This is a genomic window from Peribacillus sp. NPDC097264, from assembly GCF_050277925.1.
In the GTDB taxonomy this organism is placed as follows: domain Bacteria; phylum Bacillota; class Bacilli; order Bacillales; family DSM-1321; genus Peribacillus.
The window spans coordinates 1-53,164 of record NZ_JBNNSR010000016.1 but is presented as its reverse complement, the minus strand read 5'-3'; the positions used below and the strand labels follow the sequence as shown (position 1 = coordinate 53,164).

Below are 53,164 nucleotides of genomic sequence, written 5' to 3'. Positions count from 1 at the left end.
AGAAATGTTTGACTTGCTCATTTTGCTTTTTTATAGTGTGTGCTCACTCAAAATTTACGTTGGCGCTTTGTTTTGTTCAGTTTTCAAAGAGCAATGCCTTACGACAGCTTATTTATTATAACATCCTGTTAACTCAGAGTCAAGAACTTTTTAAAACTTTTTCGAAGTTTGTAATCCGTGTGAAACTCGTTCGTAACAACAGATATAAATATAACATCATTACGCAAACTGCGCAATACCTTTTTTAAAGTTTTTTTGAAATAGCAAAAGTTTTTATTTAAAAGCTAAAAATCAAACCCTAACAACCTAACAAAATTATAATCAAAAAACAAAAAACCGATTTAGAACAGTGTGCCATGAGTCGCTGCTCATATACACACTTCCTAAATCGGTTCTGATTCACCGGTTTTCCTTATGGCTTAACGATGTCTCATTAACGGGAATAACAGGACATCACGAATCGAAGGCGAATTCGTCAGCAACATAACCAGACGGTCGACCCCAATTCCCAATCCTCCGGTTGGCGGCATACCATATTCTAAAGCCTCCAAGAAGTCCTCATCCATTTCATGAGCTTCGTCATTTCCTTGCTCACGCTCTTTCAATTGTGCCTCAAAGCGTTGGCGTTGATCAATTGGATCGTTTAATTCCGTGAATGCATTCGCATGCTCTCTTCCCACTATGAACAATTCAAATCGATCAGTAAATCGATCATCCTCTGGGTTTTTCTTCGCTAAAGGTGAAATTTCTACTGGGTGTCCATAGATGAATGTAGGTTGGATTAACTTATCTTCTACTTTTTGTTCGAAGAATTCGTTAACGATATGACCAAATTCCATGGACTCTTTCACTTCAATCCCATTTTCCTTCGCAAGTTGTTGCGCTTCTTCTTTGCTCATAGTAGTCCAAAAGTCTACACCAGTATATTCTTTTACAGCATCAACCATATGGAGTCTTTTCCACTCTGGTTTTAAATCGATCTCATATTCTCCGTACTGGATAGTTGTGGTTCCAAGAACCTCTTGTGCAATATGGGCAACCAAGTTCTCTGTCAAGCTCATGATATCCTTATAATCCGCGTACGCCTCGTATAATTCAATAAGTGTGAATTCCGGGTTATGTCTAGTGGAGACCCCTTCATTCCTAAATACTCTACCGATTTCATAGACTTTCTCTAAGCCGCCGACAATCAGGCGTTTCAAGTGAAGTTCAATGGCAATCCTTAAGTTTAAGGGCATATCCAATGCATTATGGTGAGTCAGGAATGGGCGTGCAGCCGCTCCACCTGCTACAGAGTGCAATAGCGGTGTTTCCACTTCCAAATATCCTTGATCGTCTAAGTAACGTCTCATAGCCTGCACAATACGACTGCGCATGATTAAAGTGTTTTTACTTTCTTCATTTGTAATTAAGTCAACATAGCGTTTCCGGTAACGCTCCTCTACATCCTTCAAACCGTGGAACTTATCGGGAAGTGGGCGCAATGCTTTAGAAAGGAACACATATTCTTTAGCTTTAATGGAAAGTTCGCCGACTTTCGTTTTAAAGATGACACCCGTGATTCCCACGATATCACCAAGATCCGTTTGATTGAAAATTTGGTATGACTCTTCTCCAACCTTATCTAAGCGGACGTATATTTGGATTTGGCCACTTATATCTTGTATATTGGCAAAACCAGCTTTCCCTTTACCACGTTTGGTCATGACACGACCTGCAATGGTAACTTCTATTTCTTTCTCCTCTAACTCTTCTTTTTCCAATGCACCATATGCATCAACAATCTCCTGCGAAGTATGGGAACGCTCGAACCTACTGCCGAACGGGTCTTGTCCATTGTCAATCATAGCCTGCATTTTGTCGCGTCTTACCTGCAGTTGGTCATTCAATTCTTCATGACTCACGAAAATCATCTCCATCTCTATTAATCAAAGCCTCATATAACTATTTGAACTTTCTAATTGCATACCTATTTATTCTTACATAAAGTAAAGGATTTCAACAGCTTTTTATCTTAAATTCTAATATATGGACAGATAAAAACTGCCAGGTTCACTGGCAGTTTTCGATAAACGTATTATAGAAAAACAGGAAGGTAATGTCAAACATCAAACCATTTGGATGTTTTGTTCCCTCGCTTCACATTCATCAACGAGTCCATACAGAAGTCGCGTAACATCTTCTCTAGTCTCACATTCATTAATACCTTTACGTGCTTTTGCATTGCCTTTGACACCTTTAAGGTACCAGGCAGCATGCTTGCGCATTTCACGGACAGCAACATGCTCATTTTTCAACGCTATCAGACGATCCATATGAAGAATGCATACATCCATCTTTTCACGGACTGTCGGCTCATCCATCAATTGTCCAGTTTCCAAATACTTCACTGTCCTGTATATCATCCACGGGTTCCCTAAGGCCGCCCGACCAATCATGACTCCATCAACGCCAGTTTCCTTTAGCATTCTTTCAGCATCTTGCGGGGTTTCCACATCACCGTTTCCAATCAAGGGAATGTTAATGGAATTTTTCACTTCTCGAATAATGTCCCAATTAGCTTTCCCTTCATACAATTGAACCCGGGTTCTGCCATGAAGGGAAATTGCCTTGCCCCCTGCACGTTCTACCGCTTTGGCATTCTCAACAGCAAATACATGTTCATCATCCCAGCCAATGCGCATTTTAACAGTAACAGGTTTATCTACGGCATCCACAACTGCCGAAACCATCTCATATATCTTATTTGGGTCAAGTAACCATCTTGCACCGGCATCACATTTCGTGATTTTCGGGACAGGGCATCCCATGTTGATATCAATGATGTCTGCCGTTGTATTTTTATCTACAAACTTCGCTGCCTCAACTAGATTTTTCTTTTCACCACCAAAGATTTGCAAGCTTAGCGGTTTTTCTCTTTCATCTATATAAAGCATATTCAGCGTTTTGGCATTTTGAAGAACGATTCCCTTGTCACTTACCATCTCTGCGCATACCAATCCTGCACCGAACTCTTTGACAGTCAAACGAAAAGCCGAATTACATACCCCCGCCATCGGAGCCAGAACTACCCGGTTCTTCATTTCAATATCGCCTATTTTTAACACATCGTGACCCCCTATACCACTCTTTCATTTATCCTCAAGTGGCTGCAGATCCTCAATTGAAACTTTAAGAACATCCACCACTTCTAGTAAAAATTCCTCTGTGGGATTTCGGTTCCCTCTTTCAACTTCACCCAACAAAGAAACAGAAACACCCATCTCTTTTGCGAACTCCTCTTGGGTAAAACCTTTTAACTTTCGAAAAGCGCGAATACGCCTTCCCCATTTTTCAGCTTCCATAATCGAACTCCTTCTTTATCCGGAATCTTTTCAAGCAGGTCGCTCAAGGATGTATTCATTTTCGGAAGAATTATATCTGATTCCAATTCCATTAAAGGAATAATCACAAATGCTCTTTCATGCATCCGAGGATGAGGGATTGAAAGAATCTCCGTCTCAACATTTTCATGATTATATAACAAAATGTCAAGGTCTAACGTACGAGGACCCCATCTGACATTCCTTTTTCTTCCTAATTTTCGTTCAACTTGCATGCATGCTCGCAATAAGTCCTCTGGTGTTAAATCGGTTTCCACCTTAATGACAGCATTCAAAAAACAATCCTGGTCAGTATATCCGACAGGGTCCGTTTCATATAATGATGAACAAGAGACAAGTTTAATATGTGGATCTTCACTCAATAATTGGAAAGCCCTTTGAAATGTATCGAAGCTCTCCCCCATGTTCGAACCAATTGATAGATACGATATATTTTTCATTTTAGCGTCCTCTTTCAATCTCTATGGCAACCGATTCATAGTGTCCTGCTATAGGAGGGTCTGGTTTATATATCTTTACTGTACACATCATGATCTTCGGAAACTTGGTGAGTAACTCCGATGCAATCCTTTCTGCAACAGCTTCCACCAGCTTGTACGGTTCCCCTTCAACGATACCTTTACAGACTTCATATAATTCACCATAATTAATGGAGTCTTCGAGATTATCGCTCATGCCCGCATTGGCCAAATTCGCTTCTACAGTCAGATCCACCCTAAATCGCTGGCCAAGCTTTGTTTCTTCCGGAAATACACCATGGTATCCGTAGAATTCCATCTTATTCACAAATATCTTATCCATTAAACTCACCTTTTCCTATAAGAGCATCCATCATTTTAGCTGTACGTCCCATTTCCTTTACATCATGCACCCGGACCATTTGGCAGCCCTGAAGAATCCCATGACAGATCGTTGCTGCCGTCCCTTCCAAACGTTCATGTGCCGGTAGATTAAGAACTTGTCCGATCATGGATTTTTTCGATGTAGCGAGCAGTACTGGATACCCTAATGATACCAGCTTATCAAGATTCCTCATCATTTCCAAATTCAGTGTCAAATCTTTTGCAAACCCGATACCTGGATCTAGAATGATATTCTCATCCAAGACTCCCTCTTTCTTCACAATCCTAATGCTTTCGAATAGATCTTGCAAAGAATCACGGATAAATTGTTGGTACTCCATATTGTCTCGGTTGTGCATTAAAATAATCGGAACTTGGTACATAGCCGCTACCTTTGCCATATGTGTATCTGCTTTTGCTCCCCAAATATCGTTCAGGATGTGCGCTCCTGCTTTCAATGCCGCTTCTGCAACTTTGGACTTGTACGTATCAACGGAGATAGGAATTTCAAAAGTACGGGAAATCGCTTCAATGATAGGTACGACACGTTCTATCTCTTCCTCATCCGTTATCCGTTCATAATTAGGCCGGGTCGACTCACCACCGATGTCCAAGATATCCGCACCATCTTCAACCATCTGCTCAGCATGTCTTAATGCAGCATCTACCCGATTATATTTTCCTCCATCGGAAAATGAATCAGGCGTAACATTTAAAATCCCCATAATTAAAGTCTTTTTGCCGTAATCCAATTCTAATGAACCGCATTTGATCTTCGATGTACTAGCTAATGACATAGGACGTTCTCCTTCATTAAAAAATCTACGTATATATATGAGTTTACCTATATACCCAGGCAAAGCGCAAGCACCTTAAAATCCAGAACCTCATTACTACACAAAAAAGAGAAGCAAAGCACCCTAGAGGTGCTTTGCTTCTCGGTTAACTTTTACTCTTATTCAAAGTTATACAAAGGTGTACTTAGGTAACGCTCACCATTACTTGGAATGATTACAAGGACTTTCTTGCCTTTTCCTAGTTTCTCAGCAACTTTAACAGCGGCAGCGATAGCCCCACCGGATGAAATACCACCTAGGATACCTTCTTCTTTTGCAGCACGACGGGCGTATTCAAAAGATTCATCCGTGTTTACTTGAATAACTTCATCATAAAGATCTGTGTTTAAAATGCTAGGAACGAATCCTGCACCGATTCCTTGAATTTTATGTGGCCCGGGGTTTCCTCCTGACAATACAGGTGAATCGGCAGGCTCTACAGCGTAGATCTTAATATCAGGATATTTTTCACGAAGTACTTCACCTGCACCAGTAATCGTACCGCCCGTTCCAATTCCTGCGATAAATGCATCCAGGCCATCTTCACCAAACGCTTCAATAATTTCTGGACCGGTAGTATTACGGTGAACTTCAGGGTTCGCTTTATTTTCGAATTGTTGTGGAATGAAGTATCCGTGTTCTTTAGATAACTCAGTCGCTTTAGCAATGGCACCCTTCATTCCTTCAGGTCCAGGCGTTAGAACTAAATCAGCTCCATAAGCACGAAGCAAGTTGCGACGTTCCAAGCTCATCGTTTCAGGCATTACAAGGATTGATTTATACCCTTTTGCTGCAGCTACCATCGCAAGGCCAATCCCAGTGTTACCACTTGTAGGCTCAATGATCGTATCGCCTTGTTTAAGATCTCCACTTTTTTCTGCGGCTTCGATCATAGCAAGAGCGATTCTGTCTTTAACGCTGCTCCCTGGGTTAAAATATTCAAGTTTCAAATAAATATCTGCACTATTTTCGTTTTGAAGCTTGTTTAATTTTACTATAGGCGTTTGCCCGATTAATTCCGTTACTGAATTAACTATACGTGCCATGTTCTCCACTCCTTTTATTAATACCGAGTATGTTTATTGGTTTTATTAATTTAAAGTTACCAGTTTCACTAGTTCGTTGTCAATGTTTATCTGCAATTTTCTAAATTTTCTTTTATATCCTTTTACCTACTTTTGATCTTCTGATCCATATACCCAATCTACATCAAACTCATCCCAGAAAATCTTACCGGATACCGGCGCCTGGATTTGTTCCAAGGCTTTTTGGCGGCGTATTTGCTCTTTTACTTCCTTATACGAGTATTGCCTACCGTCAATTTTCTCATGTAAATAGAGAACAGCCCATCCTTCATCCGTCTCAACCGGTTGGCTCCAATTTCCCACCTTTAACTTTTCGGCAGCGGAAATATATGCTTTCGAGATTTGTTCATTATCCTGCGATATATACCCCATGTCTCCCCCTTGATTTGCTGTGAATTCATCAAGAGATTTCTCCATGGCTAACACAGGAAATGAAACGCCTTTATTCAGTTCTTTTATTATTTGCTCTGCTTGATCCTTAGTCGATGTAGTTATTTGAGAAATATGATAGGTAGTGGGTATTCGATAGATGTCCTTATTATTCTCATAATAGTCCTCCATGGTCGCTTCGGAAACTGTGACATCCTTTGTAAGCAGCTTCTCGAGCAGGAGATTCGATTGAATTTCCTGCTTCCATTGGGCTTTGCTTTTACTTAGATTCTGACCAGCAGTTCCATACATCGTTTTCATCATCTTCAGTTCCCGATCCACTTCATCTTCGGATATGGTCACTTTGTATTTTTTCGCTGCTTGTCCCACTACTTCTTTATCAACCATTTCCTCAAGCACGTCTTTACCATATCGTTTTTCAAGTTCATTGATCCATGCTTCCCGGGAAATATCTTTAGAGCCAATCTTCGCTGCCGTTTCCTCTCCTAAAGTGATTTTGGAAGCGATGAATGGCCAGATGACAAAGATTAGGATTGTCAATAGGTTCAACAAGGCAAGACCAGCAATGATTGCCCTAAGCTTTTGTTTAGACAAAACCCTTTTCTCCCGTCTTTTTTTTATTTTTGTGTTTCCTTTTCTAGTTCTTCAAGGTTCTCTTTGGAAAATTGGTATGTCTCATTACAGAAATGGCATTGGGCCTCTGCCTGTCCTTCCGTCTCGATGATATCCCTGATTTCCTCTTGCCCGAGGCTTATTAAGGCATTAGAAATCCTTTCCCTTGAACATGGGCATGAGAATTCTACATCTATTTTTTCTAGAACCTGTACATTTCCTTCCCCTAATAGTTCTGTTAGGATTTCTTCCGGAGTTAAACCATTTTGAATCATTTTAGAAACAGGAACGATGGTGTTTAGACGTTGTTCGATTTTCGTAATCGTTTCGTCAGAAGTACCGGGCATTAGTTGGATGATGAAACCACCCGCGGCTAGAATCGAGTTATCAGGATTCACTAATACGCCCACTCCCACCGAGGAAGGTACCTGCTCTGATGTTGCAAAATAATACGTGAAGTCTTCACCTAATTCTCCCGAAACTAGAGGAACCTGCCCAGAAAAATTATCACGTAAACCAATGTCTTTCACGACGGTTAATAACCCCTCGGTTCCAACCGCTCTTCTGACATCCAATTTTCCTTGTTCATTTAAATCAAAGTGAGTTTGTGGGTTCGTTACATATCCACGCACTTCCCCCTTTGCATTACTATCAACAAGGATGGAACCTATAGGTCCTCCGCCCTCGATTTTAATCGTAAGCTTTTCTTCACCTTTCAACATGGCACCCATCATTACTCCGGCAGTCATAGCGCGCCCAAGTGCAGCCGATGCTGTCGGCCAGGTATAATGCCTCCGTTGCGCTTCCCCTACAGTTTCTGTTGTGGAGACCGCATACGCTCGCACTTGACCTTCATATCCTAACGCCTTTATTAAATAATCTTTCATTTATATGTCCTCCCATGCTGTTTTTTTAGGTTTACTTCTTTACTTGCTCTCGGTTCCTTTTGTAAATTAGCTGTAGGCCTTTTAATGTTAAGAAGGGCTCCACAACATCGATAACTGTGGATTCATTGGCAATCAACGTGGCCAATCCACCAGTGGCAATGACTGTCGGCTCTAAATTACTTTGTGCTTTCATGCGGTTTACGATTCCTTCGACTTGGCCTACATACCCGTATAAAATACCTGACTGCATGGCCGAAACCGTATTTTTACCTATTATTCCGTCTGGACGGCTAATTTCAATTCTCGGTAGCTTGGATGCTTTCGAGTAAAGCGCTTCTGTAGAAATTCCGATCCCTGGGGCGATTGCTCCCCCCATGTACTGCTTTTCCTCATTTATATAACAATATGTCGTTGCGGTTCCAAAATCGACGATGATGAGAGGGCTTCCAAATTCCTGTATGCCTGCTACAGCATTCACAATTCTGTCCGCTCCCACTTCGCGAGGGTTTTCATACTTTATATTCAATCCCGTTTTAATACCAGGTCCAACGATAAGTGGTTTGATTCCAAAGTATTTTTTGCACATGCGTTCAAGCGCAAACATTATAGGCGGTACAACCGATGATATAATGATGCCGTCAAATTGGTCGAATGAGAGACCTTCATGTTGCAGTAAAGACTTTATGACCATTCCATACTCATCTTCTGTTTTATTGCGGCTTGTTTCAATTCGCCAATGATATTTCAGTATTTCTTCATCGTATACGCCTAATACAGTATTCGTATTCCCAACATCTAGTACAAAAATCATTGTTTTCACCACTCCGCTAAATTATTCTCCCACATCATACCATACTGTTATTTTCGATGCTATTAGTCGCGCTTCTCAAAAGGTAAAAATATGCCAGCTGAAAATTTTGTAGGCTTTCTCATATTTATAGTGTAAAGAAAAGGGTATTTCCGAGGAGGAAATACCCTTTTGGTTTCAAGTCAACTTACAACTTTTTATTGTCATCTTCTTTTGGGAAAGAAAGTGGCTTATCTTGAGGTGTACCTTCTTCAATCGGAGGTGTATTCAATCCTTCCTCCGTTATCTCAAGGTCCTCAGGTTCTCTTTTATCCAATGGATCTAAAAGAGCCTCTTTTTCCTTTTTCGTATTGATGTTAACTTTTACGTTTTCATCAGTAGTCAAATTCCCATTAAGAGCTGTATAATCCCGTTCTGGTAATTTACCATCTTGGAAAAGCCCTTTGATTTGTTCTGCATCCAGCGTTTCCACTTCTAGCAGGGTCTTGGCAACCAAATCAAGTTTTTCACGATTTTCAGTAAGGATTTTCTTACATCTTTCGTAAGCTTCTCTAATGATGCGTTGTATTTCCAAATCAATCTCATAAGCGATTGCATCGGAATAGTTTTGGTCATTATTGAAGTCGCGGCCCAAGAACACCTGTCCTTGTGAATTTCCAAACTGAAGAGGTCCAAGTTTACTCATTCCATATTCCATAACCATACTACGGGCAATGCCTGTCGCACGTTGGAAGTCATTATGAGCACCCGTACTCACTTCACCAAAAGTAACTTCTTCGGCTACCCTACCACCTAAAAGACCAACGATCTTATCTTTTAGTTCAGGCTCGGTCATGAAGAAACGGTCTTCTTTCGGAAGCATGACGGCATATCCACCAGCTTGACCACGAGGGACAATCGTAACTTTATGAACCACTTCTGCATCATCGAGGACCAGACCGATAATTGTATGACCCGCTTCATGCCAGGCAACAATATTCCGTTCTTTTTTCGATATCACGCGATTTTTCTTTGCAGGACCTGCAATAACCCGATCCGACGCTTCATCCAAATCGGACATATCGATTTTTTTCTTATCTTGACGGGCTGCAACAAGAGCCGCCTCATTCAGTAAGTTTTCAAGATCGGCACCCGAGAATCCAGGTGTACGTTGAGCGATTGCTTTTAAATCCACGCTTTCTGCCAAAGGCTTGTTACGAGCATGAACTTTCAATACTTCTTCACGGCCTTTTACATCTGGGCGCCCAACTGTAATTTGACGGTCGAAGCGGCCAGGTCGTAGCAATGCTGGATCCAATACATCTGCACGGTTTGTTGCGGCGATGATGATAATGCCTTCATTTCCACCGAAACCGTCCATTTCAACAAGCAATTGGTTCAACGTTTGTTCACGTTCATCATGACCGCCGCCAAGGCCTGCGCCCCTTTGACGACCTACTGCATCGATTTCATCAATGAAGATGATACATGGTGCGTTTTTCTTTGCATTTTCAAATAAGTCACGAACACGAGATGCACCGACACCAACGAACATTTCTACGAAATCAGATCCACTGATTGAGAAGAAAGGCGTGCCTGCTTCACCAGCTACCGCTCGTGCAAGTAAGGTTTTACCTGTACCTGGAGGACCCACCAATAGGACCCCTTTAGGAATACGGGCACCAAGCTCAGCAAATTTGCGAGGGTCTTTTAAGAATTCCACGACCTCGACAAGCTCTTGCTTTTCTTCGTCTGCCCCGGCAACATCATTGAAACGAACTTTCTTCTTATCATCGTTATACAGCTTCGCCTTACTTTTCCCGAAGTTCATCACTCGGCCGCCACCGCCGCCTTGTGCTTGGTTAAGTAAAAAGAAGAATAGTATGAAAATGATTACAAATGGAATGATCGAAGTAAAGAATGTAACCCAGCCACTTGTTTGTTTTGGAGGTAAAACATCAACAACTTCAGTACCTTGTTTTTCTACAGCTTCGCCAATGCGACTCTGTGCATACTCACTAAATGGAACGTATGCAACAAAATACTTGTTTTCATCATATTCCTTCAGCTTCCCTGTAATTTCAAAAACACTGCCTTCGGGTTGCATCGTTAATGACTTGACGTCCCCACTCTCCAAATGCTTATAGAATTGATCTTGGGTCAATTTTTCCTGAGGTTCATTGTTATTGTTAAAGATGCTCACAATCCCAATGATGACTAAAAATATCAGTAAATAAAATATGGTATTACGGAAGATCCGATTCATCCCTTACCTCCTCCCACGGGTAAACAAACTATAGTAAATATTATCATACAAAATTAATGAATTACAATAATTTAACACCGCTGTTTTTATCTGGCCATCTCTTTTAACTGAATACTATTATTTCGTGTAAATCTCAGGTTTCAATATGCCGATGTATGGGAGATTACGATATCTTTCCGCATAATCCAGGCCATATCCTACAACAAATGCATCAGGGACGATAAATCCAACGTAATCCGGAGTAATGTCAGCCTTCCTGCCTGTTGGTTTGTCTAACAATGTAACAATTTTAATGGATTTTGCTTTGCGGTAGCGGAAGAGCTCTGCAAGATAGCTTAGAGTTAAACCACTGTCGATGATATCCTCAATGATTAGTACGTCACGGCCTTCTACTGATGTATCAAGGTCTTTGATGATTTTCACTTCACCAGATGATACAGTGGAGTTTCCATAGCTCGAAACATCCATGAAGTCCATTTCAAGGTGTGTATCAACACGTTTCAATAAATCTGACATAAATGGCATAGCGCCTTTTAAAACACCGATAGCCAGTGGGAACTTATCTTTGTAATCAGCCTCAAGCTGTGCTCCCACTTCTCTGATTTTCTGTTGAAGTTCTTCCTCAGATATTAACACTTTTTCAATGTCATTTTGCATGGTCATTGTAATTAATTGCCCCCCAAGAAGATTAAGCTTTATTATATTCTAAGTAGATTAAAGATGATTCATCAGAAACCTGGTCCGCCTCAACATCCGATTTCTTTAAACCGGGAAGCCAAATGACCATCCCTGCTTGATCGATGATAATCGGCCATGCATTTCTTTCTAGCATCGGGACTTTCTCATTGATAAAAATCCCCTTCAACTTTTTCGTTCCACCCAATCCCTTAACATCCATTCTATCGCCTTCCTGCCTTGTGCGGGCAATCAATGGGAGTCGAACAGCCGATTCAGGGAGTATAAAAGAATCATTTCCTTTACTATAGGGAATTTCATCTTTTATATAGTGTGCTTTAATTTTATATCCATTCGGAAGAATAGTCTCACCGGGAATTTGTACTATAATAGAATATTCTTGGCTTTCTTGGCGAAAAAAACTAAAGATGCATGTTTGATAGGATTTTTCTACAATAAGGCCTTCCGGGAGATGCAGTTCTGCTGAAGGTTGAGGATTTAAAAACAAAGCTAAAAGTTGATCGATATGTAATGCCGAAAGCGATGAAGGTCTCTTCAAATAAAGATAGTTTAATATTAGTTGAATAGATCTTCTTTGTAAAGGTTTAGGCATCGCAAGTACCTTATCTATCCGAATTACAGAATGTTTCCTATCCTGTTGAAGCCATATCTCGGACATTTCTTTCCTGACCAGATCCTGTAAGAACTTCTCATCTTCCATTACCTCTTCACTAAAGCGCTGGAAGTGTTCATGAACAAGCCTATTTTCTTTCTTTAGGAACGGAAGGACTTCGTGCCTGAAACGATTTCTCAGGTAATCATTCTTTTCATTACTTGGGTCGTATCTAGGCTCAAGATGATGAATGGTTACGTATTCGATGATTTCATCCTTGGTAACTTCCAGAAAAGGCCTGATTAGCTGACCGCCATGGAAAGGTCTTTTCAGGGAGATTCCTGCTCTCGCTTGACCTGTCGCCCCTCGGGTCAAACGCATGAGAATCGTTTCGACTTGATCATCGCCATGGTGTCCCAAAACGAGCGTATCTGCCTGATGTTTATCCATCATTTCTTCAAAAAAAGCAAAACGCAGCATTCTTGATGACAATTGAGAACTCTGACCGGTTTTTTCAATATATGCTGGCACGTCAATCCTTTTGCCTTCAAAAACAATATCCCACTGTTCGCACATTTGTTTGACATACTGATAATCGGCAAGGGATTGGTCGCCCCGAAACATATGGTCAACACTCGCAACAATGAGCTCATAATGAAAAATAGGTTGGGCTTCCTTAAGGAAATGTAAAAGTGCCAATGAGTCAGGCCCTCCAGATACACCTACGAGCAATTTCGAACCTTCCTGAATCAAGTGGTTCCTATGAATGGTCTTTAGAACTTTTTCCTTTAACATGGGATCTTCCTTCTTTATGTACAGGTATTAGTTTCTACGTTTAAAAAGTGTAATGGGTTTCAAAGATTCCACCTCTACACTTTATTAACTATATCATAACAACTGTTCATATATGTAAAGAACATAGATTATCGAGATGACGGCCACCACTAAAAAAGTCTCTACAAATCCCCCCTTCTTTTTCTTTGGCTGCCTCTGGCTTCTTCTTGCTTGTCTCGTAGTACCTTGACTCGACGTCTTTTTCTTTGAATGCTTCTGGTCACTAAGTAAGACAACTAGGTCCTCACGCATCCGTAAGGCGGAGTCATACTTCCCGAGAAGCGCTTTATCCAGCATCTTTCTATATGGTTGCAATTCCTTTTTCTGTTTAATCACGTCTGTTAGTTGACTATACCCTTCCCCTTTTTTCTGAAAACGCGCTGGATAGGCCGAATTGATGATAATCATGGCAACAGCGAACAAATCATATTGTAGGTCAGCCTTTCTTGATCCCAACCCCCAGTATCCCCTATCGAAGAATTCGGTGAATTCCTTCACCGATCTCCCAATCAAGGTCGTTCCGCCGACATCTACACATCGCACTTTATAGTCCTGGGAAGTCACGATCAAATTCTCTGGCTTTAGATCGCCAAAGACCCACCCATTTGCATGCAAGGCAGATAAACTAGTCAATAATTGAAGGGCCAAGACCCCAATCCACGAGAACCCTTTCTTCTCAATGAAATACAAGAAATCATGACCGTGAATATACTCCATTACATAAAACGGGAGTTGCTTTCCTTTGGTCATAAAATCATCCGCTTCCAAAAATGAAGGTCCAAGGGTAGACCCCTGGACCTTGGAAAAGGATTTTAGAATATTCATCTCTGAAATGATCGATGTCCCATTATCACTGAGCTTCAGAGCATAATGACGGTTTTTGCTCTCTACTAGATAAACAAATCCGTTAGCACCGCAGCCCAACTCCTTGATAATTGTGTAATGGTTCTTATTCCACTTTCCAGTAATGATACTTCCAGGGGGGAGCTTACATAGATTCCTCAAAGTATTGTTCATCATCATTCGATAACAATCCCCTCAACGAACGTTTTTTATTGAAATAAGAAAGTGCTTCCCGTATTGCTGGTCCTGTTGGTGTGAGCCCTCCCGTACTAAGCTTGGAGAATATTTTCGTCAACGCTTCCAAGTTCGGCGTCCAATCAAGCAGTTTTTCCACATCATTCCTTTTCCCGGGAAATGCAAAGACGGAAAACCGGCTATCACCCATTCTTGCATTCATACTGAGGGAAAGGTCTAACAAGGAATCCTTCACGGTCGGAAGCTTATGTTTCATACTCGCACTTGTATCGACAAGGATTAGCACCTCAAGCTCGCTCGTTTCTCCTAGCTCGTCGACCACCTCCATCACTTCTCCTCTTTTATCTGGCGGGAGATCTTCCATCGTTCTAGAGTCACCTAATATTTGTTGAAGTTCACGATTAATAACTCCTTGTATAGTTTGCGTCATGGCTTTTTGAGTCACCATTTGAACGGTTTGTGATAATTGTTGAGCATAAACGATTTGGCTGACACCGCCCCCGGCACCCGCAATTTTCTCGATCTCTTTCAGACCCTTTTCATCTATTACATCGTTTTCCAATACTCCTATGACATTGATGGTGACGCCCTGCTCCCTTGCTAGTGCAGCTACTGAAGCAGGCTCCTCACCGTGATTCGAGCAGCCGTCCGTTATAAGCAAAACCTGTCTTAATGTACCTGCTTTCATGTTTGGCTCTCCCTTCCTTTCAATCTGTTACCATACTTGACTAAAAGGGAGGAATTTATACAATAAAATACATAGGCAACCAGTCAACATTCTATGACTGGTTGCCTATGTAAATCTTAGTTCCTGCGAACTTGTTATATCGGGTGAAAAGGTACCAACTTGGCACATTGATTCCTCCTTATGGTTTTTATAGGCACTCCTCCTCTATTGGGCTTTTTTTCGTTTGGCCGAAACGGGAATCGATGCCCATTTCGGTGTATTATGCTTGATTTTCGAAGTGACCACTGTCATGTCGTCATCTATGACTCCTTTTGTCCGTATGACTTCTTCTAGGATTAGATCAGATATTTCCTGTGGGTCGTCCGTTTCCATTTCCTTGATTTTCCGTTTAAGCCAAAACTCAATGTTTTCCACATGAGATGGGCCATCGAACACTCCATCACTCATCATGATCAATATATCGCCATCCCTCAGTTCCTCGGATACGACATCTACATCAACTTCTTGAATAATGCCCATTGGCAGGTTACTGGATTCTATTTTAATGATTTTATCCCCCCTCTTAATAAAGCTTGGTATGGAACAGATTTTTAAAAATCTAGCCTTTGCATCTTGAAGGTCAATCATTACTAGGTCAAGAGTAGAAAATATTTCATCAGTCGTTCGCAGAGATAATACGGAGTTTACAGATTTTATGGCTATCTTTTCTTCTATTCCGGATTGTAAAAATTTCTGAAGTAACTTCAATGTTTCCGTGCTTTCATAATGAGCCCTCTCCCCATTGCCCATCCCGTCGCTTATGGCAATCGCATATTTCCCGGCGCCAATTTCCATTGTCGTATAACTATCCCCTGATACAAGCCCTCCTCCCTTTGCAGCATGTGCTACACCCGTTTCAACCGTGAATTTTTTTGCCGACCTGAATATCACCTCACATTGCCCTTGTGGATACTTGGCACATTCCTCAGAATGAACAACAATCGTTTCCCCTAAAATATCGGAAAGCATAGGAGCAATCAATTTCTCGCATTCCCCCCTTCCTTGACAGTAAGGGACGCTCATTTCTATATCGACACCTCCCTGTTCAAGGCTGTAAATCTCCACATACCCAATATTTAGACCAAAATCCTGAATGGCCTCCATTATAGATTCCTCATGTAGATGATGATTTTTCCTTTCCCTTTGAATTTCCTTGGCGAAGTCCTCCATTACGGCTGATACACCCCGTAACTGATCAGCTACTAGTCTCCTACTCTCTTTCACCTGCCTTTTCAGTTTTTGATTGGCTTCGTAATAATTAAGTTCCTGGGCTATCGCCCCTACGACCTGCGGACCTCTCGTACAGTACTTATCCCACTCCTTTGACGTTTTTTGGGGAAGCTGTCCATCATTTTCACTCAATTGAATCATAATTTCCTGCATTCCATCATAGGTTGTATTAAAGTTCTTGGCCCAGCATTGATCCTTCTTAAAACAGATCTGACAGGTCTTTTCAGTAACATTGCTTAAAAAGTAATCAAACTCTTTTTCATCCTCCTCCACTCTTCCTCTTTCATCGACTTGTGAGAAACTATTGGAAAGCGCCTCGAATACATGTGAGAACTGTTCTACCCTTTGGGCGGTCACGTCCCTCACTTTCCGGGCATACTGCTGCTGTTCATCTGAATTTTCAGCGGTTCCGGGTATATGCTTGGCAATTTTATTTATGATGGATGACGGTGTTAATACGAATAATAAGACGGCAATAAGCGATTCATATAATGTGACCATAATATTGTTGGTTCCTTCTCCGTACAGGCCTATTAATAGCGTTGCAATTAATAGGCCTGCGGCAACGCCGACCTTTCTTCCCTCCTTCAGTAATCCCCCAAGCAAGCCCGAAAAGGCAAGGAGGCTCATTTGATAGAGACTCGCGATGCTTGCCAGGCTAAATATTAAACCGGTGACGACGCCGACAGTGGAGCCTATGGCGGCCCCTCCTGCCAGCCCGAATAGGAGGACCAGATATCGTGAAAATATATGGTCGAGAGATAAATCATAAATCATCCAGCCTATTGTCCCGGTCATCACTGATGCAAGCAGGATGATTATACTGACGATTTCCTCCGTCCTTAATGATTGCGATTTTTTACGTATGGATAGCAGCGGGATGGACTGTATGAATATTAGGGTAAGAATCATTGCGAGTCCCGCCTCCACCCCGATCATCATCATGTCGTATAGCTGAATCGTTCGGAAGACCAGATATTGCTGGGCCAGGTTGACCAGGAAGAGTGAAGCGAACACATACATCGACATCGTCTTGAACTGTCCTTCAACTCCCGGTCTCTTAATCTTATTAAAAAGAAGGAGCAGGAACGCGGATGCAAAGATCACTAAACTATTGGAGTAATGAATGGTCAGCCCCCCTGCAATTAAACCGAATAGTGCAAGTGGCGCTCGATCACGACGCATGAGAAACACAGCAGCGAAAAACGGAAGGGCAAATGGTGATAATTGTGAAAGAATCAAGGCTCGTCCTAATAAAAAACCGATAATGGCTAATGAAATTCCCTTCTTTATAAATATGTCATCCGTTTTTGCCTGAAGCGTCTGAATCCAATTGATCGCACCATCCTTCGCTTCCTTTAACTGAACATCTCCAAGCGGTTCCATCATAGGTCTTTCGATTTTCTCCATTTCAACACCCCATTCGTATTATTGATTTTTATTATATAGAGGACATCTCTATTTTTTTGTCAGAATTTTATAAGTCGTACTAAAAAACGTTCGACGAAATTCTTCTTGAACGTTCATTTGTATACAGGTTTTTAAACGCTTTTCTTAAATAGAGGAACAGGCGTTCTTTTATTTCTGAAGAAAAGCAAAGTTTTTAGGTTATTTTTGTGGAAAATGCCCTGAATATTTAAGTTAAATTTGGAAAGTGACATTTTTTCTTTTTTCTGTTGACAATCCTCTAGCACGACTGTAAGATATAACTTGTGCTTCAGTAGCACTTATCATTATGGCGGCGTAGCTCAGCTGGCTAGAGCGTACGGTTCATACCCGTGAGGTCGGGGGTTCGATCCCCTCTGCCGCTATCTTTTTACTAATTCTGGCCCGTTGGTCAAGCGGTTAAGACACCGCCCTTTCACGGCGGTAACACGGGTTCGATTCCCGTACGGGTCATCCCATAAAAAAAAGCGCCTCGGTTCCCTCTTCATTAGGAGAGTAAACCGAGGCGCTTTTTAGTTGGCATAAGTCTTTTTGCCATAGCTAAGATCAGTTTTTTGAACCTATCACTATATTAAAAGAAGGCAAGCCTAGTAGGCTTGCCTTTATCCATGATCTATATTTGTATTCATACTATGAATTATTAACAGAAAAGTTGCTAATCCATTTCAGCAGCAAGTTTATCCGCGTCTTCCTCCGCGCCCTCCACGCTTTGTTTCGGTGCTTCGCTTGAGTGTCGTTAAGCGGTCTTCGCTATCTTTTAAGAATTTAGCCATTTTTTGCTCAAAGTTTTCCTTAGGTTGAAAACCATTCCCTTTAGAACGAGAGTCTTTCGAACGATTATCATTCCCTCTTCCCTGGCGCGGACGTGGTGTATACGCAGGTTTTCTCTCTCCTTCAGGTCGGTCTATTGCTTTTTTTATGGATAAGCCAATTTTACCGTCCTTTTCCACATTGATGACTTTCACTTCAACTATGTCCCCAACCTTCAAATGGTCATTAATATCTTTGACATAATTATCCGCTACTTCACTGATATGGACAAGACCCGTAGAACCCTCGGCTAACTCTACAAATGCACCAAAATTAGTAATGCCCGTTACTTTTCCTTGTAACTTGCTGCCTACTTCGATTGACATAAAAAAAATGTTCCTCCTTAGAAATGTTAAAAAATCTCTTCACTTATATTATAGCTAAAGTAAAAAAATAGTGTCAATATTAGTCGCTATCTTCCTTCGCCTTTGGAAGGTTGAAGATGACTTCTCCCTTATCTGATAGGAAGTAATCCCTTCTCGCGATCTTTGCGATGTACTCCTCATCATTCAGTTTTACGATCTCTTCTTTAAGAAGTGTCTCTTTCTTTTCCATTTTCGCTAACTTTCCTTCTAGTTCTTCCTTTTGCTGTACTTTTTCATCTAAGGCAATATTCTGCGTAACGAGAGTGGACACAGCCACAATCAAAAAGATAGCAGCGAAAACGGAATATAGCGTTAGTCGGCGGACTAAACCACGTTTCTTTTTTTTGACTGTTTGTACCTTTTTCTCTTGTTGAGCGACATAAGGATTTTCGATTTTTGCTACATTCCTTTTCTTGAGGCTGCTCATGGTCCTATCACTCCTCATTTTCTTCTTTTTCTCCATTTATGGATTGTCTCACTAATAGAATTCTTCATTTTCAATAAAATCCCTTTGCCTTTATTATAAAACTTCTCGCCATTTTTTGTAACAAAAACCGGAAATAAATTCCACATTTTTAAAAATATCCATTTTAGAGGCTTCCAGAATATATTTAATACAAAGAGAATCACTTTACCTATCCCTTTTAAAAGCGTTCCGACACCCTTGCCTATCCCCATGATGAATACAAACATGGTCATGATTATCCATTTAATTGGCTCAAATAGTACCAGGCGGACCAGTTCTGTTAGAAATCTAAACAGCTTGACCACCAAAGAAATGACAAATGACAATAATCGAAGATACAAATCTTTAAAAAGAGCTTGGTAGGCAGAAAATCCGCATAATAAGGCCAAAAATAAATAGAGGCGTAGCTCACCCTCATTCACTAAAAACAGGACATAAAAAATGACTAGGCCTTGAATGATCCAGAAAAGAAAGTCATGGAGGAAAACAATCCAATTATTCCTCTCTGAACGCTTCAAGAAATGGTTATACGTATCTAGGGCAGCGCCAAACAAACTGCCCATTCCAATCATCGCAAGCAACGTATAAAATTGAATCGTCAGGGTCATTTGAACAATTTGCCAAAGAAGCCTTTAGCTTTCTCCCCAGATTGTTCATCTAAGTATACGAGGTCAAATACCTTCCCCTTGATTGAAACAATCCCTTTATCCACATCTAGATTCTTCATTTGTAAATTTTGTCCACGAATAGATAAGAAGCCCATGGATGTTTCAAGCAGAAACTCTTCGTTATCGAAACTTTCCACTTGTTTCACCCCGGTAATATCCAATAAACGACGGCCCTTCATCGTGACATCATGTTCCTGAATCGTTCCTTTTGTATAACCAGCATTTGGATCAATATATTGGCTCATTTCCATCCCTCACAATACCATTGATTTTGTACAAGTGTATGTGCAGATGGGATGAATTAGAACAAGCCTGTCCCTACTCTTCTGCCAGCTTTTCTTCCTTAATGATTGAAAACATCTCGGCGGCTGCTTCTTTCTTCGTCGTTTCCTGGATTTTCTCTACGCGGACGGTAACCAACTTTTGACCAAAACGCACCGTTAATTCGTCACCCTCTTTTACATTTGAACTCGCCTTTGCCTGTTGCCCATTGATGGTGATACGACCTTTATCCGCAACTTCTTTCGCAAGGGTCCTTCGCTTGATTAATCTTGATACCTTAAGGAATTTATCTAATCTCATTGGCATGTTTACATCCCCTTATAATTTAAAGTCCTTTTGCTTTGGCTTCATTCCAATAGGAATCCAATTCCTCCAGTGTATAATCAGAGAAATTCTTTTCCTCCTTTTTGATACATTCTTCTATATATGTAAACCGTTTATAAAACTTAAGATTTGCCTTATGGACAGCTTCTTCTGCTTGTATGTCATAATAGCGTGAAACATTGACAAGCGCAAAAAAGAGGTCGCCCAATTCGGACTTTATCCGATCTTTATTTGGGTTAGGATCCTTCATTTCGTCTTCAAATTCTTGCACTTCTTCTATAACCTTTTTCCATGCTTCGGAAACCTCTCCCCAGTCGAACCCGACCTTCGCTGCCCTTTTCTGATAATCCTCGGCACGAAGCAAGTTTGGCAGTGATTTCTCCACACCATCTAAAAGGGAGACATCCCTGTCTGCGTCTTGTCCGTTTTCTTCTTCTTTGATTTTCTGCCAGTTCACTAAAACGTCTTCCTCGCCACTCACTTCTACATCTCCGAACACATGAGGATGGCGCCGGACCATTTTAGCCGAAATCCCGCCAATTATATCATCTATAGTGAACATGCCTTCATCTTCACCAATTTGCGCGTGAAGCATCACTTGTAGCAGCACGTCCCCCAATTCCCCAATCATTCCTTCATCATCTTCTTCATCGATTGAGTCTATCAGTTCATAAGCCTCTTCTATTAAATATTTTTTTAGGCTATCATGTGTTTGTTTCTTATCCCACGGACATCCATCAGGTCCTCTAAGCTGCGCAATGATTTGACGAAGCTTGGAAAATTCCCGGTACTGCAAGGCCTCTTCTTTAACGGGCGGTACATAAACACTCGTTAGGTTGCTCAGTTCCATTTGCCGATCTAACTCATAAAGCGCACATTGGGTAACCTTTTCCTCGCTACTTCCTGCCGCTGTTACGATATACACTGTATAGTCATCAGGAAGCTTCTCCATCAGCGTCAATTTCACGTTAGAAGCACTGAAGGCATCGTATACCTGCCCGATGATCATGTGTTGCCGGATATGTAAGTCGTCCGGGGAAAGATCCGTTCCATCCAGAAGTTGAAATCCTTCAATCGGATCAATCTTCACGGCCTGGAATAGAGGATCAAGGAAGCTTTGACCACCTTCAAGCTTGATGGCAACTCCACGGTCCGGTCCTTTCTCCAGTAAGAGCTGGACCGTCTTCTCGGCAACCATCGGGTGGCCTGGTACAGCGTATAGAACAGGACCATTCATGGCTTCGCTTAATAACGTCTCTGATATTTCCTCGTATACAGCTTCGAACTGGTCATGTTTTTCATATATTGAATCAAAAGAAAGGAACTTAGTTCCTAGCGCCGTCAAATCCGTGATGACCGGGTGGTCCATTGTCCGGACGAAGCATTCCTTTGTTTGAGTCAGTTTCTTATAGATTCCATATGGGAGCTGGTCTAAATCGCCCGCACCAAGACCTATAATCGTTATCTCATTCGTCAACATTTTCAGTACCTCGATTCTTCTTTTTAATAAGCCGTTTAACTTTTAACCCTGCTGGTATCAAGGCAAGCTCCTCTTCCGTGAACAACCCAGTACGGATGATCATGAATAAAAAGATCACCGCTCCCATGCCCACTCCGCCTAATGCTTGGAATGTAGCAAGCATCCTACTTTCTTCAGGTGGCATCACCCAGCGGAATGCTTCATTGAATAGCAGGACTGCCAATCCCATGCAAGCCGTACTTCCTAAAATAATATGCAGGTGCCTCTTTTCAAATAAAGGCTTTTTGATATGTACCTTTACTACTATATAAAACAAAATCGTCATGATAAAGAAAGCCAGAACGGTAGCACATGCCGCCCCTGCAATGTGATAGCGAGGGATAAGGGCAAGATCTAATAGCCACTTGCTCCCTACCCCGATTAGCGTGATGATTACCGGGGCTACCGAATGACCCAGACATTGTATCACCGCAGCTTTTGCCATGATTAGTGACGTAAATAATATCGATATGGAATAGATGGCTAAGGTGACTGTACCTTTTGAGTCTGTGAACAACATGTAATTGACCGGTCTCATCGTTGCCATCAAACCCACGGCGGCAGCCAATCCAATCGTTGCACTCACACGCAACACCAATCTAACCTTTCCTAGAATTTCTTGATCATTACGGTCCCGGACAAACCCGGAGATAACAGGGACAAGCGCCAATGCAAAAGAGTTCGCCACGACGGTCCCCAACTGAAGCAAAGGTTGTCCCCGGTCATAGACCCCTTTCCACCCTTTGGCTTCTCCTTCACCCATCCCGGACCCTCTCAATAGCGAGTAGAGGTGCAAGGAATCCACAAATTGAAACAGGATGAGTATAAGCCCGGTCACACAAAAGGCGAAACCTTGAAAGATTAAGCTCCTGGAAATACGAATGAAGTGGGGCCTCTTAACACCCATTGGCTTAAACAGCTTCCACTCCCGTCTCAAAAGCACGAAGGCAAACAACAGAACAAGCCCCGATATCCCTCCCGTAATCGAACCGAAGACCGCGCCCTTACCGACATCATACAGAGAATAGCCCATATGCACAAACAGTGTCGATAATACAAGGATGGTTACAACCCGGATACTTTGTTCAGCGACCTGGGAGCCAGCCGTGGGAATCATATCATTTTTCCCTTGAAAGAATCCTCTTAAAACGGATGAAAACGGCATGAGTAAATAGGAAAATGCGATTATTTTCAAAAGCCCTGATAACTCTGGGTCTCTCATGATCCCCGCAATCCAATCTGCTCCGAGAAATAGAGCCACGAATAACAATAAACCGATGGAACCTAAAACAACCAAAGCAGTCGACAGAATGTCTTTTATCGTGTAGTCATTTTCGGAAGAGCCCCGTTCTGCAATGAGTTTTGATATAACAACGGGAAAACCAAGCGTAGAGAGTGTCAAAGCCACTCCGTAAAAAGGATATACCTGTTGATAAATATAGAACCCGATATCCCCGGCGACATTTTGATATGGAATGCGATAGGCTGCACTCAAAATTTTCACGATAATGGCCGCAGCACTTAAAATCAAGGCTCCTCGAAAGATGTCCCTTGAAGTTTTATAAGGCTTTTCAGCCATTCTTTTTCCCCTTTTCACTTATATGTGGTTGTTATTATAGCACAATTTGTAGAAGTTATTTTACTTACAGGGTCCCCTCCTCTTAACACGATCCTCCAGCAAAAGCACGACTCCATTTATTCATGGGACTCCCTGTTATGATCTTTTTTTAAAAGAACAAAAAGGACAGCGATCGCTGCCCTTTACACATCCATATATATAATTGCATTTCCTGACTTACTGTTCCATTTGCCTTGCAAGGAAACTAGCTGCTGTTTCAACCGACTTCTGTTCAACTTCACCTAATGCGCCATCTTTAGAGAAAATCAGAACCGCACCTATCGGGTCACCACTGGCTATGATCGGAGCTGCTGCATAAGATTGAACTTCTTCATCATTTGAATCCACGAAGGAAATTTGTCCATTCGGTGATTCAAGGACAGGATTTCTTTCCTCCATGATTTTTTCTACCAAGTCACTGATGCTTTTATTTAAATAGTCTTTTTTAGACCCGCCCGCTACAGCAATGTAAGTATCACGATCACATATCATAACTGGATTTCCTAGGCTATCATATATTGCTTCTGCATATTCTCTTGCAAAATCACCTAGTTCACTAATAGGGGAGTATTTCTTTAGAATGACTTCTCCATCTCTGTCCACGAAGATTTCTAATGGGTCACCTTCACGGATGCGGAGAGTCCTTCGAATTTCTTTTGGGATGACAACTCTACCTAAATCATCAATTCGCCGAACGATACCAGTTGCTTTCATCTAATGTTGCCTCACTTTCATCTAATTGATTTGATATATCCTCTTTTGTAAAGCAAAAACATCACCAGCTATTGAACTTAGTATTTTTCTAATGGTAAGTTCTATACACTTTGAAAAAATATTTCTTTTTGATGTATTTTTTATAAGTGTGCCAGAAGGCTTCTTCAAGAGAACCATCTTCTCATTAATTTTTTGTCGCTTGTATTTCTTTTTTGACGAACTGGAGGCCTTTGGTCATCTCGAAAAGTATAGGTAACCACTTGGTTTGTTCTACACCTTTTATGTGCAGAACAAGTTTCATTCGATTACCGTCCATACCGAAGCCAACCATACGGCCGTATTTCGAGCCAAGCTCAAAGACCTTTTGACCGTCCACGATGCTGCTTACTTCTTCCCTAAGGAGGATGGTGATTTCCTGTTTAAGCTGTTTGATGCTCTCAATACCAGCCGTATTAGCAAACACCTTCATTTCAGCGATTAAAAATAGATAAGCAACCTCTTCCGGGTACTCGCCAAATCGATCGAGCATCTCCTCTTTTAATTCCTCAACTTCTTCTAGAGAAGCAACGCCTCTGAATCGTTTATACATTTCTATTTTCTGATGTCCGTCTATTATGTAGGCATCTGGGATGTATGCATCAATTTCAACATCAATTTCAAGTGTAGACTTTTCTTCGATTGGTTTATCCGAACGTTTTGCCTCAACAGCCTCTTGTAACATTTGAGAATATAAATCAAAACCAACTGAATCGATGAATCCATGCTGTTGAGCACCTAATATATTTCCTGCTCCCCTGATGGATAGATCCCGCATGGCAATTTTGAATCCTGATCCTAGTTCGGTGAATTCCTTAATAGATTGGAGACGTTTTTCGGCAACTTCAGTCAACACTTTATCTTTTCTATAAGTAAAGAATGCATAGGCCACACGATTTGAACGTCCAACTCGTCCCCGTAGCTGATAAAGCTGGGAAAGGCCCATTCTATCTGCTTCATTAACGATGAGCGTATTAACATTGGGAATATCCACACCGGTCTCTATGATGGTTGTGCTTACTAAAACATCATATTCTCCCTCTAGAAAACCAAACATGACGGCTTCTAGCTCCTGCTCGGACATTTGTCCGTGAGCAAAGGTAACGCGGGCGTCCGGTACTAACATGGAAATTTCTTCTGCTTTTCTTGCTATATCATCTACCCTATTATATAAAAAATAAACCTGTCCATCTCTCGCTAACTCACGTTCGATTGCTTCTTTGACCAAGCCCCCGTTATACTCCATTACATAGGTCTGGATTGGAAAACGATTTTCCGGAGGTGTCTCTATGACGGATAAATCACGAACACCCAGCATCGACATATGAAGAGTCCTTGGAATAGGCGTAGCAGTCAAAGTCAATACATCGACATTGGTTTTCAATCGTTTTATTTTTTCTTTGTGAGTTACACCGAAGCGTTGTTCCTCATCAATCACCAGCAAGCCTAAATCACGATATACCAAATCCTTAGATAGAATTCTGTGTGTGCCGACAACGATGTCCACTGTGCCAGCTTTTATTCCCTTTATCGTTTCCGTTTGCTGTTTTTTTGTACGGAAGCGACTCATTAGCCCTATGGATATTGGATACTCCTGGAATCTCTCCCTCAATGTTTCATAGTGCTGTTGAGCAAGAATCGTGGTCGGAACAAGGAAAGCGACCTGCTTACCATCCATGATTGCTTTAAAAGCGGCACGAATGGCCACCTCCGTCTTTCCATAACCCACATCACCACATAGCAAACGGTCCATCGGCCTTTCACGTTCCATATCCTTTTTAATCTCGGTAATGGATCGCAGTTGATCTTCCGTTTCATTATAGGCGAATGAAGTTTCGAATTGCCGCTGCATATCGCCGTCAGGGGAAAAGGCATAACCTTTTGCTGCTTCTCGTTCTGCATAGAGTTTAATTAGATCATCTGCAATGTTCTCCACAGAAGACTGAACCTTACTTTTTACACGTTTCCATTCTGTTCCGCCTAACTTATAAAGCTTCGGTTCTTTACCTTCTGAACCAACATACTTTTGAACAAGGTTAATTTGATCAACAGGAACATATAATTTGTCATCCGCTTGGTACTTGATATGCAGATAGTCCTTATGTACCCCGTTTATCGTTAGCGTTTCAATTCCTAAGTATTTACCAATCCCGTGATTGACATGAACGACGTAATCACCGATTTTCAACTCGGAATAACTTTTGATCCGTTCCGCATTTGATAGTTTTTGCCTGCGAATCGACTTTTTTGTCTTCTTATTAAACAATTCAGTTTCCGTAATAATGCTGAATTTCTGCATTGGCAATTCAAAACCGCTATTAAGGCTGCCGCGTAATATCTGCACCTTTCCAGGAAGGATGCTGTTTGCATCCAGGAGTTCTGCCGCTTCGATATCATAATCTGCTAATATGGAATGGAGCTTTTTTACTCGTTCCTCATCTTGCCCAAGAATGATCACCGTAAAATTCCCTTTTTTCCAACGTTCCAGTTCTGCCTTGAATACATTCATCTGTCCATGGAAATTCTGCATTTGCTTACTGGAAAAATTAAGGATGTTTTGAGGGTTCGTATGCGGCACATGACGTAAAAACAAAGAAAGGTACACAAACGGCCGATTTGATTTTGCAATTAATTCATGCATTGGATGGGCCATTTGTATATCATGGATAATCTGCCCCCGACTTATAAGGTCTGTATACCATGTTGCCTCTTCCTTTTCCAAAGAATCATTAAGTTCTTGGATTCTACTGATTTCATCCAGGAACACCAATCCATTTACGGGAAGATAATCTATTAAACTAGCTGGTTTATCATATGCTAAACTTAGGTATTTGTAGATTTGATCAGGCTTATTACCGTCCTTAAGCTGCTCAAGTTCATAGCTGATGGTTTGGACCAATTGTTCTTTCGTTTTTTCATCTTTTACCTTTTTCAAGCTCTTACTTAATCCGCTTTCAAGTTTCGAAATAATGGATTCAATATGAATTGTTTCCAATAGAGCTTCGCTAACCGGGCCGATTGTTACGGTCTGAAGCTTTTTAATGGAGCGCTGATCTTCTGATGAGAACGTTCTAATAGAATCAATCTCCGTATCGAATAACTCAATCCGAATAGGGTCCGGATCCGTTATCGGATAGATATCGATGATACCGCCCCGGATGCTGAATTCCCCAGGGGTAGACACCATTTCAGCCCGATTGTACCCCATAGCGATGAATTTACCCAATGTGGATTCCAGATTGATTTCTTCACCTAATTTAAAGGAAAGCTGATGCTTCTTCCAAACATCTTTCGGAGGAAGTATTCTGCGGACACCAGGAATCGGTGCAATGACAATTCCTTTCTTACCTTTTGCCCAGAAATTCAATGCTTCTACGCGTTGTGCCCGTAATTCAGGACTGGCCACACTCATGTCTGCAGCAATTAATTCATTGGCTGGATATATAAATAGCTCATCTTCCGGGATAAAACTCGATAAATCCTCCTGGAACTTTTGAGCTTGTAGTAGGTTATGGGTCACTACTAAGATTGGTCTGTTCGTCTTCTCATATACAGATGCCAGCAGAAGTGATCTTGAAGAACCAGTCAAGCCAGATACCATTTGTTCTTTTAATCCTTCGTCTATGCCTGCTATTAACGAATGAACATCATCTTGTTTAGAGAACAAGTGTTGTAATCCATCCACAGTCTGTCCCTCCTCTCTTGATCATGCGTAAATCCTTTTGATTGTATTTACTCTCTCTATAACCGAATCAAACCTATTCTCTATTTTTCAATCCATATATACTAAAATGAACGGAAAAATGCTTTGGATTTTTGTCCAAAGCCCTCTCCCGCTAATGAATAATATAATCGCTTTCATAATATTCTGGGTTATTTTGCAGTGAATTATAACATTCTTCACATATTGCCTTCACATGCATATCCCCTTCGGAATCATAAACGATCATCTCTTGACGGTCTTCATCAGTAAGTTGATTAAACCCCAACTGCTCCGCGGTCAATGCGTCATGCTCAAGTGAACCTAATTTAGTTCCGCAATGCCGGCAACGATAATGGAGAGCCATATTCGATAACCCCCTATTTAATAATACCGTTAGTATGTACTAAAATAGGGGAGATTTATTCAGCGAAACAGAAAGAAATTTCTCCTTATCTTATATCTACTCTAACCTTATTGGTTATATTCGTTCATGACCTGAGTAAATGGTTTTTCTAGCCATGTTTCACAGGCGGCTGCACTTTTTTCGATTGTAGCCCCGACATGATCCCAATCTTCTTTAGAAAACCGGCCCAAGACATAATCAGGCACTGGAATACGACCGACTGGACGGCCAATCCCTATTCTAATTCGATTGAAGTCCTGGGTACCTAAATGGGCAATGGTTGATTTAATCCCATTATGTCCGCCTGCACTTCCTTTTTGACGAAGCCGTACTTTTCCGGGCGGTAAGTCAAGATCATCATAAATGATGATAACATCCGATACGTCCACTTTGAAAAATTGCATGACGGCCGATATGGATTCTCCCGACAAATTCATGTAGGTTAAAGGCTTAAGTAGTAAGACCTTCTCGCCCCGCACCATTCCCACACCATAAATGCCTTTATGCTTGGCTTGGTCAAGTGAAATGGACCAATTTTTAGCTAACTCATCTATCACTTCAAACCCGACATTATGCCGTGTTTTTTCATATTGCTTACCCGGGTTTCCTAACCCTACAAAGATTTTCATGATTCACACTCCGTCATTCCTGATATTTAGAGAGTTACGTTTGACCGAAGATTCTAAAAATCATAAGTGACCTTAGAAAAATAGTACCTTAATTTTAAGTATTTCCGCAAGCGACCGGAGAACTAATTAGAAATTATTTCTAATTAAAGCAATAACTCCTTAACGAATGCAGAGAAGCAAAAAAAGACGCAACTCATAAAGAGCTACGCCTATTATACCATGATTAACTTCTATAATCCCGGCATCATGACTCTGGTGAAGGCTTAGTCTCCCTGCCTTCCTCATTTTCTGGGATTCCACCATCTTGCTGTTCACCTGTACTAATTTCCTCTTCTTGACGAGGTGGTAATACAGAAGCAATGACTTCTTCCCCACTGTTTTCAATTGTGACTTTTTGGTTTGATTGGACGTCAGATATGTAGATTGTTTCACCTACTTGAAGCTCTGTGACATCAACGTCGATTGATTCCGGGATATCATCAGGTCTAGCTGAAACAGTTACCTCATGTAGTGACTGCTGTAGGACGCCACCATCTTTAACCCCTTTGGATGTACCTACGAGATTGATGCGTACCTGTGCTTGTAGTTCTGCTTTCATGTCCACGATTAAGAAATCGGCATGAAATACATGGTTTTTCAACGGATCCTTCTGATAATCAGAAAGCATGACCTGATGTTTAGTTCCTTCTAAATCTAACGAAATAATTCCGTTACGGCCCACTTCTTTTATTGTTTTTTGGAAATCCGCGTTGTTGACTGAAATGGCTGTGCTGCCATTTTTATTCCCATATACGACGGCCGGAATTTCTCCGCTTTCCCTTAAGTCCTTTAAATTAGAATGTTTAGTCCCCTTACGTTCTTTAGCTACTAATAGATTACTCATACATCCTCCGCCTTCCTGAATATAAAATATTACAGTTTCACTATATATTTAAATCTTCCCTTATCAGAGAAAGATTAAACATATATTGGCACGCTAGAAATACGACTCCAAGAAAGAATAAGGGGGAGTAGGGAGAACTTTTTTAAAAACCAGAGAATAAAAAAATGGCGGACCATAAGGCCCACCATGTTTTTTAAAACTGACTATCAATCGAACAATGTACTAACAGATTGTTCTTCATGCACACGAATGATCGCCTCAGCAATCAATGGAGCCACAGACAATTCAACAATTTTATCAATTTTCTTTTCTTCAGAAAGGACAATTGAGTTTGTGATGACTAATTCTTTGATTGATGAATTTTGAATGCGCTCAATAGCTGGACCTGAAAGGACCGGGTGAGTACAACATGCATACACTTCTTTAGCTCCATGCTCTACAAGGGCATTCGCTGCAAGTGTAATGGTTCCTGCTGTATCGATGATGTCATCAATCAGAATAGCTGTTTTTCCTTCTATGTTACCGATGATGTTCATTACTTCAGCCACATTTGGTCTTGGACGGCGTTTATCGATAATAGCAATCGGTGCTTTTAAACGATCCGCCATTTTACGGGCACGTGTCACACCACCATGGTCAGGAGAAACAATGACGATATCTTCAAGATTTTTTTCTTTGAAGAAGTCAGACAAGATTGGAACCGCTACTAGGTGATCAATTAAAATATCGAAGAAACCTTGAATTTGCGGTGCGTGAAGATCTAATGTAATAACTCGGTGTGCGCCAGCTGTTTCTAATAGATTTGCTACTAGCTTAGCTGTGATCGGCTCACGTGCGCGTGCTTTACGATCTTGGCGTGCATATCCATAATAAGGCATAACGATGTTAATCGTTTTTGCCGAAGCACGTTTTAAAGCATCAATCATGATTAAAAGTTCCATCAAGTTCTCATTTACAGGCTGGCTCGTTGATTGAATGACATAAACGTCACACCCACGAATACTTTCTTCTATGTTAATTTGAACTTCACCATCACTGAAACTCGTTACGGTACATTTTCCAAGTTCAACGCCAATTGTTGCGGCAATTTCTTGGGCTAAACCAAAGTTTGAATTCAAAGAGAATACTTTTAAATTAGGATCTAAATACTGATTTGACATGATGACCTCCGTGGGTTAGTTATTGAATTTTAATTTTTTCACATAATCTTCTTTGTTAACTTGACGTGCCCGGGCAACTGACAGAGCTTCCTGCGGTACATCCTTGGTGATTGTTGACCCCGCAGCAACATATGCTCCTTTTGCAATCGTTACAGGCGCAACGAGATTTGAATTGCAGCCAATAAAGACATCGTCTTCAATTTTCGTCAAATATTTGTTTTTACCGTCATAATTCACGGTAATAGATCCACAGCCTATATTAACATTCTCTCCAACCTCAGCATCCCCTATATAACTCAAATGAGAGGCTTTGCTTCCTTTTCCGAATACGGACTTTTTAATTTCGACAAAATTTCCGATTTTCACAGAATCTTGTATATCCGATTCCGGTCTGATATGCGCAAACGGGCCGACTTTCACAGAGTTACCAATTTGGCTATCCTGTGCAACCGATTGGCGAATTTCCGTTCCATTCCCGATTACACAATTTATGATTTCCGATTGTGGGCCAACCTGGCAATCTGTTCCGATAACACTTCGCCCTTTAATCATTGTACCAGGATAAATGATTGAATCCTGGCCAATTTTCACATCGGATTCAATATACGTCGTAAGCGGATCAACGATTGTGACGCCATTTCTCATGTGCAACTCATTGATGCGTTTCCGTAATATTTGTTCCGCCTGTGATAAAGCGACGCGGTCGTTTACACCTAAAGTTTCGTCGAAGTTACTTGATTGAAAGGCCGTAACTGTTTCGCCTGCTTGTTTTAAGATTTCAATAACATCCGGTAAATAGTATTCACCTTGGACATTTTCATTTGAAACTTTTTTAAGTGCGCTAAATAAGGCCTGATTGTCGAAACAATATGTTCCCGTATTAATTTCCTTAACATATCGTTCTTCAACAGAAGCATCCTTATGCTCGACAATTTTTTCGACAAGTCCATTTTCACTACGTAAGACTCTGCCATATCCATCTGGCTGATCTGCATACGCTGTCAGAATGGTTGCCTTCGCCTGGCTTTTTTCATGCAAAGCGATAAGCGCTTCCATCGTTTCTGCTTTGATTAAGGGCGTATCCCCACAAATAACAAGTGTTATTCCACTTTTACCTGCTAATACGCTTTCCGCCTGCATAACAGCATGTGCCGTACCTAATTGTTGCTCTTGCAAGGCGTACTTGCATGAATCCCCAAGTTGTTCTTGTACTTTTTCTGCTCCATGCCCAATAACTGTTACAATATCTTCTATTTGAAGTTGATTGACTTGATCGATAACATGTTGTACCATTGGTTTTCCGCAAACAGGGTGTAAAACCTTGTAAAGCTTAGATTTCATCCTAGTGCCTTGCCCAGCGGCCAAAATTATTGCATAGCGATTACTCATAACAGGCCTCCATTTTCACCTTTTTATCCATTAAAAATATTATCTTAAATAAGGATTCTTTTCAAGGTAACATTTGAAAGTAGATGATAATGTTAACCTCTGTCCATCAGACCTTTGACCTTAATATGGGAATAAAAACTAATTAAAATTCCCCCATTCATTATAATCCCCTTTGCAAAATGAGCTGCATTTCCCTCACCCATGTACGTGAAAAGCGACTATCAAGTAGCAGGTCCATTCCCTGAAATGCTATAACACCCGCGTTTATACAGTGATTCCATTCCATATTTCCCTATGTAAAAGTAATGCTTTCAATGCGGCGAATGCCCTTGTAATGACCATCAATCACAATTGATCAATTTTTACTTTAATGGTAAGTAATTATTTTTCTTATAAAAAATAAAATTTACTAAAAAAAATGTTTATACATAAAACAAAAGGGGTATTTGTAATTTTGAAGATAGTACCAGTTACTTTTCTAGATTCAATATTTACAAGTCATAAAAATAAAAAAGAGCACTACTTAAGAAGTAGGCTCTGGTTGCACTTATTTATAATGGACCATGTAAAACACTTAAGAAGCTCCTGCTCCTGCTTCCTCTAATTCGGTTTCAAGTTCTCCTAAACGATGATATTCTGTCAAGACAGCTTCTTGAATTTTCCCGCGTGTGGAAGAATTAATCGGATGCGCAATATCACGGAATTCCCCATCTGGAGTACGTTTACTTGGCATAGCCACAAATAAACCATTATTTCCGTCAATTACTCGAATATCATGAACCACAAATTCATTATCGAGTGTAATTGATGCGATTGCTCTCATACGACCATCCGTATTCACACGGCGTAATCTTACGTCAGTAACTTCCATTTAAGCTCACCATCCCTTTTAGTTGTTAAATCTTAAAGTACATATTCAACAAATAAACGGGAAATCCTTCTATTATCTGTAAGTTTTTTAGAAAATTAAGCCTAGTTTTGAAAAAATATTAAAAACATCCTAAAAATACTGGAAAATTACCCACTACAATCCCCCTAGAAAAGGCAAAAAAAAGAGCCCGTTTATTTAACGAGCGCAATCACTTCTATTTCCACAAGAGCATCCTTAGGCAAACGTGCGACCTCTACGCAAGACCGCGCCGGTTTATGTGTAGAAAAATACTCTCCATATACCTCATTAATCGAACTGAAGTCATCCATGCTTTTAATGAATACCGTCGTTTTAATGACTGTGTCTAAAGTAGCACCTGCCTCTTTCAATACAGCCTGAAGATTCCTAAATACCTGATGCGTCTGTTCTTTTACGTCTCCATTCACCATTTCCCCGGAAGCAGTAAGAGGAATTTGACCCGAACTATAGAATAAACTTTCCACAATGATACCCTGTGAATATGGACCGATTGCTGCTGGTGCTTCATTCGTGTGTACTTTTTTCATGAAAAATCCCCCTTAATCCCTTTTAGTAAAATAGTTTCCACGACTAACGTTTATCTTTTTATCTCTTTCAACAACCTGCGTCAGCTTGATTAATGACACATAATCCTCCACGAGACACTCTTCCGTATGTTCGGACTCTACGAGGACAGCAATCCCGGCAACAGTCGCCTTAAATTCATCCAGAAGGCTTACCATCCCGTTGATTGTCCCTCCTGCCTTCATGAAATCATCCACAATCAGCACATTCGATCCCTCAACCAAGCTTCTCTTTGAAAGGACCATTGTCTGGATTCTTTTAGACGAGCCAGAGACATAGTTGATACTAACGGTAGAGCCTTCTGTCACCTTATTATTCCTTCTTACTATGACGACGGGAACATTCAAATAGTTCGCCACCGCGTATGCTAATGATATTCCTTTAGTAGCCATCGTCATTATAACCGAGACATTTTTCTTGGCATACATGGAAGCGATGATCCGGCCGACCTTATTCACAGTTTGCGGGTGACCTAAGATATCGGTCATATATAGATAGCCGCCCGGTAATAGTCTTTCAGGACTAGCGATTGTTTCGCAAAGCTCATCTATAAAGGTATCAGCTTCCTCCCGTTTAATGGAAACGATATACTTTACGCCACCCGCGGCACCCGGTACGGTCGTCAAAGAACCTATTCCTCTTTGCTCAAAGGTATCCTTGATGATCGTCAAATCCTCACTTATTGAAGACTTGGCAGAACTGTACCTCTCAGCAAAATAGGTCAGTGAAACGAGTTCCCCTGGATGTTCTAATAAATAATTGGTCATATCGACTAGCCTCTCGCTGCGACGAAATTTCATTTGTAACACACCCTCTGTCATTTCCGAATATTATAATGCAACTATACCATCATTGTCCGCATTTATTCAAGGTCGCTACGGTCACCTAACATGCGGACAGCATAGACTTGATCACAAAATCCTCGTAGTCCGTTATAGATCCTTTGCATACGGGAGTCATGTTCCACTAGTCCAAAGACTGTCGGTCCGCTTCCACTCATCAAGACAGCATCTGCGCCGAACGTCTTCATTTGGTCTTTAATGTTGGCCACCTCTGGATACAATTGCAATGTAACCTGCTCCAGTACATTTCCCAGACCGTCGCATACACGTTCATAACTATTATCCCTTATGGCCGAAATCATACCGGGAATATCAGGATGATCCATTTTGGCAACCTGCAATCGTTTATATATATCAGCGGTAGATACGCCAATAGTCGGTTTGGCTAAAATAACCCAGCATTTGGGCGGTGTAGGAAGATGCATGATTTTTTCCCCACGTCCTGTAGCCAAAGCCGTCCCTCCATACACACAAAACGAAACATCAGAACCGATTTCTGCCCCTATTTCAGCAAGTTCATCCATGGAAAGTCCTAACTTCCACAGTCTATTTAATCCTCTTAATGTAGCAGCGGCATCACTGCTTCCACCTGCAAGTCCGGCTGCTACAGGAATATTTTTCTCTATTGTAATAGAAACACCTTTATTAATTCCATAACGTTCCTTTAAAATGAATGCAGCTTGATACGCCAAGTTCCGATGATCATCCGGAACGAATCGATTATGAGATAGAATTTGAATGTGGTTCCCTTTTATTTCTTTTAGCTCTATTCTATCGGCAAGATCGACTGTCGTCATGATCATCTCCACCTCGTGATACCCATCAGGCCGTTTGAAAAGCACATCCAAAGCTAAATTAATTTTAGCCGGGGCTTTTTCCATAAGCTTCAATATGTCCACCTACTTTAACGTTCTTAAAAGTTCTTGTCCTATTCTATCATATTTGTTTCTATTCTAAAGGTTTTTTCATCGTATTTACAATGTATTGAAGTGGAGAATACCTTAGAGGGGAGAAAAGGACTGCGGGGAGAGGGGGCCGTTGCTCCTTCTTGAAGGACTTGCCATGCAACTTAGTGCCCGTTATTCGCTTATGTTTCTTTATAATAAAAGGCCAGACTCCTGTATCTACAATGTAAGCATAAAAGGATATCGCTATACATTGAAGAAAGAGCCTGGCCCATTTCGTAAGGACAGCATGATTCATTTTAGTGAGATTCTATTCTTTATCCACCATTTGACGTTGTGCTTTTTCGATTGCAAGTTTTACCATGTTTCCTGCGTCGCGGGCTCGGATTCCGCCCCAACCCTCTTTTTGGACAACATCGTAAAATCCAAGTTCTTTTGCCAATTCCTCTTTAAAGTCCTCGGACATAATCCCTTTTTTTCTACTCAAGCGAAACAACCCCTTTCACATGCTGTCACATGCCTATTGTTTGTTACATACGCTATTTCATGCTTACTTATTCCACCCTGAACTGGTCACACCTGGATTTTGGACAAATCAAAAAGTAGCAAACATATTGTCTGCTACTTCCTCTAAGTTAAATCTCTTGTTGTTTGTTTAAAAAGGTTAGTTCCACGGCTTCCGTTAATACATCCGCATAGCTGTAAGATACTCTTTCAAACGCATTTTCATCTTGGTCGAGTTCAATTACAAAAACAGCCGGATAAGTTTCCGCCAAAATTCCAAAACGTTCTACAGTCTTTCTTCTTCCACCGTTTGCTTTCAAAAGCAATCTTTTACCTAGGTTTGAATCAAGTGCAGTTTTAATATCAGCTAGAGTTTTTGGCATTTTCGGTCCACCTCACTAATTATAGTATATCACAAATTGTTAATATACACAAACAAAATAATAAATTATATCAGCAGTTAAAAATGTAGTCAATATATTTTTAACTTAATTCCGCAAAAATCGTTAACATTTTTATTATCTCCTAGTAATTGAAAATATATGTAAGCGAACTATTCATTATCAAAAAGGAAAAATTTTCGCTACTGAGTCCTCTGCTCCCTTTTTCGATTAAAAAAATCCTGTCAGAATTATTGATATCCGAAATTTCAAGCAATAAATTAAGCTGCATTCTTTCAAAATGCAGCTCATCATTCTTCCTGGAAAGGTTTAAAGGGGAGTCCTGTTCGAAGCATGCCTTTTGTTTCAATCCCGCCCAATCCTTTTTCGCCTGTTAACGTATTGCGAAGAACATCCCAAACATGAAGATTCTCCATATAGGCCGTGAAACTTACCTTACCGACAATATATACGGGATCAAGCGCATGAATATTCACGCGCGAAGGGGAACTTGCATAATTAGCCCCTGCTTGGATGATCGATTCAAAGTGGGATTGACAAGCACCAGCGAATATAACTAGTTGATCTAGATGTGATACCTTCTTTCTCGCCTCACGGACGGTTTGCACGAAATCCTTGGAGTGGCGATAGGCGTTGATATCGGACATCGGTCCATTTGATTTAGAATAGGCGTCATGACCCGTGACGACAAGGATATCTGGACGGTAATGGTCCAGTAGGCTGCCAATTCTCTGGGGCATTTCTTTTTCGTTACAATAGACGCCATTCACCGGTATGCCGAATTTCTGGTAAAGGTCCAGGCATTTTCGAAGATAGGAAGCATCCCCGTCTACATGTAGCACTCTGCCTGGTATTTGAAAGTATTCTCCGCTATAGCGGTACCCATTACTTGATTGATATCCGCTTTTTTGCTGCTGAAGCTCTAAATCTTGCGTTAATAGGCGGTAGGATTGTTCTTGGAGTGCTTCATTGGACTTTTGACGGACACTTCGCTCATTATCGTTTATGATCATCAAATCCTGAAAAGGTGCATCTGCGATTAGCCGAATATCTTCCCCGTAAAGAACGGCTTCACGTTTGCCGTAATTATCACGGATATCAATTACCCGAAATAGTACGTCGCATTTATAAGAGAGCCGACCGACAATATCATTTATCTGAACATTCATTGCTCCACCCCATGAGAAGACTTATTTTAAAGCCCACCCTAGATTGTTTTCTTTCTTAAGTTATGCTAACGCCCCACGAATGGTGAAAGTGAAAATTGGGGTATATCATATGCGGGAATCGGTTCACTACCCGCTCTAATCCAAAAAAAAAGCCGGATGAGGGAGAATAGAACCCCTTTCCGACGTTAGATTGGTAATGGTTATTTAAAATTCGGCAGTAATGCATCACTCAAGCGTCCAAATTCCTCAATGCTCAATGTTTCCCCTCGCCTAGTCGGGTCGACTTCTACGGCCTTAAGAGCAGCAAGAATCAATTCCTTTTTCGCTTTTCCTTCCGGCAACTGACTTGTTAAGTTATTTAATATCGTTTTTCGGCGCTGTGCAAAGCTCGCCCGGGTCACGACGAACAAAAAGTCCTCATCTTGTACTTCGACAATCGGTGTAACCCGTCTTGTGAGGCGAATAACAGCCGAATCGACATTCGGTTGCGGCATGAACACCGTTTTTGGAACGATCATAACCGTCTCTGCTTCCGTATAATATTGAATGGCAATCGATAAAGAACCATATTCCTTCGTGCCTGGCTTAGCTGCGATTCGATCGGCGACTTCCTTTTGCAACATACATACGATGCCTCTAATCGGTAAGTCCTCTGACAAAAGCTTCAAAATGATGGGAGTAGTAACATAGTAAGGAAGGTTGGCTACGACCATTATATCCTTGATATCCTTGAACTCTTCCTCGATGGCCTGCTTGACATCCGCTTTCAAGACATCCCCATGGATGATTTTCACATTGTCGTATGGAGACAGTGTATCGGCTAGTATCGGAAGTAAGCGCTGATCTATCTCAAAGGCTGTGACCTTTTTGCTGCTTTTCGCTAATTGTTCAGTCAGCGCCCCTATACCTGGCCCAATTTCAATCGCTCCACTTTCCTCTGTCAACTCCGCATGCTCGACAATCCGCTTCAGGATATTCGTATCGATTAGGAAATTTTGCCCTAGGCTCTTTTTAAACGAAAATCCGTACTTCTTTAGGATGTCTTTCGTTCTGACAGGGGTTGCTATATCTTTATTCATGATTTTCCTCCTGATTTATCTGTACAATCGCTTCGCTAAAAGCCTCAGTTGATATTTGAAACATTTTTAATCGCTTGTATAATTGCTTACCATTTGTAAAACCGATCTTTAAGATGGAACCAAGTCTTTCTCTTCGCTCTCTAGCTCCCGCACCACCGATTAAACCTGCATCTATTAAATCCTGCTGGGATATTTCCTCTTGGGCTTCCTCATCCATGAGTTGTGCGTCTTTCAAGGCATTACGAATCGCTTCAGGTGAAGCGTGCTCCACGCCTATTCCCCTGCCTGACTTAGGCAACGCCTCTTTCTTCGTTAAAAAGGCATGTTTACAGCCCTTTACTTGTTCTGAAATGATATTTCTGATTTTTTGTCCTGGAAAATCCGGATCCGTAAAAATGATAACACCACGTGTGACTTGTGCCAACCTTACCTGATCTATACAGGATTGATTCACGGCAGAACCGTTCGTTTCTATGGTATCCGCATTGACCGCCCTTTTTATCGCTACTGTATCATCTTTACCTTCAACAACAATGATTTCTTTAATCTTTTTCATGTTTTCCTCCATACAGAAAAGCGTAAGACTTACTATGTAAACAGACCTTGCCACGACTTTTCCATCGGGATGGCTTCTCACGCCATCACTCGATTCACTTTTAGTTTACACTGAAATTTTATGACTTATTGAATCGTCTCTTTTATTAAAGCAGGTTTATACTGTTGGTTTCAACAAATGGTAAAATAAAACGTCAAAAAAGCAGGAGACAATTTATCTCCTGCGAGAGAAAACTTATTAATCCAGTACTCGGATTTTCACTTTCTTTACACCCCAACGATAAGCGTCGTTTTTCGATGAAAAGAATACATCTATTCTGTTTCCCTTAATCGCTCCGCCCTTATCGGCAGCAGTAGCATAGCCATAACCCTCGACATAGACCTTCGAGCCCATGGGAATCACGCTTGGATCGACTGCTATGATTTTGGCATTAGGATTACTTTTCAGATCCACTCCTGTTGAAGTAACACCTGAACAGCCGTGGCAACTTGCTGTATAGGCCGTTGATGAGACGTAAATTTCTTTTCCGCTGGTAGAATTCACATTCGTTGCTCTCGGTGATTCTTGGGTTTCAAGCTTCTTAGTTCCGACCGCTACGACCTTATCCTGCTTTTTATTCACAACTTTTTCAGAAAGCAATTTCCTTTTGACTTCTTTTCCATTTTCTTTGATCACTTCGTATTCCTTGGAAGTGATACCCTTTTTTCCTTCTTTTTCGATCTTTTCTTTCCCTTTTAATAAAGAATCATCATTTTTAGTAATGACAGCATAATCGACAGGTTCTTCCACTACATCGGTGACTTTTTCAATTCGAATAACGTTTACCGTATTCTTTGCTTCAACTTTTTCCACTAATCCTGGTTCAACTCGATCTAAATCATTGAGTTTGACACCTTGTTGCTTTAAAAAGTCAGCGACCGTAGTCGAAGTTGACCAAACCTGCTTTTCTTTTCCACCTACCACCAAGTTCAGTGAAAAGGCTCTATCGATGCTAACTTCCATATCTGCTTTAAGCTTCGTGTCTTTTGAAGGAGTAACTTTATCCTTCTCATCTACTCCGAGCTCCTGCTCCTTGATAAATTCCTCTACGGTATCGGCGGTTGACCAGACTTCCTCTTGCTCACCATCTTGTACCATGACAATTTTTCGAGCCTGCTTGTACACTACCTCTAGATCATCAGCTACTTCACTGTCAACAGAAGGATGTACATAATCTGCGGCTTGAACCGTAATCTCTAAATCTTTTAACATATCATTTACAGTAGCCGCGTGTGTCCGCACTACCTCTTTTTTCCCGTCAAGCATGATTGTGACTGTATGCATTGTTCCTTTATGGATCAGTATTCCCAGCGCCGTAGTGACGAGAATTGCCGTGCATATCGCAACCGCTATTCGCTTCTTACCTACAAGTCTGGAAATAAGGTTTTTCATAGTTTTTGATAGAATGAAAAACTCCTCCTTCCTCCCGGTGATTATATAGACATACTTATCGAGCTGTCAACCCATCCACTTCTCATTTAGGAAATTATTACCTATTATGCATATTCCTCATAGAAAAGGAAAGGGTGACTTCTCGACATAAAACACCTATGTTGGGAGAGAGATTTGTAGAAACTTCAAAAAATGCTTTCTAAATAGCAAATCCCGGGAGAACGTGACCCAAAATGATGTCAATTAATGCCGAATAATTTCTTGGCATTACTCGTTGTCGCCTGGGATACTTCTTCCACGGAAAGTTGCTTGATGTCTGCAATTTGCTCGGCGACGAGTTTCACATAGGATGGTTCATTACGCTTTCCTCTAAAGGGATGGGGTGCTAGGTAAGGACAATCCGTCTCAATTAATAGACGATCCAATGGCACAGCTGCTGCTACTTCTTTTGGTTTCTTCGCATTCTTGAAGGTAACGGGGCCCCCCAATGAAATATAAAAGTTCATATCGATACATTCCAAAGCTGTTTCGGCACTACCACTAAAGCAATGCATGATGCCTCCCACTTCTGAAGCACCTTCTTCCTTTAGTATGCTCACGATATCTGCGGTTGCTTCACGATTATGAATGATGATAGGCAACTTTACCTTTTTTGCTAGGCGTATTTGTTTTCTGAAAACTTCCTTTTGAATTTCCTTCGGCGATTTGTCCCAATGATAGTCAAGGCCCATTTCCCCTATAGCAACTACCTTAGGATGTGCGGAGAGTTCTTCAATCCACTGGAGATCTTCTTCCGTCATATCTATTGCATCAACAGGATGCCAACCGATTGCCGCAAACATAAAATCATATATTTCCACTAGTTCCATTGCTCTAGTGATGGTAGGGCGGTCAAAGCCGACGACAACCATGTTTTTTACGCCCGCATCCTGCGCTCTTTCTATGACTTCTTCAAGATCTTCATTGAATTGCTCTGCATTTACATGTACATGTGTATCGAAAAGCATGTTTATTCTTCCTTTCTAGCACTATTTTATTTCGTAATGAGAGTTTTATGTTTCTCAATTAGGTAACAAAAAGATTACATAGTCCCTCCCTGAAGGCAGGGACTAAAGAATGGTCTCAGTAGATGCCTGCTGCACTGGGGCATATAAATAAAAAACATAAAAGTGTTTCATATGAAACACTTTTATGTTTTTTTGAGTTATTTCACTTTCGATCCATTAGGAATGGAAGCATCTATTGTAGCAACAGATAGGACGCCATCTTGGCTGCCAGCCAAAATCATTCCTTGAGAAAGCTCCCCACGTAATTTCACTGGTTTAAGATTGGTCACGCATATCACTTTTTTCCCTACTAATTCTTCTGGTTTGTAGTGCTGAGCAATCCCGGATACGACCTGCCGCTTCTCGTACCCAAGATCCAACTGTAGCTTAAGCAGTTTGTCGGCTTTTTTTACGGGCTCGACTTCCATTACCTGCGCTACACGCAACTCAACCTTTGTGAAATCATCGATTGTGATTTCATCAACTTCCGGAATTTCGACTTCTTCCTTTTCTTCCTCTTTGGACGTGCCACCCTGCATTTGTTCTTTAATATATTGAACTTCCTCTTCCATATCTAAACGCGGGAAGATAGGGTCCCCTTTTAACACTCTTGTATCGGAAGGAATTAATCCAAACTCGCTGAGACTATCCCATGTCTTCAAGTTCTCATCCTGAATGCCTAGCTGAGTAAAGACTTTTTCCGGTGCCTGCGTTAAAAATGGTTTCAATAGGACGGCTGTCCGGCGTAAAGATTCAGCCAAATGGACCATAACACTTGCAAGTTCCCCTTTTTTGGCTTCATCTTTAGCCAACATCCACGGTTGGGTTTCATCGATGAACTTATTGGTCCTGCTCACAAGCTGCCAAATGGACGTAAGGGCAACGGAGAATTCCATTTTTTCCATGGCTTCTTCATATTTATGTACCGTATCTTGATTCATTTCAAGCAAGTTTGTTTCAAATTCGCCATTCGACCCTTGATAGTTTGGAATCACACCGTCGAAATACTTATTGACCATGGCTACGGTTCTGTTCAATAAATTACCTAGATCATTCGCTAAGTCAAAGTTAACCCGTTCTACAAATCCCTCTGGAGTAAATACCCCGTCAGAACCGAATGGGACTTCACGAAGAAGGTAATAACGTAAGGAATCCAAACCGTATCGATCAATCAATGTAACCGGATCGACCACGTTCCCTTTTGACTTCGACATTTTGCCGTCTTTCATAAGCAACCAGCCGTGGGCAAATACCTTTTTCGGAAGCGGCATATCGAGAGCCATTAACATGATCGGCCAGTATATGGTATGGAAACGAACGATTTCCTTCCCTACTAGGTGAACGTCCGCCGGCCAGTAATTCCTGTATTTAGAATCATCATCCGTCCCATACCCTAAAGCTGTAATATAGTTAGTCAACGCATCAATCCAGACATAAATGACATGCTTCGGATCTCCCGGTACTTTAATTCCCCAGTCAAAAGTTGTACGAGAAACGGCCAAATCTTCTAATCCCGGTTTGATAAAGTTATTGATCATTTCATTTTTTCTTGATTCAGGCTGGATGAACTCAGGGTTTTCCTCATAGAACTTCAATAAACGGTCAGCATACTTACTCATCTTGAAGAAATATGACTCTTCCTTAACCTTCTCGACTGGTCGGCCACAATCTGGACATTTCCCATTACCTTCTTCGACTTGGCGTTCCGTAAAGAAAGATTCACATGGTGTACAATATAATCCTTCATATTGATCCAAGTATATGTCGCCCTGATCCAGCAGCTTCTTGAATATTTTTGCCACAACCTCTTTATGGCGGTCTTCTGTCGTCCTTATGAAGTCATCATAAGATATATCAAGCTTATTCCAAAGCTCTTTTATTCCAGACACGATATTGTCCACATACTGTTTAGGTGTGATGCCCTGTTCAGCTGCTTTGCGCTGGATTTTCTGACCATGTTCATCCGTTCCCGTTAAGTACATAACGTCAAAGCCACGCATCCTTTTGTAACGAGCCATGGCATCTCCTGCCACCGTCGTATACGCATGCCCTATATGTAAATTACCACTTGGATAATATATGGGTGTTGTAATATAAAATGTATTTGATTTTTCCTGCATTTTATTGCCTCCTCATCATTTGCAAAACTGGCTAAGGACTTGCCCCTGCCAATTAGAGCACAGTAAAACTATTATCTCTATTTTAACCCTATCTGTCATTCTATGCGACAAGAATCAACAATCATTTCATCCTGAAATTCGAATGAAAGGCAAAGAATTTCTAATCAGTGCTTAATGCTTGCAAGGTTGTCTTCACCCTATTTTCAGCATTACCTCTTACCTCAACAAAATATACCTTACTATTCATATTTTGCGCAACATCTCCCATTCTATTTGGACGTTTTACAGGAATATTATCCTATATTCCGTATTTTTGATTTGAAACTAAAATAACATTACTCTTATAATAGGGAAGAGATAGAGCTCCATTATCATAGTTTGTCGAATCTTGGTGAAGTAAATGGTTCCGCAGACAAGCTAGGACTAAGGCTTTTTCGCTTTATTACTTTTCGTATCCTTTATAAAAAGCGATAATGAGCTCTTACAGAAAAATGAAAATAAATCATTGACGAATATGGGAATGGCTGGTATTATAAATTTATAAAAAAAATTGTCGAATAATGACGAAAAAAATAGAAAAAGGTACTAAATTGTATTTTGAGAGGGGAATTTTCAATGAAATCTACAGGAATCGTTCGTAAAGTTGATGAGTTAGGCCGGGTAGTTATTCCAATCGAGCTTCGCCGTACATTAGGCATCGCTGAGAAAGATGCTTTAGAAATCTATGTGGATGATGAGCGCATTATCTTAAAAAAATATAAACCTAACATGACTTGTCAAGTAACTGGTGAAGTTTCTGATAACAATCTTACACTTGCTAATGGTAAGTTAATTCTTAGCCGTGAAGGTGCAGAAATGTTAATTAAAGAAATTCAACAAAACTTTGCAACTTCTAACTAATATAGATAAAAAACTTCCGAATATCGGAAGTTTTTTTTTGTCCATTTAGTTGGCATCTATATGAAATGCCTGGTATACGTCGCGTTTTTGCATATTTCGATCTTTTGCAACTTGCTTTATGGCATCCTTTGAAGGCATTTTCTTCGTTTCGATATAATAGTTGACATGCCCAACAATGTCGAAAGCTGACCACCATGCTTCTTCTGTGTCTTCTTCCTGTTCTTGAGCACCCTCTATTATCAAACAGAACTCACCGCGCACCTCATTTTCAGCCGCCCAATTCATTGCCTCACTTAATGTACCGCGAATAAACTCTTCAAACTTCTTGGTTAATTCACGACATAGGACTATTTGTCGGTCTCCTAGGATTTCATGCATATGTTTCAAGGTTTCCTTTAAGCGGTGAGGCGATTCATATACAATCCAAGTAGCTTCCATTTTTTTTAACTTTTCCAACTCTTGTTTCTTTTCTTTTGCTCCCCGCTTTAGGAAACCATAGAAATAAAAGGGTTGAGGGGAAAGCCCTGAGGCAATCAACGCCGTTAATGCCGCATTGGCTCCTGGCAAGGGGATAACCTTAAACTGTTCAGCAATTGCCTCCCTCACAAGTTCATAGCCTGGATCGGAAATCGTTGGTAAACCGGCATCACTGACGAGAGCGATCACTTGGCCTGAACGAAGTCGCTCAAGCATCTGCCGTCCGCTGTTTTCCTTATTATGCTCATGATAACTGACGATAGGTGTAGAAATCTCAAAGTAATTACATAGTTTTTTTGTATTTCGCGTATCCTCGGCAGCTATGACATCTGCTTCCTTTAAAATCCTAAGAGCGCGGAAACTCATATCTTCAAGATTGCCTATAGGAGTAGGGACTAGATATAAAGCCGGTTCCAACCCCTCTTTTTCAAAACTCTTTTGCTGCCACATAGATTATGTCTCCTCCTTTGCCATCCACTTTTCTTTTTGTTTTCTGGTTAGTTGCTTGAACTGGTATTCTGCCTTCATGGCCAAAGTCTGGTTTTCAAACGTTTCATGATAAATCAGTTCCACAGGGGTCCGTCCACGCGTATATTTAGCGCCTTTCCCCTGATTATGCATATTGATCCTTCGTTCTAAATTATTGGTGTATCCCGCGTAATAACTATCATCGCTGCATTTTAAGACGTAGAAATAGTGCCTATTCGTCTCCATATAAAATCCTTCTGATTTCAGGATTATATTCATTCTGTTCATTGTACACAACGAGTGGAGGTAGGATTTTTAAATCCGGGTTTCCGTCTTTAATTCCTTCAATGAGAATCGTATTGGCCTCTTTTGTACTTTTTGGATAAACGAATTGCAACCTCTTCGGTTCAATCCGATACTCCCTCATCAGTCGTAGGATATCCATCAAACGACCAGGTCTATGGACGAATGCCGCTTTTCCACCCTGACGAAGTAACTGACTTGAAACACGCATGACGTCTTCCAATGTGCACATGATTTCATGACGGGCAATCGCAAAGTGTTCATTTTTATTGATTTCCTCAATGGACGGAGTCGGGAAGTACGGTGGGTTACACGTTACCACATCATATTTACTGTATCCTATTTGCTTTGGGATTTCTTTTATATCAGCATGGACCATTTCAATCTGCGAGGAAACCCCGTTATACTCCATGGTTCTTTGAGCCATGTCATATAGGCGATCCTGGATTTCGATGCCCGTAATGGACCCTTTAGTCCTTGTGCTTAGCAACAAGGGTATGACGCCATTGCCTGAACAAAGATCCACTAGCCTTCCCTTTTGGATCGGTACGCTTACAAACCTGGATAATAAAACGGCATCTAATGAAAAAGAAAACACCGATGGACTCTGGATGATCCGTAAATCCTCCGCCAACAGGTAATCCAGCCGTTCATCCCCTTTTAGTTCTACCATTGCTATTAACCCTCCTATATATGTAGAAAAAGCAGGATTAAGCCCTTACTTTAACCCTCACTCGTAACAAAAAGGGCCTGACTCATAGTATGCGTCAGACCCCGAATCACTATATATTGTAAACGGTCTATCTATCACGTAAAAGAGATGGAACATTCTTTTATATTATTCCATTTTCACTTCTTGTTTAAAAAAGATAAACAGAACAGGCAATCTCCTTCTTTACGTAAACTGCCAAAATGCAGATTACAAATATGGAAGCCTTCTTGATAGATACGGGCTAGATTATCATAGCCTTCCCCTATATCCATAACCTTATTCGTACTCTCAGTACGGTTCTTCGTCTTTTGTTTCTCTTTTATAGAAACAGGTTCACTCTCGGCATCCGCAAGGCCCAATCGATGACGCAAGTGCTCATTTTCTAACTTGAGCGATTGATTTCCTTCGAGGATTTCCGCAAGATTCTCCTTCAATTCTCCAAGCTGTTTATATAATTGGCCTATCTGGGCTTCCATATTGGTAACCGACTCAAAAATATCTTTCTTATCCACGCTCTCCCACCACCTTAATAATCTGTGGCTTGAATAGAAACGGCTCCCTCTTTTAGAATCTCATCTAAAGTATACTCTAATACTCTTTCCTGCTCGATTAGTTCAATCTGAAGTACGCGTTCTAGAATATTAAGCCCCACTACCTTGCCTTTGCCACCAGGCGTATCAATCATCTCACCTAAATCAGGAAGCATTTCCTTCGCACTCTCATACTCGTCATTTTCATATTTCAGACAGCACATCAATCGACCACATAATCCTGAGATTTTTGTAGGATTTAGTGATAAATTCTGATCTTTCGCCATTTTAATGGAAACAGGTTCAAAGTCTCCCAGAAATGTCGAGCAACAAAGCATTCTGCCACATGGTCCAATGCCACCAAGCATTTTAGCCTCATCCCTGACTCCAATCTGTCGAAGTTCAATCCTGGTTCTGAATATGGCTGCTAAATCTTTGACTAAATCACGGAAATCCACGCGACCATCCGCAGTAAAGTAAAACACTACCTTATTTCTATCAAAGGTATAGGACACGTCAACGAGCTTCATATCCAGCTTATGCTCATCGACCTTTTGACAACATATATAATAAGCTTCTTCTGCAGCAGACTTGTTTTCCTCAACAATTAGCTTATCTTTCGCATCTGCAACCCGAAGTACTTTTTTCAATGGCAGGACAACATCATTTTCATCTACTTGTTTACGGGCTGTAACAACCTTACCGAATTCAACACCGCGGACAGTCTCCACTATAACAAAATCGTCCTTGGGAATGGCGAATTCGCCCGGATCAAAGTAGTATATTTTGCCCGCTTTTTTAAAACGGACACCTACAACATCATACAAATCATGATCCCTCCTGCAAATTCAGCACAAGCTGTTCCATCAACAGCTGTGGATTTGTGTTGGACATCAACTTCCTTTTCGCTTCCAAAATAAACTCCATATGTTCAGCGAGTCGTCTCGGAGAAAGATGAAGAGCGTGAGTTTCAAATTCCTTCAGTTTATTTTGAAATACAATCAAGTCCTTCTTGTCCAACTGAATATATAATAAATCCTTATAAATAAGAAGTAACAAATCAAGGCCTCTGTCTACCTGTTCTCTATCTTTAAAGTGCGAAAACCAATCCGTCTGAAGGAACAATAAGGCCTTCAGGGAATTCTGTTTTAACACTTCATACAATTTTACCACTATTTTTTGGCCTTGTACAAACCATTCATCATGACTCATGTCAATTCCGTCTACCACATTCTGTGTTAAATGAGCGACGACAGCGGCCATCTGTGGGTCCACGTCCTGTTCCATCAGCTTTCGTTTGACATTCTCCGGTGATAACGGTTTAAACGAGATCAATTGGCACCTCGACAAAATGGTCGGTAGAATGCGCTGAACTTGTTCGGTCATCAGTATGGCTACCGTATCTCCTACAGGTTCTTCTAAAAACTTCAAGAGACTGTTCGCTGCCCCGACTGACATCTTATCCGCATCGGTAATCATGTACACTTTCCGATTGGCTTCCACACTTTTCTTTGAGAATTCCTCTTGAAGACTCTTAATTTGTTCCTTTTTAATGGACAGTCCATCTTTTTCAATCAAATGGATATCCGGATGGTTTCCACTAGAAATTCGTTTGCAATTCTTACACTGTCCGCATGGCTCAAAGCCTTCGACCGGGTTCTCGCATAGTAAGCTTTTTGCAAAAGTTTTGCTTACCTCTTTCTTACCTGTACCTGTATCCCCTTCAAATATATACGCATGAGCCACTCTGTTCTTCGTGATGCTATTTTGCAACATCGTCATAACCTGCGGCTGAATTTGTCTCATTTCCTGCCATGTTTTATCCAACATCATCACTCACTTACGTATATAAATTAATCAGCAGTCCTTTAATTTCGCCTATCATTTCTAATATCTCAAGCGAACTCTTCTCTTTATTTAAAATTTCCTCGCTTAACTCGATCAGTTTCGCATCAATCGTTTCCACGGTCTTCAATGGTCGACTCTGTCCGTATTGATTCCAGCTCGTGGACTGCTTCAGTTCAAGACCATATTCAACAGCTTCGCGCACAAACCGCTTCACTAATGCCTTATATTTGGCTAGTTCCCTAAAGGTCCGGGATCGGACTAGGCGCTGACCTGCCCCTTCAATGTCCCCGATTAAACGATTCAAAGTTTGAACCTGCATCTTCTGGTCCTGTGTTTGAACCAGTTGTTGAAACCTTCCATTACCTGATTGCATTTGTTTATTATCCTGCCGGGCTTTATCCAAATTAATAGGTATGTCATGGTTGATTTTCATAAAGAACCTCCATATATCTAGCCGTTAAAATTGCAGAAAATTTTCAACCGGCAGGACAAATATGGTTGCACCGCCTACTTGAATTTCCACCGGATATGGTACATACGATTCGGCATTGCCACCCATTGGTGAGACCGGGGAGACTAATTGAGAACGCGACTGACAACTCCGCTTGATTATCTCAATCGCCTGATCGACACGTGTATCCTCCGTGCCAATCATAAAGGTTGTATTCCCTGATTTTAAAAACCCACCCGTACTGGCGAGCTTGGTTGTCCTGAAATTATGATCCACTAATTCATTAAGCAGCCGATGGCTATCCTTATCTTGAACGACAGCAATGATCATTTTCATTCTCATCATCCTCCGCTTACTATGAATTTTCACTACCTTACTCCCATTATAACAATTTGTGCTTACATGGAATAGGGTGCAGTTGAATAATATGGAAATCCTAGCGTACCGTTATCTCTTCTTCAAAGCTATCATTAATTGATTCTTCGCTTCTTGGAAAACTTCCTCGATTGATTGATCGGCATCAATGATAACGTAACGATCCTTCCATCTGCTAATGGTTAGCTGATAACCCTCATATACCTTTTCATGAAACTCCAGAGCTTCCAAATCCAGTCGATTCACTTCACGGTCCCCGTTTGACTGTATCCGTCTTAAACCCTCTTCAGGTTTTATATCGAAAAAGAACGTCGCATCAGGCATCATGTCACCAATTGCAAATTTATTAATATTGTATACATCTTCTATATCTAAGCCCCTTGCATAGCCTTGATAGGCCAAAGAGCTATCAATGAATCGGTCACAGAGGACGATGGTCCCCTTTTCTAGTGCAGGGATGACTTTTTCCACCAAATGCTGCCGCCTTGCAGCAGCATATAGTAAAGCCTCCGTTCTTGAATCCATTGCTGTATTGTCTTTATTCAAGATAACTTCTCTTATTTGTTCGGATATCGGGATGCCACCTGGTTCCCGTGTTAGCAAAACTTGATAACCTTCTTGTTGGAGGGCGTTCCCGAGCATGTGAATGATTGTTGTTTTCCCTGCTCCCTCAGGCCCTTCCATTGTTATAAAAATCCCACGATTCATTGGTGTACCTCCAAGGTTCTTTGTTTGTAGTATATCATTTTATCCAACCTGGCTGCCCTCATAAACAATCAGCTTCCCGCTTGAAAGGAAAGAACCTCCATGGAATCTTGAATCCAATGCTAACAGTCTCCCTAAATTATCGATATGCTCTGATGTAATCATTTCCCCGGTCATAATCAAGGGGATGCCAGGAGGATAAGGAATGACCATTTCCGCAGATACCGCACCGATTGCTTTTCCAAACTCAACTTGGACCGTACTTTTTTGTTTCATGACAGAGTATGGATAGGCAAGGCTCGCCATGGCGTTTTTACCGAGTGCACTTTGTGGAACAACTTCTTCATCTTGTTCTCCTGATCTATCTTTCATCGCACTTGATGCTCGTTCGATTTTTTCGATGATTTCCTTAAAAGGAAAATCCTGTTCTTCCTTTACTAAAGGAAGAGTCATCAAAAGATTGTAGGGATCCGCAAGTTCTGGATATAGGTTTTCCCCTTCAAATAACTTCTGTAACTGAAATCCACTTAAGCCTGTCGTGGACTGGATGACGACTTTCAAGGGGTCGGCAGACGTTCCCAATGGTGCCTCCAGTACTCGTATCGCGCCGAGCTTGCCCAACTCCCCTCTGAAGTCTGAAATCCTTTTGATGAGCTGGTTTTGGTCTTCTATTGTAAATGATGCTAGATATCCGCGCGCTAAGTCAAGAGACCCCATGATGGGATAAGAAGGACTGCTCGATTGTAGCATTTGTAAATAGAAAGTCATCTTGTCCAAATCCAACAAATCAGAATGAATATGAAGGTAGGACCCCATCGTCATGGCTGGCAATGTTTTATGGGCTGAGTGTACAACTGCATCGGCTCCCGCCAGTATCGCGGAGTCGGGAAAAAGGCTTCCCAATTGAAAGTGAGCACCATGTGCCTCATCTACCAACACGGGAATACCTCTTTCATGTGCCATTTTTACAAGGCCAGACAATCCTTTTTCAGCAAGTCCATAGTAATTCGGGTTGGTCAATATGACAGCCTTGGCATCCGAATGTACATCCAAGGCCTCACCCAATAGATCTGAACTGATGCCACCCGCTACTTCCCATTCCCGATAAAATATAGGTTGTAAAAAAACAGGCCGTACATTTGCCAACATCAGGCCATGCAAGATGGATTTATGACAATTCCTTTGAACCAGTACCTTGTCTCCCTCCCCACAGGCCGCAAGGATCATGGCTAGGTTACCTACAGTTGTTCCATTGACCAAAAAATAACTCTTCTGGACTCCATATAAGTCAGCAAGTAGTCTCTCAGCTTCCAATATGACACCTTCTGGAGCGTGTAAATCATCCAGGCCACTTATTTCTGTAGCGTCTATTCCAAGTAGGGGCTTATAGAGTGCACGACCTTTTTCATTGAACACTTGACCATTTTTATGGCCCGGGACATGTAATGAAATGGGTCCCTTTTTATATAAATTGCTCATCGCATCGAACAATGGCGTATGTAATTGATTCATTTCCCTCTTCCTTCAACATCATAATGTTCTTCATTTTATCAAATTTGTCCAAGATTATCTTATCTAAAAGGTAAAAGTTCAATCAAGCGGTTCATTTCCCTCCTCATGGAAAAAGAGTTAGAGAATAAAGAAATCGCCATTTCTTTATTCTCTAACTCTACAACTATCTACAACTATTATGAACAAATTTCCGGATTCGTAATTTTCCTTAACTGTTTCAAATAGTACTTATACCTGGGGTCATTCGTATCCGTCCCAATCATATCCCTTTCGCATTCTTCACAGATGAAAGTCGTATATAGGTGTATCCCCATGCCTTTTACTTGTTCACATACCACGCACGATTCCCCTGCTGTTGTTTTGGTTGTTGTTTTCCCCAACATCTCCACCTCCATAGCTGCATTCTCCCCAAAAACCATTGTCCGCATACATAGAATTAAAATAGTTTAAGAGAACTCGGGGCTGCTTTTAATAATGTATGATAATGGCTTACATTAGGTGTATGTCTATATAAAAATTCCCCGTCTCCGAGATTGTTTTCATAAAAAACAATTTCTCATTTGAAGTTCAATGATCAGATTCCATAATGCAACTCGTTCTTTCTGCACACAAAAAAAGGCCAAGCCTAATGGCTGACCTTTGAAATGGCTTGGCGGCGTCCTACTCTCACAGGGGGAAACCCCCAACTACCATCGGCGCTGAAGAGCTTAACTGCCGTGTTCGGAATGGGAACGGG

At 41.1% G+C, this 53,164-nt stretch carries 54 protein-coding genes, 2 tRNA genes and 1 rRNA gene; 3 read left to right on the top strand and 54 right to left on the bottom strand.

Going from position 1 to position 53,164, the window contains the following annotated elements; genetic code table 11:
- Window positions 1-419: 419 nt before the first annotated feature.
- The 16 genes from lysS to spoIIE form a co-directional block, all read right to left on the bottom strand.
- On the bottom strand, window positions 420-1,913 hold the full coding sequence (gene lysS / locus ACQKL0_RS19115) for a lysine--tRNA ligase (protein ID WP_402875958.1): 1,494 nt from the start codon (window positions 1,911-1,913) through the stop codon (window positions 420-422).
- A 195-nt stretch (window positions 1,914-2,108) separates the two neighbouring features.
- Complete coding sequence (gene dusB, locus ACQKL0_RS19110; protein WP_402875956.1) at window positions 2,109-3,107, bottom strand: tRNA dihydrouridine synthase DusB; 999 nt, start codon at window positions 3,105-3,107, stop codon at window positions 2,109-2,111.
- A 24-nt stretch (window positions 3,108-3,131) separates the two neighbouring features.
- The gene (locus ACQKL0_RS19105) at window positions 3,132-3,344 is read right to left on the bottom strand and encodes a helix-turn-helix domain-containing protein (RefSeq protein WP_402875955.1); all 213 of its coding nucleotides are present in this window, start codon (window positions 3,342-3,344) and stop codon (window positions 3,132-3,134) included.
- Entirely contained in the window at window positions 3,296-3,823 is a 528-nt protein-coding gene (gene folK, locus ACQKL0_RS19100; protein WP_427689079.1) for a 2-amino-4-hydroxy-6-hydroxymethyldihydropteridine diphosphokinase, read from the bottom strand. The genes ACQKL0_RS19105 and folK overlap by 49 nt, the downstream gene beginning before the upstream one ends.
- 1 nt (window position 3,824) lies before the next feature.
- Window positions 3,825-4,184 (bottom strand): dihydroneopterin aldolase, encoded by a 360-nt coding sequence (gene folB / locus ACQKL0_RS19095; RefSeq protein WP_427689077.1) that lies wholly within the window; start codon window positions 4,182-4,184, stop codon window positions 3,825-3,827.
- The gene (gene folP / locus ACQKL0_RS19090; protein WP_402875949.1) at window positions 4,177-5,022 is read right to left on the bottom strand and encodes a dihydropteroate synthase; all 846 of its coding nucleotides are present in this window, start codon (window positions 5,020-5,022) and stop codon (window positions 4,177-4,179) included. The genes folB and folP overlap by 8 nt, the downstream gene beginning before the upstream one ends.
- Before the next feature lie 158 nt (window positions 5,023-5,180).
- Window positions 5,181-6,107 carry a cysteine synthase A gene (gene cysK / locus ACQKL0_RS19085; protein ID WP_402875947.1) on the bottom strand — a complete coding sequence of 309 codons (927 nt, stop codon included), beginning with the start codon at window positions 6,105-6,107 and terminating at the stop codon, window positions 5,181-5,183.
- A 126-nt stretch (window positions 6,108-6,233) separates the two neighbouring features.
- Window positions 6,234-7,130 (bottom strand): peptidyl-prolyl cis-trans isomerase, encoded by an 897-nt coding sequence (locus tag ACQKL0_RS19080; protein WP_427689075.1) that lies wholly within the window; start codon window positions 7,128-7,130, stop codon window positions 6,234-6,236.
- Between the two features lie 23 nt (window positions 7,131-7,153).
- Complete coding sequence (gene hslO / locus ACQKL0_RS19075; protein WP_427689073.1) at window positions 7,154-8,035, bottom strand: Hsp33 family molecular chaperone HslO; 882 nt, start codon at window positions 8,033-8,035, stop codon at window positions 7,154-7,156.
- A 31-nt stretch (window positions 8,036-8,066) separates the two neighbouring features.
- Window positions 8,067-8,846 carry a type III pantothenate kinase gene (locus ACQKL0_RS19070; protein ID WP_402875963.1) on the bottom strand — a complete coding sequence of 260 codons (780 nt, stop codon included), beginning with the start codon at window positions 8,844-8,846 and terminating at the stop codon, window positions 8,067-8,069.
- A 184-nt stretch (window positions 8,847-9,030) separates the two neighbouring features.
- Window positions 9,031-11,088: an ATP-dependent zinc metalloprotease FtsH gene (gene ftsH, locus ACQKL0_RS19065; protein WP_402875938.1), complete on the bottom strand. Its 2,058-nt coding sequence runs from the start codon at window positions 11,086-11,088 to the stop codon at window positions 9,031-9,033.
- A 117-nt stretch (window positions 11,089-11,205) separates the two neighbouring features.
- Window positions 11,206-11,745, bottom strand: coding sequence for a hypoxanthine phosphoribosyltransferase (gene hpt, locus ACQKL0_RS19060; protein WP_402875962.1), 540 nt, complete (start codon window positions 11,743-11,745; stop codon window positions 11,206-11,208).
- Window positions 11,746-11,776: 31 nt separating this feature from the next.
- Complete coding sequence (tilS, locus tag ACQKL0_RS19055; RefSeq protein ID WP_427689071.1) at window positions 11,777-13,171, bottom strand: tRNA lysidine(34) synthetase TilS; 1,395 nt, start codon at window positions 13,169-13,171, stop codon at window positions 11,777-11,779.
- 93 nt (window positions 13,172-13,264) lie between these two features.
- Window positions 13,265-14,233 carry a protein kinase domain-containing protein gene (locus tag ACQKL0_RS19050; RefSeq protein WP_427689069.1) on the bottom strand — a complete coding sequence of 323 codons (969 nt, stop codon included), beginning with the start codon at window positions 14,231-14,233 and terminating at the stop codon, window positions 13,265-13,267.
- Window positions 14,199-14,936, bottom strand: coding sequence for a VWA domain-containing protein (locus ACQKL0_RS19045; RefSeq protein WP_402875934.1), 738 nt, complete (start codon window positions 14,934-14,936; stop codon window positions 14,199-14,201). Before ACQKL0_RS19045 ends, ACQKL0_RS19050 begins: the two co-directional genes overlap by 35 nt.
- A gap of 204 nt (window positions 14,937-15,140) precedes the next feature.
- Window positions 15,141-17,615, bottom strand: coding sequence for a stage II sporulation protein E (gene spoIIE, locus ACQKL0_RS19040; protein WP_402875932.1), 2,475 nt, complete (start codon window positions 17,613-17,615; stop codon window positions 15,141-15,143).
- A 327-nt stretch (window positions 17,616-17,942) separates the two neighbouring features.
- Here spoIIE and ACQKL0_RS19035 point away from each other — a divergent pair.
- A tRNA-Met gene (locus tag ACQKL0_RS19035) sits at window positions 17,943-18,016 on the top strand.
- Between the two features lie 16 nt (window positions 18,017-18,032).
- Window positions 18,033-18,104: transfer RNA gene (locus tag ACQKL0_RS19030), tRNA-Glu, on the top strand.
- Window positions 18,105-18,328: 224 nt separating this feature from the next.
- On the opposite strand, the gene ACQKL0_RS19025 is transcribed toward ACQKL0_RS19030, so the two are convergent.
- From ACQKL0_RS19025 to metG, 26 genes are all read right to left on the bottom strand, one after another.
- On the bottom strand, window positions 18,329-18,787 hold the full coding sequence (locus tag ACQKL0_RS19025; RefSeq protein ID WP_402875930.1) for a S1 domain-containing RNA-binding protein: 459 nt from the start codon (window positions 18,785-18,787) through the stop codon (window positions 18,329-18,331).
- 79 nt (window positions 18,788-18,866) lie between these two features.
- Window positions 18,867-19,253 carry an FtsB family cell division protein gene (locus tag ACQKL0_RS19020; RefSeq protein ID WP_402991778.1) on the bottom strand — a complete coding sequence of 129 codons (387 nt, stop codon included), beginning with the start codon at window positions 19,251-19,253 and terminating at the stop codon, window positions 18,867-18,869.
- Window positions 19,254-19,267: 14 nt separating this feature from the next.
- On the bottom strand, window positions 19,268-19,900 hold the full coding sequence (gene yabQ / locus ACQKL0_RS19015; RefSeq protein ID WP_427689066.1) for a spore cortex biosynthesis protein YabQ: 633 nt from the start codon (window positions 19,898-19,900) through the stop codon (window positions 19,268-19,270).
- On the bottom strand, window positions 19,897-20,205 hold the full coding sequence (yabP, locus tag ACQKL0_RS19010; protein WP_402875924.1) for a sporulation protein YabP: 309 nt from the start codon (window positions 20,203-20,205) through the stop codon (window positions 19,897-19,899). The genes yabQ and yabP overlap by 4 nt, the downstream gene beginning before the upstream one ends.
- Window positions 20,206-20,278: 73 nt before the next feature.
- Entirely contained in the window at window positions 20,279-20,542 is a 264-nt protein-coding gene (locus ACQKL0_RS19005) for an RNA-binding S4 domain-containing protein (protein WP_402875960.1), read from the bottom strand.
- 25 nt (window positions 20,543-20,567) lie between these two features.
- The gene (mazG, locus tag ACQKL0_RS19000) at window positions 20,568-22,046 is read right to left on the bottom strand and encodes a nucleoside triphosphate pyrophosphohydrolase (RefSeq protein WP_402875922.1); all 1,479 of its coding nucleotides are present in this window, start codon (window positions 22,044-22,046) and stop codon (window positions 20,568-20,570) included.
- Window positions 22,033-23,664 carry a putative polysaccharide biosynthesis protein gene (locus tag ACQKL0_RS18995; protein ID WP_427689064.1) on the bottom strand — a complete coding sequence of 544 codons (1,632 nt, stop codon included), beginning with the start codon at window positions 23,662-23,664 and terminating at the stop codon, window positions 22,033-22,035. Before ACQKL0_RS18995 ends, mazG begins: the two co-directional genes overlap by 14 nt.
- Window positions 23,665-23,880: 216 nt before the next feature.
- Window positions 23,881-24,417 carry a stage V sporulation protein T gene (spoVT, locus tag ACQKL0_RS18990; protein ID WP_402875918.1) on the bottom strand — a complete coding sequence of 179 codons (537 nt, stop codon included), beginning with the start codon at window positions 24,415-24,417 and terminating at the stop codon, window positions 23,881-23,883.
- Between the two features lie 184 nt (window positions 24,418-24,601).
- Window positions 24,602-28,138, bottom strand: a complete 3,537-nt coding sequence (mfd, locus tag ACQKL0_RS18985) for a transcription-repair coupling factor (RefSeq protein WP_427689062.1) — start codon at window positions 28,136-28,138, stop codon at window positions 24,602-24,604.
- Between the two features lie 151 nt (window positions 28,139-28,289).
- Window positions 28,290-28,520, bottom strand: a complete 231-nt coding sequence (locus ACQKL0_RS18980) for an anti-sigma-F factor Fin (RefSeq protein ID WP_402875914.1) — start codon at window positions 28,518-28,520, stop codon at window positions 28,290-28,292.
- Window positions 28,521-28,627: 107 nt separating this feature from the next.
- Window positions 28,628-29,188 carry an aminoacyl-tRNA hydrolase gene (gene pth / locus ACQKL0_RS18975; RefSeq protein ID WP_402875912.1) on the bottom strand — a complete coding sequence of 187 codons (561 nt, stop codon included), beginning with the start codon at window positions 29,186-29,188 and terminating at the stop codon, window positions 28,628-28,630.
- A 244-nt stretch (window positions 29,189-29,432) separates the two neighbouring features.
- Complete coding sequence (locus ACQKL0_RS18970) at window positions 29,433-30,071, bottom strand: 50S ribosomal protein L25/general stress protein Ctc (RefSeq protein ID WP_402875909.1); 639 nt, start codon at window positions 30,069-30,071, stop codon at window positions 29,433-29,435.
- A 206-nt stretch (window positions 30,072-30,277) separates the two neighbouring features.
- On the bottom strand, window positions 30,278-31,231 hold the full coding sequence (locus ACQKL0_RS18965) for a ribose-phosphate diphosphokinase (RefSeq protein ID WP_402875907.1): 954 nt from the start codon (window positions 31,229-31,231) through the stop codon (window positions 30,278-30,280).
- A 15-nt stretch (window positions 31,232-31,246) separates the two neighbouring features.
- Complete coding sequence (glmU, locus tag ACQKL0_RS18960; protein WP_402875905.1) at window positions 31,247-32,620, bottom strand: bifunctional UDP-N-acetylglucosamine diphosphorylase/glucosamine-1-phosphate N-acetyltransferase GlmU; 1,374 nt, start codon at window positions 32,618-32,620, stop codon at window positions 31,247-31,249.
- Between the two features lie 574 nt (window positions 32,621-33,194).
- Window positions 33,195-33,491 (bottom strand): septation regulator SpoVG, encoded by a 297-nt coding sequence (spoVG, locus tag ACQKL0_RS18955; RefSeq protein WP_034316332.1) that lies wholly within the window; start codon window positions 33,489-33,491, stop codon window positions 33,195-33,197.
- Window positions 33,492-33,682: 191 nt separating this feature from the next.
- On the bottom strand, window positions 33,683-34,057 hold the full coding sequence (locus tag ACQKL0_RS18950) for a RidA family protein (protein ID WP_402875903.1): 375 nt from the start codon (window positions 34,055-34,057) through the stop codon (window positions 33,683-33,685).
- A gap of 12 nt (window positions 34,058-34,069) precedes the next feature.
- On the bottom strand, window positions 34,070-34,894 hold the full coding sequence (gene purR, locus ACQKL0_RS18945; protein ID WP_402875902.1) for a pur operon repressor: 825 nt from the start codon (window positions 34,892-34,894) through the stop codon (window positions 34,070-34,072).
- 62 nt (window positions 34,895-34,956) lie between these two features.
- The gene (gene ispE / locus ACQKL0_RS18940) at window positions 34,957-35,826 is read right to left on the bottom strand and encodes a 4-(cytidine 5'-diphospho)-2-C-methyl-D-erythritol kinase (RefSeq protein ID WP_402875900.1); all 870 of its coding nucleotides are present in this window, start codon (window positions 35,824-35,826) and stop codon (window positions 34,957-34,959) included.
- A 325-nt stretch (window positions 35,827-36,151) separates the two neighbouring features.
- Window positions 36,152-36,328: a small, acid-soluble spore protein, alpha/beta type gene (locus tag ACQKL0_RS18935; protein ID WP_402875898.1), complete on the bottom strand. Its 177-nt coding sequence runs from the start codon at window positions 36,326-36,328 to the stop codon at window positions 36,152-36,154.
- Between the two features lie 148 nt (window positions 36,329-36,476).
- Window positions 36,477-36,728 (bottom strand): biofilm formation stimulator Veg, encoded by a 252-nt coding sequence (gene veg / locus ACQKL0_RS18930; protein WP_402875897.1) that lies wholly within the window; start codon window positions 36,726-36,728, stop codon window positions 36,477-36,479.
- A 308-nt stretch (window positions 36,729-37,036) separates the two neighbouring features.
- Window positions 37,037-37,915, bottom strand: coding sequence for a sporulation peptidase YabG (yabG, locus tag ACQKL0_RS18925; protein ID WP_402875895.1), 879 nt, complete (start codon window positions 37,913-37,915; stop codon window positions 37,037-37,039).
- 200 nt (window positions 37,916-38,115) lie between these two features.
- A complete protein-coding gene (gene rsmA, locus ACQKL0_RS18920; protein WP_402875893.1) occupies window positions 38,116-38,994 on the bottom strand; it encodes a 16S rRNA (adenine(1518)-N(6)/adenine(1519)-N(6))-dimethyltransferase RsmA in 879 nt (292 codons plus the stop codon).
- A complete protein-coding gene (gene rnmV / locus ACQKL0_RS18915; RefSeq protein WP_402875892.1) occupies window positions 38,987-39,550 on the bottom strand; it encodes a ribonuclease M5 in 564 nt (187 codons plus the stop codon). Before rnmV ends, rsmA begins: the two co-directional genes overlap by 8 nt.
- A gap of 237 nt (window positions 39,551-39,787) precedes the next feature.
- Window positions 39,788-40,873: a ubiquitin-like domain-containing protein gene (locus ACQKL0_RS18910; protein ID WP_402959599.1), complete on the bottom strand. Its 1,086-nt coding sequence runs from the start codon at window positions 40,871-40,873 to the stop codon at window positions 39,788-39,790.
- 347 nt (window positions 40,874-41,220) lie between these two features.
- Window positions 41,221-41,988, bottom strand: a complete 768-nt coding sequence (locus tag ACQKL0_RS18905) for a TatD family hydrolase (protein WP_407407069.1) — start codon at window positions 41,986-41,988, stop codon at window positions 41,221-41,223.
- 197 nt (window positions 41,989-42,185) lie between these two features.
- Window positions 42,186-44,147 (bottom strand): methionine--tRNA ligase, encoded by a 1,962-nt coding sequence (gene metG, locus ACQKL0_RS18900; protein WP_402875886.1) that lies wholly within the window; start codon window positions 44,145-44,147, stop codon window positions 42,186-42,188.
- Between the two features lie 615 nt (window positions 44,148-44,762).
- Here metG and ACQKL0_RS18895 point away from each other — a divergent pair.
- A complete protein-coding gene (locus tag ACQKL0_RS18895; RefSeq protein WP_402875885.1) occupies window positions 44,763-45,047 on the top strand; it encodes an AbrB/MazE/SpoVT family DNA-binding domain-containing protein in 285 nt (94 codons plus the stop codon).
- Window positions 45,048-45,092: 45 nt separating this feature from the next.
- Here the strand turns inward: ACQKL0_RS18895 and rsmI are convergent, their stop codons facing one another.
- The 12 genes from rsmI to rrf form a co-directional block, all read right to left on the bottom strand.
- Entirely contained in the window at window positions 45,093-45,974 is an 882-nt protein-coding gene (gene rsmI, locus ACQKL0_RS18890) for a 16S rRNA (cytidine(1402)-2'-O)-methyltransferase (protein WP_427689060.1), read from the bottom strand.
- A gap of 3 nt (window positions 45,975-45,977) precedes the next feature.
- On the bottom strand, window positions 45,978-46,238 hold the full coding sequence (locus tag ACQKL0_RS18885; RefSeq protein ID WP_402875881.1) for a GIY-YIG nuclease family protein: 261 nt from the start codon (window positions 46,236-46,238) through the stop codon (window positions 45,978-45,980).
- On the bottom strand, window positions 46,225-46,968 hold the full coding sequence (locus ACQKL0_RS18880; protein ID WP_407407072.1) for a tRNA1(Val) (adenine(37)-N6)-methyltransferase: 744 nt from the start codon (window positions 46,966-46,968) through the stop codon (window positions 46,225-46,227). The genes ACQKL0_RS18885 and ACQKL0_RS18880 overlap by 14 nt, the downstream gene beginning before the upstream one ends.
- Before the next feature lie 176 nt (window positions 46,969-47,144).
- Entirely contained in the window at window positions 47,145-47,519 is a 375-nt protein-coding gene (gene yabA / locus ACQKL0_RS18875) for a DNA replication initiation control protein YabA (RefSeq protein ID WP_402875877.1), read from the bottom strand.
- A gap of 14 nt (window positions 47,520-47,533) precedes the next feature.
- Window positions 47,534-48,364, bottom strand: coding sequence for a PSP1 domain-containing protein (locus ACQKL0_RS18870; protein WP_402875876.1), 831 nt, complete (start codon window positions 48,362-48,364; stop codon window positions 47,534-47,536).
- Window position 48,365: 1 nt separating this feature from the next.
- The gene (holB, locus tag ACQKL0_RS18865; RefSeq protein WP_402875874.1) at window positions 48,366-49,364 is read right to left on the bottom strand and encodes a DNA polymerase III subunit delta'; all 999 of its coding nucleotides are present in this window, start codon (window positions 49,362-49,364) and stop codon (window positions 48,366-48,368) included.
- Window positions 49,365-49,377: 13 nt separating this feature from the next.
- Window positions 49,378-49,818 (bottom strand): YaaR family protein, encoded by a 441-nt coding sequence (locus ACQKL0_RS18860; RefSeq protein WP_402875872.1) that lies wholly within the window; start codon window positions 49,816-49,818, stop codon window positions 49,378-49,380.
- Window positions 49,819-49,842: 24 nt separating this feature from the next.
- Complete coding sequence (locus ACQKL0_RS18855) at window positions 49,843-50,172, bottom strand: cyclic-di-AMP receptor (RefSeq protein ID WP_402875870.1); 330 nt, start codon at window positions 50,170-50,172, stop codon at window positions 49,843-49,845.
- Window positions 50,173-50,283: 111 nt separating this feature from the next.
- On the bottom strand, window positions 50,284-50,919 hold the full coding sequence (gene tmk / locus ACQKL0_RS18850) for a dTMP kinase (RefSeq protein WP_402991803.1): 636 nt from the start codon (window positions 50,917-50,919) through the stop codon (window positions 50,284-50,286).
- 39 nt (window positions 50,920-50,958) lie between these two features.
- Window positions 50,959-52,428 carry an aminotransferase class I/II-fold pyridoxal phosphate-dependent enzyme gene (locus tag ACQKL0_RS18845; protein WP_427689057.1) on the bottom strand — a complete coding sequence of 490 codons (1,470 nt, stop codon included), beginning with the start codon at window positions 52,426-52,428 and terminating at the stop codon, window positions 50,959-50,961.
- Between the two features lie 176 nt (window positions 52,429-52,604).
- Entirely contained in the window at window positions 52,605-52,811 is a 207-nt protein-coding gene (locus tag ACQKL0_RS18840; RefSeq protein WP_403125368.1) for a sigma factor G inhibitor Gin, read from the bottom strand.
- 264 nt (window positions 52,812-53,075) lie between these two features.
- Window positions 53,076-53,164 (bottom strand): 5S ribosomal RNA (gene rrf / locus ACQKL0_RS18835); the annotation flags it as partial.

Excerpts from the sequence above, each read along its gene's own strand:
- lysS (WP_402875958.1), bottom strand. The coding sequence starts at position 1,913 with ATGATTTTCGTGAGTCATGAAGAATTGAATGACCAACTGCAGGTAAGA.
- ACQKL0_RS19105 (WP_402875955.1), bottom strand. The coding sequence starts at position 3,344 with ATGGAAGCTGAAAAATGGGGAAGGCGTATTCGCGCTTTTCGAAAGTTA.
- folK (WP_427689079.1), bottom strand. The coding sequence starts at position 3,823 with ATGAAAAATATATCGTATCTATCAATTGGTTCGAACATGGGGGAGAGC.
- folB (WP_427689077.1), bottom strand. The coding sequence starts at position 4,184 with ATGGATAAGATATTTGTGAATAAGATGGAATTCTACGGATACCATGGT.
- folP (WP_402875949.1), bottom strand. The coding sequence starts at position 5,022 with ATGTCATTAGCTAGTACATCGAAGATCAAATGCGGTTCATTAGAATTG.
- cysK (WP_402875947.1), bottom strand. The coding sequence starts at position 6,107 with ATGGCACGTATAGTTAATTCAGTAACGGAATTAATCGGGCAAACGCCT.
- hslO (WP_427689073.1), bottom strand. The coding sequence starts at position 8,035 with ATGAAAGATTATTTAATAAAGGCGTTAGGATATGAAGGTCAAGTGCGA.
- ACQKL0_RS19070 (WP_402875963.1), bottom strand. The coding sequence starts at position 8,846 with ATGATTTTTGTACTAGATGTTGGGAATACGAATACTGTATTAGGCGTA.
- ftsH (WP_402875938.1), bottom strand. The coding sequence starts at position 11,088 with ATGAATCGGATCTTCCGTAATACCATATTTTATTTACTGATATTTTTA.
- hpt (WP_402875962.1), bottom strand. The coding sequence starts at position 11,745 with ATGCAAAATGACATTGAAAAAGTGTTAATATCTGAGGAAGAACTTCAA.
- tilS (WP_427689071.1), bottom strand. The coding sequence starts at position 13,171 with ATGTTAAAGGAAAAAGTTCTAAAGACCATTCATAGGAACCACTTGATT.
- ACQKL0_RS19050 (WP_427689069.1), bottom strand. The coding sequence starts at position 14,233 with ATGATGATGAACAATACTTTGAGGAATCTATGTAAGCTCCCCCCTGGA.
- ACQKL0_RS19045 (WP_402875934.1), bottom strand. The coding sequence starts at position 14,936 with ATGAAAGCAGGTACATTAAGACAGGTTTTGCTTATAACGGACGGCTGC.
- spoIIE (WP_402875932.1), bottom strand. The coding sequence starts at position 17,615 with ATGGAGAAAATCGAAAGACCTATGATGGAACCGCTTGGAGATGTTCAG.
- ACQKL0_RS19025 (WP_402875930.1), bottom strand. The coding sequence starts at position 18,787 with ATGTCAATCGAAGTAGGCAGCAAGTTACAAGGAAAAGTAACGGGCATT.
- ACQKL0_RS19020 (WP_402991778.1), bottom strand. The coding sequence starts at position 19,253 with ATGAGCAGCCTCAAGAAAAGGAATGTAGCAAAAATCGAAAATCCTTAT.
- yabQ (WP_427689066.1), bottom strand. The coding sequence starts at position 19,900 with ATGACCCTGACGATTCAATTTTATACGTTGCTTGCGATGATTGGAATG.
- yabP (WP_402875924.1), bottom strand. The coding sequence starts at position 20,205 with ATGAGCCAATATATTGATCCAAATGCTGGTTATACAAAAGGAACGATT.
- ACQKL0_RS19005 (WP_402875960.1), bottom strand. The coding sequence starts at position 20,542 with ATGAGATTAGATAAATTCCTTAAGGTATCAAGATTAATCAAGCGAAGG.
- mazG (WP_402875922.1), bottom strand. The coding sequence starts at position 22,046 with ATGTTGACGAATGAGATAACGATTATAGGTCTTGGTGCGGGCGATTTA.
- ACQKL0_RS18995 (WP_427689064.1), bottom strand. The coding sequence starts at position 23,664 with ATGGCTGAAAAGCCTTATAAAACTTCAAGGGACATCTTTCGAGGAGCC.
- spoVT (WP_402875918.1), bottom strand. The coding sequence starts at position 24,417 with ATGAAAGCAACTGGTATCGTTCGGCGAATTGATGATTTAGGTAGAGTT.
- ACQKL0_RS18980 (WP_402875914.1), bottom strand. The coding sequence starts at position 28,520 with ATGGCTCTCCATTATCGTTGCCGGCATTGCGGAACTAAATTAGGTTCA.
- pth (WP_402875912.1), bottom strand. The coding sequence starts at position 29,188 with ATGAAAATCTTTGTAGGGTTAGGAAACCCGGGTAAGCAATATGAAAAA.
- ACQKL0_RS18970 (WP_402875909.1), bottom strand. The coding sequence starts at position 30,071 with ATGAGTAATCTATTAGTAGCTAAAGAACGTAAGGGGACTAAACATTCT.
- ACQKL0_RS18965 (WP_402875907.1), bottom strand. The coding sequence starts at position 31,231 with ATGTCAAATCAGTATTTAGATCCTAATTTAAAAGTATTCTCTTTGAAT.
- glmU (WP_402875905.1), bottom strand. The coding sequence starts at position 32,620 with ATGAGTAATCGCTATGCAATAATTTTGGCCGCTGGGCAAGGCACTAGG.
- spoVG (WP_034316332.1), bottom strand. The coding sequence starts at position 33,491 with ATGGAAGTTACTGACGTAAGATTACGCCGTGTGAATACGGATGGTCGT.
- ACQKL0_RS18950 (WP_402875903.1), bottom strand. The coding sequence starts at position 34,057 with ATGAAAAAAGTACACACGAATGAAGCACCAGCAGCAATCGGTCCATAT.
- purR (WP_402875902.1), bottom strand. The coding sequence starts at position 34,894 with ATGAAATTTCGTCGCAGCGAGAGGCTAGTCGATATGACCAATTATTTA.
- veg (WP_402875897.1), bottom strand. The coding sequence starts at position 36,728 with ATGCCAAAAACTCTAGCTGATATTAAAACTGCACTTGATTCAAACCTA.
- yabG (WP_402875895.1), bottom strand. The coding sequence starts at position 37,915 with ATGAATGTTCAGATAAATGATATTGTCGGTCGGCTCTCTTATAAATGC.
- rsmA (WP_402875893.1), bottom strand. The coding sequence starts at position 38,994 with ATGAATAAAGATATAGCAACCCCTGTCAGAACGAAAGACATCCTAAAG.
- rnmV (WP_402875892.1), bottom strand. The coding sequence starts at position 39,550 with ATGAAAAAGATTAAAGAAATCATTGTTGTTGAAGGTAAAGATGATACA.
- ACQKL0_RS18910 (WP_402959599.1), bottom strand. The coding sequence starts at position 40,873 with ATGCATACAGTCACAATCATGCTTGACGGGAAAAAAGAGGTAGTGCGG.
- ACQKL0_RS18905 (WP_407407069.1), bottom strand. The coding sequence starts at position 41,988 with ATGCTTTTCGATACACATGTACATGTAAATGCAGAGCAATTCAATGAA.
- metG (WP_402875886.1), bottom strand. The coding sequence starts at position 44,147 with ATGCAGGAAAAATCAAATACATTTTATATTACAACACCCATATATTAT.
- ACQKL0_RS18895 (WP_402875885.1), top strand. The coding sequence starts at position 44,763 with ATGAAATCTACAGGAATCGTTCGTAAAGTTGATGAGTTAGGCCGGGTA.
- rsmI (WP_427689060.1), bottom strand. The coding sequence starts at position 45,974 with ATGTGGCAGCAAAAGAGTTTTGAAAAAGAGGGGTTGGAACCGGCTTTA.
- ACQKL0_RS18885 (WP_402875881.1), bottom strand. The coding sequence starts at position 46,238 with ATGGAGACGAATAGGCACTATTTCTACGTCTTAAAATGCAGCGATGAT.
- ACQKL0_RS18880 (WP_407407072.1), bottom strand. The coding sequence starts at position 46,968 with ATGGTAGAACTAAAAGGGGATGAACGGCTGGATTACCTGTTGGCGGAG.
- ACQKL0_RS18860 (WP_402875872.1), bottom strand. The coding sequence starts at position 49,818 with ATGAAAATCAACCATGACATACCTATTAATTTGGATAAAGCCCGGCAG.
- ACQKL0_RS18855 (WP_402875870.1), bottom strand. The coding sequence starts at position 50,172 with ATGAAAATGATCATTGCTGTCGTTCAAGATAAGGATAGCCATCGGCTG.
- tmk (WP_402991803.1), bottom strand. The coding sequence starts at position 50,919 with ATGAATCGTGGGATTTTTATAACAATGGAAGGGCCTGAGGGAGCAGGG.
- ACQKL0_RS18845 (WP_427689057.1), bottom strand. The coding sequence starts at position 52,428 with ATGAATCAATTACATACGCCATTGTTCGATGCGATGAGCAATTTATAT.
- ACQKL0_RS18840 (WP_403125368.1), bottom strand. The coding sequence starts at position 52,811 with ATGTTGGGGAAAACAACAACCAAAACAACAGCAGGGGAATCGTGCGTG.